Below are 56042 nucleotides of genomic sequence, written 5' to 3'. Positions count from 1 at the left end.
GTACAGCTTGCCATCGGGCGCGGTGGTGAACTTGGTGCCGATGAAATCCTTGATGTCCAGCTCGGGGTTGGTCCATTCCTTGCCCGCGCCCGCCATGTAGTCGGACAGCGGCAGGATGGCGCCGTAGCGGTAGTGCGTGCCGATCAGGTCCGAATCGGAAATCCAGCCGTCGTAGATCGACTTGCCCGACTGCATGGACGTCTGCAATTTTTCGACGACGTCGCCTTCCTGGATCAGGTCGTGATTGACCTTGATGCCGGTGATTTCACTGAAGGCCTTGGCCAGCGTCTTGGACTCGTACTCATGCGTGGTGATGGTTTCGGACACGACGCTGATTTCGTTGACGCCACGGGCCTTGAGCTTGGCCGCCGCGTCCATGAACCACTTCATCTCCGCCATCTGCTGGTCTTTGGACAGCGTGGAAGGCTGGAACTCGGAATCCACCCACTTCTTCGCTTCCGGCTCGCCGGCCCAAGCCCCTGACGTTCCGATCAGGGCGATAGCGGCCGCCATGGCGTGCATGCGCAATTTCATGACCTGTCTCCTCGAATACCCTTCCCCTTCTGTTCTGCTGCGGACCTCTGGCCGGGGAAGATGCGGGCCCGTAGTCCTTCAAAACCTTCCATCCCGAACCGCCTGGGGTCGATGCGCCCCTTCAGCCTTTTCTCATGATGAAGGCCAGCAACAGCATGGACGCCACAAAGCTGATCCACACCGATGGCGGCTCATCCAGCGAAAACCATTGCACTGCCTTCTGCCCCAGGCCCAGGAACGCCAGATTGAGCCAGGCTGCGGCCATCAGGCCGATGAACAGCCGGTCGCCGCGCGTCGTGCGCAGCGGCAGAAAGCCCTTGCGTTCGACAGTGGGCGACTTCAATTCCCAGATCGTCATGCCGATCAGCATCAGCACGATGCACGAAAAGAACACCGCGACGGGCGTGGTCCAAACCATCCAGCTGAACATGGCGCCCTCCCTTTACACGCGGCCCATCGCGAAGCCCTTCGCGATGTAATGGCGCACGAACCAGATGACGATGCCGCCCGGCACGATGGTCAACACGCCCGCCGCCGCCAGCACGCCCCAGTCCATGCCCGATGCCGACACGGTGCGCGTCATGGTGGCCACAATGGGCTTGGCGTTGACAGAGGTCAGCGTGCGCGCCAGCAGCAATTCCACCCAGCTGAACATGAAGCAGAAGAACGCGGCCACGCCCACGCCCGACTTGATCAGCGGCAGGAAGATCGTCAGGAAAAAGCGCGGGAAGGAATAGCCGTCCACATAGGCGGTCTCGTCTATTTCACGCGGCACGCCGGACATGAATCCTTCCAGGATCCACACGGCCAGCGGCACGTTGAACACCAGGTGCGCCAGCGCCACGGCCAGGTGCGTGTCCATCAGGCCGAACGAGCTGTACAGCTGGAAGAACGGCAGCAGGAACACGGCGGGCGGCGTCATGCGGTTGGTCAGCAGCCAGAAGAACACGTGCTTGTCGCCGATGAAGCGATAGCGCGAAAACGCATAGGCGGCCGGCAGCGCCACCGCCAACGAAATCACGGTGTTGATGACCACGTAGATCAACGAATTGATATAGCCGGAATACCAGGCCGGGTCGGTGAAGATGGTGCGGTAATGCTCGAAGGTGAAGTCGCGCGGCCACAGCGTCAGGGTGCTGACGATCTCGGTGTTCGTCTTGAACGACATGTTCAGCATCCAGTACAGCGGCAGGATGGCGAACACCAGGTAAAGGATCAGGAAGGCCGAACGCCACCAGGTCGATTGGTCACGCATGGGGATGCTCCTCGTCCAGGCCACCGGCCGTACCCGCGCGCTGCATCCAGTTGTAGAGGATGAAGCACAGCAGCAGGATGATCAGGAAATAGATGATCGAGAACGCGGCGGCGGGGCCCAGGTCGAACTGGCCCACGGCCTTTTGTGTCAGGTATTGCGACAGGAAGGTGGTGGCGTTGCCCGGTCCGCCGCCCGTCAGCACGAAGGGTTCGGTGTAGATCATGAAGCTGTCCATGAAGCGCAGAAGCACCGCAATCATCAGCACGCCGCGCATCTTGGGCAGCTGGATGTAGCGAAACACCGCCAGCCGCGACGCCCCATCGATGCGCGCGGCCTGGTAGTAGGCGTCAGGGATCGCGCGCAGACCCGCGTAGCACAGCAACGCCACCAGCGGCGTCCAGTGCCAGACGTCCATCACCAGTACCGTCACCCAGGCGTCCAGGTCGTTGCCGGTGTAGTTGTAGTCCACCCCCAACCAGGTCAGCGTCGCGCCCAGCAGCCCGATGTCGGTGCGGCCGAACACCTGCCAGATGGTGCCGACCACGTTCCACGGGATCAGCAACGACAGCGCGATGATGACCAGCACGGCCGACGCGCGCCAGCCGCTTGCCGGCATCGACAGCGCCAGCAGGATGCCCAGCGGAATTTCGATGGCCAGCACCGCCAGCGAAAAGCCGATCTGGCGGAACAAGGCCCCGTGCAGCTCTTCGTCCTGCAACACCGACGCGAACCACTCGGTGCCGACGAATACGCGGCGCTCGGGCGAAATGATGTCCTGCACCGAATAGTTGACGATGGTCATCAAGGGCAGGATGGCCGAGAACGCCACGCACAACACCACGGGCAAGACCAGGAACCACGCCCGGTGATCGATAGGCTTCATGGAATCAGCACCTCGTCGCGGTAAAAGCAGGTGTGCGGATTGAGCACCGACAGCCAGACCATGCCGCCCACCGCGGCCGGCACGACATCGCCACCCAGCCGGGCGCGCACCGGCGTGCCTTCGAAATCGGCGACCAGCAAGGTATAGGTGCCCACGTCCTGCACCCGATCCACGCGCATCGCCACGGCGCCCGGCGTGTCCGGGCTCACCACCCGCAGGTACTCGGGACGCACGCCCAGCTGAATGGCGCCCGCGCCGGCCAGCCTCGCGCCCAGCTCGGGCGGGGCGCCTTGCACGCGGGTATTGCCCACCCACAAGGCCTCGTCGCGCCAGTGCGCCGGCAGGAAGTTCATGCCGGGCGAGCCGATGAAATGGCCGACGAAGGTGTGCGCCGGACGCTGGAACAGATCGTCCGCGCTGCCCACCTGCACGGCACGCCCGCGCGCCATCACCATGACCTGATCAGCGAAAGTCAGCGCTTCGGTCTGGTCGTGCGTCACGTAGATCAGCGTCAGCTTGAATTCGTGATGGATTTCCTTGAGCTTGCGCCGCAGTTCCCACTTGAGCTGCGGGTCGATCACGGTCAGCGGCTCGTCGAACAGAATCGCCGACACGTCGCTGCGCACCAGGCCCCGGCCCAGCGATATCTTCTGCTTGGCGTCGGCGGTGAGCCCGCTGGCGCGGCGGTCCAGCACATGGGACATTTCCAGCATTTCGGCGATGCGGCCGACGCGCTCGCGGATGCGATCGGGCGGCACACCCCGGTTACGCAGCGGAAAGGCCAGGTTGTCGGCCACGGTCATCGTGTCGTAGACGACCGGAAACTGGAACACCTGCGCGATGTTGCGCGCCTGCGGCGTCTTGGCCGTGACGTCCTGGCCATCGAACAGAATGCGGCCATGCGACGGCCGCAGCAAGCCCGACACGCAATTGAGCAGCGTCGTCTTGCCGCAGCCGGACGGCCCCAGCATGGCATAGGCGCCGCCATCGCGGAACGTGAATTTCAGCGGCAGCAGCGCGTAGTCCTCGTCGACCTTGGGGTCGGCCACGTAGGAATGGGAAAGATCCAGCTCGATCTGCGCCATCAGGCCGCCTCCCCCACGCGCATAACTTGGCGCGGCGCGGCCAACAGTGCGCCGCTGGCGTCGAAGGCGTAGGTCTGGGCGGGGTCGAAATACAGCTGCACGCGTTCGTCCAGCGTGTAACGATGCACGCCCGGCAGTTGCGCCACCACGTCGCCCGCCGCCGTGCTGGCATGCACGAAGGTGTCGGAGCCGGAAATCTCGGCCAGCTTCACCACGCCGGGCATGGCGATATGCCCGGGGCGCGGTTCTACGTCCAGCGCGCCGGCGCGCAGACCCGCCGTGATATCGGCGCCCGCGTTGTCGGGCAGATCGCGGTCTACCACCAACTGGCCTTGCAACTCGAAGCCGGCGTCGGTGCGCCGGGCCGGGAACAGATTCATGGGCGGATCGCTGAACGCGCGCGCCACGCGGATCGAGTTGGGGCGGTGAAATACCTCGGCGGTGGGGCCGTATTGCAGCAGTTCGCCCGCATCCAGCACGGCGGTGTGGCCGCCCAGCAGCAGCGCTTCGCCCGGCTCGGTGGTGGCGTAGACAACCGTGGAACGCCCTTCGGCGAACAATTCCGAAAGCTCGTCGCGCAATTCTTCGCGCAGCTTGTAGTCCAGGTTGACCAGCGGTTCGTCCAGCAGAATCAACGGGGCGTCCTTGACCAGGGCCCGGGCCAGCGCCACGCGCTGCTGCTGCCCGCCCGACAGTTCCGACGGATACCGCGCCAGCAGATGGTCGATATGCAGCCGCGCGGCCATGGCGCGGACTTTTTCGCCGATGTCATTTTCGCCGCGCAGCTTGAGCGGCGAGGCGATGTTGTCGTAGACCGACATGGACGGGTAATTGATGAATTGCTGGTAGACCATGGCCACGTTGCGCTGTCGCACGGGCACGCCGGTCACATCGACGCCATCGACCAGCACCCGCCCTTCAGTGGGACGGTCGAGCCCGGCCATGATGCGCATCAACGAGGTTTTCCCTGCCAGGGTCACGCCCAGCAGCACGGTCATGGCGCCGGGCACGGGCGCCAGGCTCATGGGGCTCAGGTGCGTTTGCGAGCCGGCCCGCAAGGCAATCCTGTCCAAGGTCAGCTGCATGTAGTCTCCTCTACCTACTTATACGTCCCTGTTTTTTCCAACGGACTTCGGTATTCGGTACAGCGTCCCAGCCATTGCGCGTACCCGCGCAACAGAATGAGCATACTCTTTCAGACAGCTTTCGTTTTTTGTGCGTTTTACCCAAGAAGCGAACAAAAAACAATCTTGCAGTGCGGCATTATTTTTCGCTTTTGTTGTTTTATCATGCGAACATGACACTGAATCCACGACAGAGCGCGTTGGTCGAAATGGTGCGAGCCCAGGGCTCGGCCACGATCGAAGAGCTCGCCAAACGCTTTGACGTCACGCTGCAAACGGTGCGGCGCGACGTCAATATCCTTTCCGAAGCCGGCATGCTGTCGCGCTTTCATGGTGGCGTTCGCATCGAAGCGTCCACCATCGAGAACATTGCCTACCGCAAGCGCCAGGGGCTGCACGCCGCCGGCAAGCAGCGCATCGCCGAAGCCGTGGCGCGCGCCGTGCCGGACGGCTGTTCGCTGATCCTGAATATCGGCACCACCACCGAGGCCATCGCGCGCGCCCTGCTGCGCCATCGCGGCCTGCGCGTCATCACCAACAACCTGCACGTGGCGGACATTCTGTCCGACAACCCCGACTGCGAAGTCATCGTGGCGGGCGGCGTGGTGCGTTCGCGCGACCGCGGCATCGTGGGCGAAGCCACCATGGATTTCATCCGGCAGTTCAAGGTGGATATCGGCCTGATCGGCATTTCGGGCATCGAGGCCGACGGCACGCTGCGCGATTACGACTTCCGCGAAGTGCGCGTGGCCCGCACCATCATCGAGCAATCGCGCGAGGTCTGGCTGGCGGCCGACAGCAGCAAATTCAAGCGGCAGGCGATGGTCGAGCTGGCGCACATATCGCAGATCGACCGCTTCTTCACCGACGCCCATCCGCAGGAGCCGCTGGCCCAGGTGCTGCTGGACTCCGGCGTGCGCTGCGAAGTGGCGGCGGCCCCCAACGCAGTTTCCTTGCAAGCCTCCACGACCGGCTCGGAACCCAACCATTGAACGGGCGCGCCGGACGCGGGTTCGTCACCCGCCCCCGGCATTGCGCACGAAACCACCCTGCTTTTACCTGGCGGCCCCGCCGCAACAACTTATGAACCAACAGCTAGCCAACGTCACCCCGCCCGATCGCAACCGCCTGTTGTCCACGCTGGACAACACGCCGTCCTGGGACGTCATCGTCATCGGCGGTGGCGCGACGGGCCTGGGCACCGCCGTGGACGCCGCCTCGCGCGGCTATCGCACGTTGCTGATCGAAGGCGCCGACTTTGCCAAGGGCACGTCAAGCAAGGCGACCAAGCTGGTGCACGGCGGCGTGCGCTATCTGGCGCAAGGCAACGTCAGCCTGGTGCGCGAAGCGCTGCACGAACGCGGCCTCTTGAACCGCAACGCGCCGCACCTGGTGTGGCCGCTGGGCTTCGTGGTGCCCGCCTACAACCTGTTCGACCAGCCCTTCTACGGCATCGGCCTGAAGATGTACGACATGCTGGCCGGCAAGCTGAACCTGGCGCCCAGCCGCTGGCTGTCGCGCCGCGACACCCTGGCGAACGCGCCCACGCTGGCCGAGAAGGTCAACGGACGCGGCCTGAAAGGCGGCGTGCTGTATTACGACGGCCAGTTCGATGACGCGCGCCTGGCGATGAGCCTGATGCGCACGCTGTTCGACCTGGGCGGCACGGCGGTGAACTACGTGCGCGCCACCGGCCTGTCCACCACCAACGGCAAGGTCGACGGCGTGACCGCGCAGGACGTGATCGGCGGCGCCAGCTTCTCGTTGCGCGCGCGCTGCGTCATCAACGCCACCGGCGTATGGGTGGACGCCGTGCGCCGCATGGAAGACAAGAACGCGGCCACGATGGTCGCGCCCAGCCAGGGCGTGCACCTGACCCTGCCGCGCGAATTCCTGCCTGGCAACCGCGCCATCCTGATCCCAAAGACCGACGACGGCCGCGTGCTGTTCGTGGTGCCATGGAACGGCCATACCATCGTGGGCACGACCGACACGCCGCGCGGCGACCTGCCGCTGGACCCCGAGGCCGGCGCGCAGGACGTGGACTTCATCCTGAACACGGCTGCGCGCTATCTCAGCCGCAAGCCCACGCGCGATGACGTGACCAGCGTGTGGTCCGGCCTGCGTCCGCTGGTCAAGGCCACGGGCGAGGCCTCGACCAAGCAACTCTCGCGCGAGCACACCATCCTGGTGTCCAACGCCGGGCTGGTGACGGTGACGGGCGGCAAGTGGACCACCTACCGGCGCATGGCGCAGGACGTGGTCGACACCGCCATCCAGCACCAGTTGCTGACGCAGGCCTCGTGCCGCACGGAATCGCTGCCGCTGCACGGCGCATCGGGGCTGGCGCCGTCCCAGGAACACGCCGGCACGCCGGACAGCTATTACGGCAGCGACCTGGCCATCCTGAAAGCCCTGCCCGGCGCGGATCGCATGCTGGTCAAGGCCAGCGGGCTGTCCGAAGCGCACGTGCGTTTCGCGGCGCGTTATGAATTGGCGCGCAGCGCCGAAGACGTGCTGGCCCGCCGTAATCGCGCGCTGTTCCTGGATGCGGAAGCCGCCATGCTGGCCGCGCCCGAAGTGGCCCGCATCCTGGCCGAAGAACTGGGCCACGACGCGGCCTGGCAGCAACGCACGTTGCAGGAACTGGCGGTCGTCGCCGCCACCTACCGCTTGTAGGAAGGTTTGGGGCGCTGCGCCGGCAGCGCCCGCTTCAAGGCACCTATCAAGGCACCTTCAGCGGACTTTCCCGGATCATGGCTTCGAAGACGCGCAGCAGGTCCGGATCGCATTTCGATCCGGACTCGCGGTGCAGGATCGCCATGATGTCGGCATGCGAGCGGGCCGGATGGTATGGCCGCGCGTCGCCCAGCGCATCGTAGGAATCCGCCAGCGAAATGATGCGCGAGAGCATCGGGATGTCGTGCCTGGCCAGCCCGGCCGGATAACCTGAACCGTCGTAATGCTCGTGATGGTGGCGCACCGCCAGCGCGACCTGCTCGCGTTGCGGCATGTCGCTGTGCAGGATGATGTCGGCGCCGACCGTTGCGTGCGCCTTCATGATTTCCCAATCGTCTTTTTCCAGCCGGTGCGGCGCGTACAACACCCGATCCGGGGTGCCGATCTTGCCCACATCGTGCAGACGCGCAGCCACCGCAGCGGCCTGTTGCTCTTCTTCGCTCAACCCGCACGCCTGGGCCAACGCCACGCTAAGGGCAACCACGCGGTCGCAATGGCGGCCGGTGGCGGGGTCGCGCGCCTGCATGGCCGCGAACAGCGCGGCTTCGCAGGAACCTGGATTTTGGGGTACGTCTGGGGGCATCTGGAAGGCGCGGCGCCTGCTTCGGGCGGCGCGCTTGTATCGGAAAGTCGCAATTCTGACACAATGTGGCGCCCTCCAGACTGAACAGTCGGTAGACGCGCAAGCGGCGCAGATTCAGGCTGTGCGACGCACGCGGCCCAGGCCGCGCCGCTTGCAAGGCGATTTCAGCGCTTGAGCCGCGCCAGCAATGCCTCGGCCACGCCCACGGACGAAGCCGGATTCTGCCCGGTCACGAGCAAGCCGTCGCAAATCACATAAGGCTGCCAGTCGGGGCCGCGGCTGTACAAACCGCCCAGCCGCGTCAGTTCGTCTTCCACCAGGAACGGCACCACGTCGGTCAGTTGCACCGCCGCCTCTTCGCTGTTGGTAAAGCCCGTGACCTGGCGGCCCTGCACCAGCGGCTTGCCGTCGGCCGTCTTGGCATGGCGCAGCACGCCGGGCGCGTGGCACACCGCCGACACCGGCTTGCCCGCCGCCAGCATGGTCTCGATCAGGGCGACGGACTTGGCGTCTTCGGCCAGGTCCCATAGCGGGCCATGGCCACCGGGATAGAACACCGCGTCGTAATCGGCGGCCTGCACGTCGGCCAGCCGCTGCGTGTTGGCCAGCACGCGCTGGGCCTCGGCGTCCTGGCGGAATCGGCGCGTGGCGTCGGTCTGGGCGTCGGGGTCGTCGCTCTTGGGGTCCAGGGGCGGCTGGCCGCCCTTGGGCGAGGCCAGCGTGACGGCCACGCCCGCGTCCACGAACGCGTAATAAGGCGCCGCGAACTCTTCCAGCCAGAAGCCGGTCTTGCGGCCGGTGTCGCCCAGCGTGTCGTGGGATGTCAGCACGATCAGAATTTTCATGTTGCGCTCCTTGGGTTGCGCGCTTACTGGTCCGGGCCGACGCGCACGATGCGCTTGCCCGCGTTCTCGCCCTTGAGCAGGCCGATCAGGCCGCGCGGCGCGTTCTCCAGCCCGTCGACCACGTCTTCCCGGTACTTGATGCGGCCCTGCGCGATCAGGCCTTCCATGGCTTCGCGGAATTCGCCGTAGCGATGCGCGTATTCGTTGAAGATGATGAAGCCCTGCACCTTGAGCCGCTTGGTGAGGATGGTGCGCATCAGCAGCGCCAGGCGATCCGGGCCGTCGGGCAGGCTGGTGGCGTTGTAGGCCGATATCAGGCCGCAGACGGGCACGCGCGCCCGCGGGTTCAGCAAGGGCAGCACGGCGTCGAAGACCGCGCCGCCCACGTTTTCAAAGTAGACGTCGATGCCCTGCGGCACCGCGCGCGACAGGCGGCCGGCCAGGTCGGGGGCCTTGTGGTCCAGGCAGTCGTCAAAGCCGAGCTCGTCGACCACGTAGCGGCATTTGTCCGCGCCGCCCGCAATGCCAACGACCTTGCAGCCGTGGATCTTGGCGATCTGCCCCACCACCGCGCCCACCGCGCCGCTGGCGGCGGCCACCACCACGGTTTCGCCCGCCTTGGGCTGGCCGATGTCCAGCAGGCCCATGTAGCCCGTGAAACCGGGCATGCCCAGCACGCCCAGCGAATAGGACGGATGCTGCGGGTTGGCGCCCAGGCGCAACAGGCCCGCGCCGTCCGACACGGCGTAGTCCTGCCAGCCGGATTGGGCCAGCACCCAGTCGCCGGGCTTGAATTCGGGATGGTTGGACGCCTGCACTCGCGAGACCGTGCCCCCCACCATGGGCTGGCCGATCTGCACCGGTTCGGCGTAGGAAGGCGCGTCGCTCATGCGGCCGCGCATATAGGGGTCGAGCGACAGGTACACCGTGCGCAGCAATACCTGGCCGGGGCCGGGCTGCGGCACCTCGCCTGTTTCCAGGCGGAAATCGTTGTCGGTGGGTTCGCCGTGCGGACGTGCGGCCAGCACGATACGGCGATTGATGGACGAGGATTGCGTCATTGAAGTCCAGCCTCCAGGGGAAGCTGCCCAAGGTCTTGCAGGCAATGCCCGGGCAGCAAGATGGGGAACCGGGCCATTACACCATCGAAGTCTGCCGACCGGTTTTGTAACCCTGCCGCTCACCCCCCTTTTAATTAATTAAATACTTAATTAAACTGCGCTCCATGTCCAAACCGCTGCCCAAATCGACCCTCGCGTCGACCTCCGCTTCGACCCCCGCGCGCCGTCCTGGCCGCCCGGCGCGCCCCGACGCCGCCGCCATGCGCGCCCAATTGCTGGACATCGCCACGGGCATGTTCGCGGCGCAGGGCGTCGCCGCCACGACCATCGCGCACATCGCCCGCCGCGCGGCCGTCACGCCGGCGATGGTGCATTACTACTTCAAGAGCCGTGACCAACTGATCGACGCCGTCGTGCTGGAACGCGTGGTGCCCGTCATCGGTTATGTCTGGTCGCCCGTGCCGCTGGCCCGCGACGCCGCGCACTCCACGGAAGCGGACGCGCCGCTGGACCCAGCGACCGCCGTGCGCGGCTATCTGGCCGCCATCGTGCAGCGCATCGTGCAAAGCGCGACCGACCGGCCCTGGCTGCCCGCCTTGTGGCTGCATGAAGTGGTCAACGAAGGCGGTCAGTTGCGCGAACGCGTGCTGCCGCACGTACCCACCGAGCGCCTGGCCGCATTGGCCAGCATGATCGGCCAGGCCCGCCAGCGCGGGGCGATCACGGCGGGCGTCGAGCCGCGCCTGGTGTTCGTTTCTGTCCTGGGCCTGACGCTGCTGCCGCTGGCCACCTCGAACCTGTGGCGCCGCGTCTGGGAAGGCGATGCCCCCACGCAAGCCATCGATACCGACGCGATCGCGGCCCACGCCATCGCCGTCCTGACCGGCGGGTTGTTCTCGCCGTCCGACCATCCTGCCGCCGCGATATGACCATGCCCACCCTGCGCCCCGCCCTACTTCGCTACGCGTCCGCGCTGCCCGCGCTGGTGCTGCTCCTGGCCGGCTGCGGCCAGGACGCCACGCCGTTCTATCAAGGCTATGTGGAAGGCGACTACGTCTACGTGGCATCGTCCGAAGCCGGCCGGCTGGACACGCTGAACGTCACGCGCGGGCAGCAGGTGGACGCGGACGCGCCGCTGTTCGCGCTTGAGGCCACGCGGGAACGCGCCGCCCGCGACCAGGCCAGCGCGCAACTGGCCGCCGCCATCGCACAACTGGAAGACATCGGCACCGGCAAACGACCGCCGGAAATCGACGTCACCCGCGCCCAGCTGGCGCAGGCCGAAGCCGCAAGCCGCCGCTCGGCCACGCAGTTGCAACGCGACACCGTGCAGTTCCGCGTGGGCGGCATTGCCCGGGCGCAGCTGGACGACAGCCGCGAACAGGCGCAGTCGGACGCCGCACGCGTGCGCGAACTGCGCGCGCAACTGGAAGTGGCCAACCTGCCCGGGCGCCAGGATCAGCGCCTGGCGCAAGCCGCCCAGGTCGAGGCGGCGCGCGCCACGCTGGCCCAGGCCGAATGGACGCTCGCGCAAAAACGCCTGGGCGCGCCAGCGGCGGGCCGGGTCTTTGACACGATGTACCGCGTGGGCGAATGGGTGCCGGCCGGCAGCCCCATCGTCAGCCTGCTGCCGCCCGGCAACATCAAGGTGCGCTTCTTCGTGCCCGAAACCGTGGTCGGCGCATTGAAAGCCGGGCAGCAGGCCAGCCTGCGCTGCGACGGTTGCGGCGATCCGATACCCGTGCACATCGACTACGTGTCGGATCAGGCCGAATACACGCCGCCCGTCATCTACAGCCGTGAGAACCGCAGCAAGCTCGTGTACATGGTCGAAGCGCGCCCCGCGCCCGAGGCCGCCGCGCGTTTGCATCCCGGCCAACCCGTCGAGGCCACGCTGCAATGACCACGCCTGACAGCAGCGCCCAGACTGCCAGCAACGCCCCGAACGCCGGCAAGGCCGTGATCGACGTGCGCGGCCTGAACAAGCGTTTTGGTGACAAGCACGTCGTCAACGACGTGTCGCTGCGCGTGCAGGAAGGCGAGATCTTCGGCTTCCTGGGGCCGAACGGCAGCGGCAAGACCACCTGCATCCGGCTGATGTGCGGCCTGTTGACGCCGGATTCGGGCAGCGGCACGTGCCTGGGTTACGACATCGTGAAGGAGAGCGCAGAGATCAAGCGTCACGTCGGCTACATGACGCAGAAGTTCTCGTACTGGGACGACCTGACGATCCGCGAAAACCTGGACTTCGTTGCGCGCATGTACGACATGCCGCAACGCAAGCAGACCGTGGACCGCGCGCTGGAGGACCTGGGCCTGCACACCCGCGCCAATCAGTTGACCGGCTCGTTGTCGGGCGGCTGGAAGCAGCGCATGGCGCTGGCCGCCTGCCTGCTGCACGAACCGCGCCTGTTGCTGCTGGACGAGCCCACGGCTGGCGTGGATCCGACCGCGCGGCGCGACTTCTGGGAACAACTGCATGAGTTGGCGGCGCGCGGCATCTCGGTGCTGGTCAGCACGCATTACATGGACGAAGCCGAACGCTGCCACAAGCTGGCCTACATCTCTTACGGCAAGCTGCTGACGCAAGGCACCGCCGACCAGGTGATCGCCGAACAGCGCCTGTCGACCTGGGCCATCCACGGCCACAACCTGGTGCCGCTGGGCCAGCGCCTGCGCAGCGCGCCAGGCGTGGACCAGACGGTGGCGTTCGGCTCGGCGCTGCACGTCAGCGGTCAGGACGCCGAGCTGCTGGAACGCACTCTGCGCGAGGCCATACGCGGCCAGGACCTGCGCCTGGAACCCATACCCACCAGCCTGGAAGACGTCTTCATCTTCCTGATGAACCGATCCACCGACAACTTCAAGAGCCCCGCATGATGCGCCATCTGCAAGGCTTTTCGTGGGCGCGGTGGTGGAGCATGGTGCTCAAGGAATTCCTGCAACTGCGCCGCGACCGCATCACCTTCGGCATGATCGTGGGCCTGCCCATCATGCAGTTGGCGCTGTTTGGCTACGCCATCAACACCGATCCCAAGCAGATGCCCACGGCCATCATCACGGCCGATCACAGCCCGTTCACGCGCAGCTTCATCGCGGCGATGAGGTCTTCCGACTACTTCCACATCACCGAAGAACTGGACAACGAAGAGGCCGGCCGCGCCGCGCTGGCGCAGGGCCGCGTGCTGTTCGTGGTGACCATCCCGCCGGACTTTTCGCGGCGGCTGCTGCGCGGCGAACGTCCGGCGCTCTTGATCGAGGCGGACGCCACCGACCCCATGGCCACCGGCATGGCGATTGGCGCGGCCACGCAACTGACGCAGGCGGTCGCGCAAAAGGACCTGACCGGCCCCCTGGCGCGGCTGGCGGGCGGGCAGCCGCCCTTCGACGTGCTCGTGCACCGTCTCTACAACGAAGAGCAGATCTCGCAATACAACACGGTGCCCGGGCTGATGGGTGTGATCCTGACGATGACCTTGGTGATGATGACGGGCCTGGCGATGACGCGCGAACGCGAGCGCGGCACCATGGAAAACCTGCTGTCGATGCCGGTGCGGCCGATCGAGGTGATGACGGGCAAGATCGTGCCCTACATCGCCATTGGGCTGATCCAGGCCACCATCATCCTGCTGGCCGCGCATTACGTGTTTCACGTGCCGATCCTGGGCGGCCTGCTGTCCGTGTACCTGGCGGCGCTGTTGTTCGTGGCGGCCAACCTGACCGTGGGCATCACGCTGTCCTCGCTGGCGCAGAACCAGTTGCAGGCCATGCAGCTGACCATGTTCTATTTCCTGCCCAACATGCTGCTGTCCGGATTCATGTTTCCGTTCCAGGGCATGCCGATGTGGGCGCAATACCTGGGCAACCTGCTGCCGCTGACGCACTTCAACCGGCTGATCCGCGGCATCCTGCTCAAAGGCAATGGCTGGTGGGACCTGTGGCCCAGCGTCTGGCCGTTGATGTTGTTCACCGCCGTCGTCATGACCGCCGCCGTGAAGTTCTACCGCCGAACCCTGGACTGACGCGCTATGCCACGTTTCGCCCCTTCCTTCTCACCACGCCGCCTCACGCGTCGTCAGTCCCGTGCCCCGCGCCGCGCCGGTTACGCATTGGCGGCCATCGGACTCTTGGCGTTCACCGCCGGCTGCACCGTCGGACCCGATTTCGCCGCCCCCGCCGCGCCCGAGGTCGCTTCCTACACAGCAAATGGCGACGGCCTGCCCGCCAACGCCGCGCAACGCGTGCAAAGCGGCGCTGACATCCCCGCGCAGTGGTGGCGGCTGTTTCACTCCGACGCGCTGGACCAGTTGGTGCGGCAGGCGCTGCAAGCCAGCCCGACGCTGGCCCAGGCGCGCGCCACGCTGCGCCAGGCCAGCGAGAACCTGGACGCCGAAACGGGTGGCCGCCTGTTGCCCTCGGCCGACGCCAACGTGTCGGCCGCGCGCCAGAAGGTCGACCCGTCGGCGTTCGGCGTGCCGGTCGCCCAGCCGCCCCCGCCCTTCACGCTCTACAACGCGTCGATCGACGTGTCCTACACGCTGGACGTCTTCGGCGGCAATCGGCGCGTGCTGGAGGGCATGGCGGCGCAGGTCGATTACCAGGCCCACGAACTGCAAGCGGCGCGCATGTCCCTGGCGGCCAACGTGGTCACGGCCGCCATCCGCCAGGCGGATCTGTCCGAACGCATCGCCGCCACGCGCGACCTGCTGGCCGCGCAAGAGCGCCAAGAGGACATCATGCGGCAGCGTGTGGCGGCGGGCGGCATCGCCCAGGCCGACCTGAGCAACCAGGAGCTGCTGGTGGCGCAGACCCGCGCCCTGCTTCCGCCCCTGGACAAGCAGCTGTCGCAAACCACGCATCAGTTGGCGGTGTACCTGGGCGTGCCACCCGCCGCCCTGCGCGCGCCGCCCCTTCGGTTGGCCGACCTGACGCTGCCGCCCGACATTCCCACCGGTGTGCCTTCGGCCCTGACGCGCCAACGGCCCGACATTCTTGCGGCCGAGGCGCTGTGGCACAAGGCGTCGGCGGATGTGGGCGTGGCCACGGCAAACCAGTATCCGCAATTCACGCTGACAGCCAGTTTCGGATCGCAGCGCACCAGCCTGGGGGATCTGTCCAACGGCGTGAACGTGTGGAACCTGGGCCTGGGCCTGACGCAACCGCTGTTTCGCGGCGGCGAACTGCGCGCGCGCAAGCGCTCGGCCGAAGCCGGCTATGAAGCGGCGGCCGCCGCCTACCGGCAGACGGTGCTGGAAGGGCTGCAACAGGTAGCCGACGCGCTGCGCGCCGTGCAGACCGATGCCGACGCCTTCAACGCCTATGACGACGCCTGGCGCCGCGCCGCCGACGCCGAGCGCATTGCGCAGGGCCGCTACCAGGCGGGCGGCATCAGCCACCAAAGCCTGTTGGACAGCCAGCGCCAACTGCTGCAAACGCGCATCGCCCGCACCGAGGCCGACGCCGCGCGTTACGCCGATACGGCGGCGCTGCTGCACGCCTTGGGCGGAGGCTGGTGGAACGAGCCGGCCAGCCCTTGAAGCAGGCATTCCCCGCGTTTGTGACGTGTATCCGTTCAACCCGGTGTCAGCCCCGCCCTCGCGGGGTCGCGCCGGAGCATAGATTCAAACATTGTTCGGTTCGCCGCGCGCCGCAAGCATTCGCGCCGGCACCCGATCATGTCTGAGAATTCGGGTACGAAAGTAGCCTTGTGCGGGGTTAGGGAACCGGGGTTTTCGTAGCATCATGCATGCGCTCAAGCTGCAAAGATCACTACGATTCATGAACGACCTACTAGACCTGATCGTCTTCTCACCCGATCCCGACCAACGCGCGCGCCGCAGCGACGCCCTGGCCGACATGGGTTTCTCGCCGCGTCGCTGCGAAGACTCCAACGGCCTGTTCCGTCTGTTTCAGGCGCGCCGCACGCCGCTACTGGTGATGGAAGCCGAACTTTCCGATCTTTGCATGGCCGTCGCAGGTCTGCGCGCCATGGACACCACCGCCGGCATCATCGCGGTGTCTACCTTCGATTCCCCGGAAAATCGCATCCTGGGCCTGCACTGCGGCGCCGACGCCTGCTTTCAGCATGACGTGGCCACCGCTGAAATCGCCGCCGCGCTGCAAGCGCTGGTGCGGCGCGTGCCGGCCACGGGCCGCCGCCCGCTGCCGCTGGAGGCCGAACCGCGTCCCGCCGTTGCGCCACCGGCAGCCGATGCGCACGGCAAGTGGCAGTTTCTTGATGCCGCCTGGACGCTCGTCAGCCCGCAGGGAACGCGCCTGGCCCTGACCTTGGCGGAACGCGAATTCCTGCTCAAGTTGACGACCTCGGCCGACAAGCGGCTGCCGCGCGGCGACGCCTCGGGTGGCGACGCGCAGGCAGGCCGGGAATCCGTGCGCCGCACCGATGTGGTGGTCAGCCGCCTGCGGCGCAAGGCGCAGGACATGAATGTCGAGCTGCCGATCCGCACCGTCTGGGGCTGGGGCTACGCTTTCACCGGCGAAATCTGAGGGACGGCACGGGCGTATCATGCGACTGCGGGGCCGGATTGCGGCGCCCGCGTCCCATTCCACTACCCGTTACGCCCTGGATATGGAAGTCTTTGAACGCCTGACGGCCCTGCTTGCCCAGCATCAGGCCCGCCATCGCCTGATCCACCACCCCGCCGCCGGCCGCTCGGTCGAAGTGGCCGCCATTCGTGGCACCGAAGTCAGCCAGGGCGCCAAGGCCCTGGTGTGCCGCGTCAAGATTTCGTCCAACGTGCGCAAGAATGTCCTGGCCGTGTTTCCGGCCGACAAGCAGGCCGATCTGGACGCCATCGCGCGCGCGGCGGGCGGCAAGAAGGCCTCGCTGGCCTCGCAGGACCTGGCGCGCGAGCTGACCGGCTGCGAAATCGGCGCAATCCCGCCGTTCTCGTTCAATCCCGACCTGCACCTGCTGGTCGATCCCAGCCTGCGCAGCCGCCACGATGAAATCGTATTCAACGCGGGGCGGCTGGACGCTTCCATTCTGCTGAACACCGAAGATTATTTCCGGCTGGCGGCGCCCGAAGAAGCGCCGCTGATCAAGGCCTGAAGCGCCCATCCCCATGAGGCCGCCATGTCCCGCCCCCTGAACCGCCACGGCGCGCGCGGCTCCAATATGCGCTGGTTGATGAGCCTGGCGCATATGACGCCGTCGCCGGTCAGCGGTTGGGTGGCGCTGCGCGCCGCGCTGGCCATCGGCCTGCCGTGCGCCGTGGGCCTGGCGCTGAACCAGAGCGGCGCGGCGGCGCTGGTGGCGCTGGGCGCGCTGCCCGCCATCACTGGCGACAACGGCGGCCCCTATCGCAACCGCGCCCTGTCCATCGGTTGCACGGTGTTCGGCGGCGCGCTCGGTTACCTGCTGGGCTACCTGGTGGCCGGACACGGGCTGGGCACGTCCGCCGCCATGACCGTGCTGGTGCTGATCGCCAGCCTGGTAGGCACGTTCAACAACATCGCGGCGGTGGCCACGCTGCAATTCGCGGTGTATGTCATCGTCGGATCTAGCCTGACGTCCAGCCTGCCGCCGTGGATGCCGTCGGTGCTGGTGGGCGCGGGCGGGCTGTTCGGCCTGGCGCTGACGCTCGCGGGCTGGGTGGTGAACCCGATCGCGCCGGAACGCGCCGCCGTCGCGCAGGCGTACCGCAAGCTGGCGGCCTTGTTCGCCGCCATCGGCACCTCGCGCACCATGGTCGCCCGGCGCGACATGGAAGCGGCCATGACCACCGCCTACGACACCCTGCTGGCCGCGCGCGGTCGCGCCGCCGGGCCGTCGCCGCGCCTGGCCCGGCTGGCCGCGCAGCTACAGGCCTGCACGCCGCTGACCAATGCCGCGCTGTCGCTGGCGCGCGCCGGACGCGCCTTGCCGCCCGTCTGCGCGCGCGTCATGAACCATCTGGCCGACCGCGTCGAGAACGACCGCGAGCCCGCCCCGGACGACGATATCGCCGCCTTGCGCCAGGCCGGCATGCCGCAGTTGGCGGATGCGCTGGCCCAGGCGCTGCCGCTGATGCAGGGCGTCAAGGCGGCCGACGCCGACCCGCTGGCGGGCCTGGCGCCGGTGCGTCCACGCACGCCCTGGCGCGTGCTGGTGCGCACCTACCGCCCCGGCCCCACCACGATGCGCTATCTGATCCGGCTGGGTTTGTGCCTGATCGCGGCCGAAGTCGTGGCGCACGCCGCGTCGCTGCCGCGTTCGTATTGGGTGCCGCTGATCGTCGTGGTGATCTTCAAGCCCAACTTCGGCTCGGTGTTTGCGCGCGCGCTGCAAAGCTGCGGCGGCAGCGCGGTGGGCGTGGCCATCAGCGCGACCGTGCTGGCGGTGGACCACAACGGCATCGCCAGCCTGTTCACGGTGGCGCTGCTGGCCGCCTTGCTGCCCTGGTCCATCCGCCGCAACTATGGCCTGTTCTCCGCGATACTCGTGCCCATCCTGGTGCTGTTGATCGGCGCGCTGCAACCGGGAAGCTGGACCATCGCGCTGGCGCGGCTGATCGACGTCGGCGTAGCGGCAGGCATCGTGCTGCTGGTGGGCTATCTGCCTTGGATACGGATTGAGCGCAACAACCTGGACCACGCGGTGTCGTCGGCGATGGCCACGCTGGCCGCCTACTTGAACACGGTGTTCCAAGCCGACGCCGCCAACCGCCACGCGCTGCGCGCCCGCGCCTACGCCAGCCTGTCGGACCTGCGCATCGCACTGCAACGCGGCCTGTCGGAACCGCGCCTGGTCAGCCGGCGCGCGCTGGCCTGGTGGCCGGTCGAGGTCGCCTTGGAGCGTGTGGCCAACGCGGTGTCCGATACCGCCTGGTCGCTGCCCGCCGACCAGCCGCCACCCAGCCCCGCCGAGGTCGGCCGGCTAGCCCATGCCCTGAACGCCTTGAGCGAGGCCGTCGCCAACGGAGCCGCCCCACCCGCGGATCCCATCACGGCCCCCACGCCTGCGCTGGCCGACGTGTCCGCCGAAATCGAGAACCTGCGCGCGGCGCTGACCGGCCCGGATTTCGCGGCCGCCGCGCCCGGTGCGCGCCCTCCCCAACCGTCTCATCTCCAGGTCTGAACCATGTGTCTTGCCGTACTGGCCCTGCACGCCTTGCCGGGCATTCCCATCCTGATCGCCGCCAATCGCGACGAATTCCATGCCCGGCCCACGCTGGCGGCCGCGCAATGGGCCGACGCGCCATCCATCTCCGCGGGCCGCGACGGCCTGGCGGGCGGCACGTGGATGGGGGTGACGACGCGGGGCCGCTTTGCGCTGGTGACCAATTTCCGGGAACCCGGCAAACACCGGGACCCCGCCCCCTCGCGCGGCGCGCTGGTCGAAGACTACCTGCGCGGCGACGACGCGCCCGCCGACTATCTGGCGCGCACCCATGAATCGGATCAGGCGTACAACGGCTTCAACCTGATCGTGGGCGACACGCGCGGGGCCTGGTACCTGAGCAACCGCGACGGCGCCCCGCGCCAGCTCGCCCCCGGCATCTACGCCCTGTCGAATCACTTGCTGGATACGCCGTGGCCCAAGCTGGCCCGCACCAAGACGGCCTTCACCGAGGTGCTGGGCCGCTCGCCGCAACCCGACCTGCCCGCCTTGTTCGAGGCGCTGGCCGACCGCCAGACCGCCACCGATGACGACATGCCCGCGACCGGCCTGCCGCTAGACCGAGAAAAGCTGTTGAGCAGCCCGTTCATCGTCAGCCGCGACTACGGCACCCGCAGCTCCAGCGTGCTGGTGCTGCGCGAGGGTGGCGCGGGGCTGTTGGAGGAAAGGCGCTTTCTGCCGGACGGCACGGTGGGCGGCGAAAGCCGGCTTGCCTTTGACTGGCAAGCCTGAGCGCGCGGGGATATGCTGGCCGGGCCGGCGTTTCGGAAATGGCCCGCGCAGAAACAATCGGTTGATCTTGCGAACGCGCCGCAGCGAACTCCGCTCTGGCGTCCCAGTCGAACTTACTCGTCCACTCCAGGAGAACCTGATGAACACACGTATTGAACGCTGCAAGATATCCGCCATGATGGCGCTGGGCGGCATCGCGCTGGCCGGTGTGCTGTCCACCGCGCAGGCCGCGCTGCCCCCGGTCCAGCATCAAGGCGCCGTGCAATACATGAGCGGCGGCATCGGCATCGACGAATCGGAGGCCATGAAGGCCGCAGCCAAAGACTATCCGCTGTCGCTGACCTTCGCCGCGCAACGTGACGGCAAAGCGGACTACGTCGCCAGCGTCGGCGTCGTCATCCGCGACGCGCAAGGCAAGGAAGTGCTGAAGGCCACGGCCGAAGGCCCGTACATGCTGGTCAAGCTGCCAGCCGGAAACTACAAGGTGTCGGCCACCTATGAAGGCCGCGCGCAAGAGCGCGAAGTCAACGTGCAGGGCCCGGGCACCGGGCGCGCCGTCTTCGAATGGAAGTGACAACAGAACCGTGAAGGCCCGGCCTTTGTATGACGGCCGGCCTTCTTCGGCAATGACCCGCGCGGCTCAGACGCCCGAAAACAGGATGGCGATCACGAAGCCCACGCCGATCGCCCACACCAGGGAACGCAACGCGCCCCAACCCGCCAGATACATCGCCAGATAACCCAATCGCACGCCCAGCCAGCACGCCATCAGCGTGGCGACGTGGGCGGGCGATGCCTGCGTGTACAGCGCGAACAACACGGCGGCGTAGAAGAACGGCAGCGCTTCGAACGTATTGATCTGGGCGGCATTGGCGCGCGCGCGCCATCCATCCTGGCGCGCCAGCCACGCCCGCGGATCGTTGTTATCGAACTTCTGGCCGCCCGCCTTCGCCACGATCGTTGAGACGAACGGCAAAATGGCCGCCGCCAACATCAACCACGCAATCATCTTCATATCGACTCCTGTTGCGGCCACGTTTCCGTGGGCCGGATAAGGGCGGGCACGAGGCCGCCGCTGCGGCATGGTCGCCTGAATGCGCCGAAATGAAAAGACCGGCGCTCGGCCTCTTTGCAGGCAGCACCCCGCCGGATCGAGCAGCGCGCGCTTAAACTCTGCGCCTCGCTTGCCGATCCCGATTGCCGTCATGTCCTTGTTCAGCCCGTGGTCCGCCCTGTTTGTCGCCGCTGCTTTGCTTTGGCCGCCCGCCACCCGGCGCTGGGCGCTGGCGCCGCTGGCCGTGGCGTGGGCATGGGCCTGGGCGGACGGGGTGATCGACCCGATAGCGTTCGCCGCGCCGGCGCTGCTGGGGCTGGCGGCGATGTGCGTGCGGTCTGGTTCCGGCAAGGCGGTCCGCGTGGTGGGGCATGTGCTGTTCGTGCTGCTGGCCGCCGCGCTGTTCCTGCATTGGCTGCCGGGCTTTCACAACCCGCAAGTGATCCCGCCCGCGCCCCTGAGCGCGGACGCGGTGGCCTTCGGCATGTACCTGAACCTGGACAAGCCGCTGGTCGCGTTCTGGGTGATCTGGGTACTTGCGCCGCCCATGATGGGCGAGAACGCGCGCCGCACCGTGGCGGCGGCATTGCTGGCGTGCGCGGCGGCCGTGCTGATATGCATGGGCGTGGCGCTGGCGCTGCGGGTGGTGGGCTGGGCGCCCAAATGGCCAGACACGGGGTGGCTCTGGCTGATCAACAACGCGCTGCTGGTGTGCCTGGCCGAAGAGGCGCTGTTTCGCGGCTATGTGCAACAGCAGCTTGCGAACCTTTGGCGGCATCGGCGCTGGGGAAGCGCTGCGGCGTCAGGCGTGGCCGCCGTGCTGTTCGGCCTGGCGCATTTTGCAGGCGGCTGGCAATGGATGCTGCTGGCCACGCTGGCGGGCGCGGCCTATGGGGTGGCCTATCGCTACGGCGGTCTGGCGGCAGCGGTGCTGGCCCACCTGGGGTTGAACGCCGCGCACTTCGGCTTGTTTACCTATCCGATGCGCGCGGTGTTCTAGCGGGCCCGCAGGCTCAGGGCAGCGCCGGGTAGTCGGTGTAGCCGGTCGCGCCCTGGGCGTAGAACGTGGACGGCTCCGGCGTGTTCAGCGGTGCGTTCAATTCAAAGCGACGCGCCAGGTCAGGGTTGGCGATGTACGGCACGCCAAACGCCACCGCGTCGGCGCGGCCTTGCTCGATGGCGGCTTCGGCCGATTCGCGGGTGTAACCCTCGTTGGCGATATAGACGCCGCCGAACGCCGCCTTCATGCGCGGGCCCAGGCTGTCTTCGCCTTCGTGTTCGCGCACGCACAGGAAGGCGATGCCGCGCTTGCCCAGTTCGGTCGCCACATACAGGAACGTCGTGGCCGGGTCGGAATCGCCCATGGTGTGGGCATCGCCGCGCGGCGACAAGTGCACGCCCACGCGGTCCGCGCCCCACACCGCCACGCAGGCGTCCACCACTTCCAGCAGCAGGCGCGCGCGGTTTTCCAGCGAACCGCCGTACTGGTCGGTGCGATGGTTGGTGCTGTCTTGCAGGAACTGATCCAGCAGGTAACCGTTGGCGGCATGCACTTCAACGCCGTCGAAGCCGGCTTCCATGGCCATCTGCGCGCCGTGGCGGTAAGCCTCGACCACGCCCGGCAGCTCGGCCGTTTCCAGCGCGCGCGGGGTGACGTAGGCGCGCTTGGGGCGCACATGGCTGACGTGGCCGCCGGCGGCGATGGCGCTGGGGGCAACGGGCAATTCGCCGTTCAGGAAGATCGGGTCGGAAATACGGCCCACGTGCCACAGCTGGGCCGCGATCAGGCTGCCCTGCTCGTGCACGGCGGCGGTCACCTTGCGCCAGCCCTTCACTTGTTCCGTCGACCACAGGCCCGGCGTGTCGGCGTATCCCACGCCTTGCGGGGTGACGGCGGTGGCTTCGGACAGGATCAGGCCGGCGCCCGCGCGCTGGGTGTAGTACTCGACCATCAATTCGTTGGGCACGCGGCCCTCGCTGGCGCGCTGGCGCGTCAACGGCGCCATGACGATACGGTTGCGCAGGGTCAGCGCGCCTACGCGCAGCGGTTCAAACAATTTGCTCATGCAAAATCCTTCCGCCCCGGGGCAATGGGGCAATGAATGCAGTGGCACGCCGCGGCGGACGCAGGGAATGCGCCGCGCGGCTGCCGGCCGACTACATGTCTTGGTTCAACTGCCGCAGGAACGCGGCAATCGCGACTTCATTGCGACGGAAAAAGACCCACTGCCCCACCTTGGTCGACGTAATCAGGCCCGCGCGTTGCAGCACGGCCAGATGCGAGGACACTGTCGACTGCGACAGGCCGCAGCGGTCGTCGATGTGGCCCGCGCACACCCCGTGATCGAAGGTGTGGCCCGGGCGTTCCTCGAAATACGCATGCGGCGTCTTCAGCCACGTGAGGATGTCGCGCCGCACCGGATTGGCCAGCGCCTTGATGATGGCGTCGGTATCGACGCCAGTTTCGGCTTGCGGCTGATCGGCGGAGGCGGCGGGAGCGGATGGGTTCATATCGGTATATCGCAATGCATCGAATCTTAAATCGAATAAGTTCGATATATAGTCAAGCCCCTGCGGGCGTTAGGGTTTTGCTCAATCGCCCTGGACCCTTCCGCGCAGCCGCTTGACCTCGCCGTGCTGCACCTTGCGCTGCACGCGGCGGCGCTGCGATGAGCGGGTGGGCTTGGTGGCGCGGCGCGGCTTGTCCACCTGGATCGCCGCGCGCACCATGGCTACCAGACGTTCGATGGCTTCGGCCCGATTTTTTTCCTGGCTGCGAAACGACTGCGACTTGATGACAATCACGCCCTCTTTCGAGATGCGGTGATCGCTGACGGCGCACAGGGCGTCTTGCACCTCGAGCGGCAGATGCGAGGCCCGCACGTCAAAGCGCAGGTGGACGGCGCTGGACACCTTATTGACGTTCTGGCCGCCCGCGCCCTGGGCGCGGATCATGCTGAACGTCAGGTCGCGTTCGTCGATGTACAGGGAATCTTGGACATGAAACATAGGGCGGGAGTCTATACCAAGTAAAATATTCCGCTTTTGCCCGATTTTCACGCTGCCCCTGGCAGCCAGCAACCTTATGACCTACACCGCCAAAGAAATCTTCAAGACCCTGCAAGGCGAAGGCGCCCATGCAGGCCGCGCGGCGGTATTTTGCCGGTTTGCGGGTTGCAACCTCTGGACCGGCCGCGAAAGCGACCGCGCCAGCGCCGCCTGCACGTTCTGCGACACCGACTTCATCGGCACCGATGGCGAAGGCGGCGGCAAGTTCGCCACGCCTGACCTGCTGGCCGACACCATCGCCGCAACCTGGGGCCCCGGCACGCAGGACCGCTACGTGGTCTTCACCGGCGGCGAACCCCTGCTGCAACTGGACGCCCCGCTGCTCACGGCGATCCACGCGCGCGGCTTTACCGTGGCCATCGAAACCAACGGCACCGTGAAGGCGCCGGCAGGCATCGACTGGATCTGCGTCAGCCCCAAGGGCACCGCGCCGATCGTCATCGACCGTGGCGACGAACTGAAGCTGGTCTACCCGCAGCACAACGCCCTGCCCGAGACCTTCGCGCACCTGGATTTCGAACACTTTTTCCTGCAACCCATGGACGGCCCGGCACGTGTGGCCAATACCGAGCAGGCCGTTCAGTACTGTATGCAACATCCGCAATGGCGGCTGAGTTTGCAGACGCACAAATACATAGGCATTCCATGATTCACCCCCACGCGCGGCGGACCGCGCGATGATCTCCGTCACCCGCAGGCTGGAATTCGACGCCGGCCATCGCATTCCCGATCACCGCAGCCAATGCCGCAATCTGCACGGCCACCGCTATGTGCTTGAAATCACCCTGACGGGCGATGTGGTGCAGGCGCCGGGCGAATCCGACAACGGCATGTTGATGGATTTTTCCGAGATCAAGCACATCGCCAAGACCCACATCGTGGACGTCTGGGACCACGCGTTCCTGGTCTTCGAAGGCGATGCTGCCGTGCGCGATTTCCTTGCCACGCTGCCCGATCACAAAACCGTGGTGCTGGACCGCATTCCCACGGCCGAGAACCTGGCCAAGATCGTGTTCGACACGCTGGCCCCGCATTATCACGGCCACTACGGCGCAGACCTGCGCCTGACGCGCGTGCGCCTGTACGAGACGCCCAACTGCTGGGCCGACTGCGCAGCGTGAACGGCTTGGGGCCGGCCGCAACGGCCTCATTACCCGTTCATGGGAAAACCGACGCTGATCTGACCAATTGAAAAAATCAATGGGGATATTCGCCATTTTCAATTATTAGTAAGCTAATAGATAGGATACAATCTATTCCATGAACACTCCCTCGGACTCCCAACTCATGGCCACCACCGCCAATTTGATGGTGCTGTCGCGCGCCTATCGCGGCGCTGCCGACAAGGCGCTGGCTGATTACGGTTTGTCGCAGGCCACCGCCTGGCCCGTCATCCTGGCCGGCCGGTTGGGCGACGGCGTGCGCCAGGGCGCGCTGGCCGAGGCGCTGGGCGTCGAAGGCCCGTCGCTGGTGCGCGTGCTGGATCAACTGGTGGCCGCCGGCCTGATGGAGCGCCGTGAAGACACCCACGACCGCCGCGCCAAGACCCTGCATCTGACCGACGCCGGCCACGCCCTGCGTGCGCAGGTTGAAGACGTGCTGGTGGAACTGCGCCGTCGCCTCTTCAGCGGCGTCAGCGAAACGGATCTGCAAGCCTGCCTGCGCGTTTTCGATGCCTTGAGCGTGTCGCTGGGTCGCGGCGCGACCGCGACGCAACAACAGGACCGCGCATCGTGAAATTGCCGAACGTCCGCGAGACCATCTTTTCGCTCAAGAGCTACCTCAGCGCCATCATGGCGCTTTATCTGGCCTACAGCATTGGTTTGCCGCGTCCGTTCTGGGCGATGACCACCGCCTATGTCGTAGCGCAGCCCTGGTCGGGCGCGGTGCGTTCCAAGGCTTTGTACCGGCTGGTGGGCACCTTCGTGGGCTCGGCCGCCACTGTCTACATGGTGCCGCGCCTGTCCAATTCTCCCGTGGTGATGACCGCCGCGATGGTCATGTGGGTGGGCGCGTGCCTGTACATGTCGGTGCTGGACCGCACGCCGCGTTCGTACCTGTTCATGCTGGCCGGCTACACCGCCGCCATGATCGGCTTTCCCAGCGTCAGCGACCCGTCGCTGGTGTTCGACACGGCGCTAGCCCGCGTCGAAGAGATCAGCCTGGGCATCGTGTGCGCCACGCTGGTTCACAGCATCGTGCTGCCGCGCGGCCTGGCGCCCGCCTTGACGCTGCAATTGGACAAGGCCGTGCGCGACGCGCGCAACTGGATGCACGACACCCTCAGCGGCAAGGCCGCCGAACAGCGCGACCGCGATCGCCGCGTGCTGGCCAACGACATCACCCAGTTGCGCCTGCTGTCCACCCATGTGCCCTTTGACACCAGCAACCTGCGCTGGACCTCGGGCGCGGTGCGCGCCATGCAGGACCAGATTTCGGCATTGACGCCGGCCGTGTCGGCCGTGGAAGACCGGCTGCGCGCCTTGCAGGCCAATGACCAACCGCTGCCCGACACGGTGTCCGCGCTGCTGCACGACATTTCGGAATGGATCAATGCCGGCGCACAGGCTTCGCACGACACCGCCGTGCAGTTGCGCGCGGCCGTCGCCCATGCCACGCCCGCCATCGATAGCCATTCGACATGGCGCGACGCCCTGCTGGCCAGCCTGATGACGCGGCTGCGCGAACTGATCGACACCTATGACGAATGCCTGGCCCTGCGCCGCGAGATCCACGCCGGCCTGAAAGGCGCGCCCCGGCGCGGCGCGGTGCATCACGCCCGCCCTTCCCGCGACCCGAACGCGGCGCTGCACCGCGACCACGGCATGGCGCTGCTGTCGGCGCTGGCGGCTGGTGTAGCCATTTCGGTGTGCTGCGCCTTCTGGATCGGCACCGCCTGGAGCAACGGCGCGACCGCCGCGCTGATGGCCGCCATCTTCAGCTGCTTTTTCGCATCGCAGGACAACCCGGTGCCCGGCATCATGCAGTTCCTGACCTACACGGTCTATTCGATTCCGCTGTCGGCGTTGTACCTGCTGGGCATCATGCCCGCCATCCATTCGTTCGAAATGCTGGCGCTGGCGATGCTGCCCACCGCCTTCGTGCTGGGCATCTTCATCGCGCGGCCCGCCAGCGCGGGCAAGGCGATGGCGATGCTGTTCGGCTTCCTGGGCACCATGGCGCTGCAAGACACCAACACCGCCGACATCGTTTCGTTCATCGACACGCAGGTCGCGCAGTGCATGGGTGTCGCCACGGCAGCCATCATCGCCGCCATCTTCCGCACGGTCAGCGCCGACTGGAGCGCCCGCCGCATCCAGGCCGCCAACTGGAAGGAACTGGCGACGCTGGCCAGCTCGCCGCGCGCGCCGTCGCGCCACACGTACACCGCGCGCATGCTGGATCGCATCGGCCTGTTGCAGCCGCGCCTGGCGCTGGCCCAACGGCCTGACGACCTGGTCGCCGCCGACGCGCTGAAAGACCTGCGCGTGGGCCGCGACATCACGGAATTGCAGCGCGCTCGCCGCCATCTGCCGATGGCCGAGCCCACGATCCAGCGGGTGCTCGACAGCCTGGCTCAGTTTTTCCGTGCGCGTTCCGCCTGGCGCGTGGGCGACAAGACGCCCGAGTTCCTGGCGCAGATCGACCGCGCGCTGTCCAGCGTGGCGGCCACGCCTGCCGGGGCGGCCGCGCGCGACCGCGCGGTGGTGGCGCTGGTGGGTATCCGCCGCGCCTTCTTCCCCGACGCCCCCGACTATCAACCCGCCCATCCCGCCATGGAGGGCCACGCATCATGATCGGTGAATTCAATCTGTACGGCATTTACTTCCCCTGGCTGCTGGTGCTGGGCGTGGTCACGCTGGGCGTGGCCTGGGCATTGCGCCGCGTGCTGGCCCGCGTGGGCCTGTATCGCCTGGTGTGGCACCCCGCGCTGTTCGACCTGGCGCTGTTCGTGGTGCTGCTGTATGGCGTGTCTCTCATTTCCCCTTACTTTCTTCAGAGATAGGTATGAAACTTCCCAACGCCCTTCGCCCTGCTGCCATCGGCAAGTTCGCGGTGACGGCCTTCGTCGTTGCCGCCGCCGCTTATGCCGGCTGGCAGTTGTGGGTGCACTACGAAGTCGAACCCTGGACGCGCGACGGCCGGGTCAAGGCTTACGTGGTGCAGGTGGCGCCCGACGTTTCCGGCCTGGTCACCAGCGTGCCCGTGCACGACAACCAGGACGTGAAGGCGGGCGACCTGCTGTTTGAAATCGACCGCGCCCGCTTCCAGTTGGCGTACGACCAGGCCCAGGCTTCGGTGCGATCGCAACAGGTGGCGCACGATCAGGCGCTGCGCGACGCCAAGCGCAACCGCTCGCTGGGCCAGTTGGTGGCCGCCGAAGCCGTCGAGCAAAGCCAGATGAAGGTGCAGCAGACCGAAGCCGCGCTGGCGCAGGCCCAGGTGCAGCTGAACACCGCGCGCCTGAACCTGGAACGCAGCCGCGTGGTGGCCGCCAGCGATGGCCGCATCACCAACCTGGACCTGCGCGCAGGGTCCTACGCCACCGCCGGTCGCGGCGTGATGGCGCTGGTGGATGCCGGCTCGTTCTACGTGGAAGGCTATTTCGAAGAAACCAAGCTGCCCGGCATCCACGAAGGCGCGCCCGTCACCGTGACCTTGATGGGCGATTCGCGCCGCATCCAGGGCCACGTGGAAAGCATCGCCATGGGCATTGCCGACCGCGACCGCAGCACGGGCGCCAACCTGCTGCCGAACGTGAATCCCACGTTCAACTGGGTCCGCCTGGCGCAGCGCATCCCCGTGCGCGTGAAGATCGACGAGGTGCCCGACGGCGTGCGCCTGGTTGCGGGCCAGACCGCCACCGTGTCGGTCGATCCCGCGCCCGCACAAGCGTCTTCGGACGCGCCGCGCCAACCGACCTGACGTTCCTGCCGCGCTCCTCGTGCAACGAGGGGCGCCCCGCCAACCCCGTCATTTCTTCCATTTATCGACACCAAGCCGAAGCTGCCATGAACACCAAATTTTTTCCGCTAAAGACGCTGGCTGTTGCGCTGATCATTGCGCTGGCCGGATGCACCACCGTGGGCCCTGACTATCAGGTGCCCGACGCGGCGGTCGCGCAGCGTCAGAGCGCCGGCGCGTCTTTCATCGAGGCGCGCGAGGGGGTGTATCAACAGGAAGCGGTGTCGGGCCACTGGTGGCGCCTGTACAACGACCCGGTGCTGGACGGGCTGGTCGACAAGGCCCTGTCCGCCAACACCGACCTGCGCGTGGCCAGCGCCAACCTGGAACGCGCGCAGGCCGCCGTGCAAGAATCGCAGGCGCAGCGGCAACCGACCATCGGCGTGAACGCCTCGCCCACCTTCGGCCATGTGTCCGGCCTGCAAGAACTGCAACCGGGCATCGACCCGCCCAACCGCTGGTCGTACTCCACCGGCGCCAGCGTGTCGTATCAGCTGGACCTGTTCGGCCAGATCCGTCGCGCCATCGAAGCGGCCAACAGCGACGCCCAGGCCGCGCAGGCCGCCTATGACGCCACCCGCGTAACCGTCGCCGCCGAAACCGCGCGCGCTTACGCCAACATGTGCGCGGCGGGCATGCAGCTGGCCTCGGCCCAGCATTCGGTGCAGGTGCAGAAGGAATCGGTGGACGCCGTCAGCCGCTTGCAGCGCGCCGGCCGGGGCACCACGCTGGACGTCACGCGCGCCCGCAGCCAGCTTGAACAGTTGCAGGCCAACCTGCCGCCCTTCCAGGCGCAGCAGCGCACCGCGCTGTATCGGCTGGCCGCGCTGACGGGCCAGACCCCGAACGACGTGCCCGCCTCGCTGCTGCAATGCGCGGCCGCGCCCCGCCTGACCAGCACCATCCCCGTGGGCGATGGCGCCGCGCTGCTGCGCCGCCGCCCCGACATCCGCCAGGCCGAGCGCACGCTGGCGGCGTCCACCGCGCGCATCGGCGTGGCCACCGCCGACCTCTATCCGAAGGTCACGCTGGGCCTGTCCACCGCGTCGGGCGGCCCCGCCGCCATGTTCGGCGACCGTGGCACGTTCAGCTGGAGCGTCGGCCCGCTGATCTCGTGGACCTTGCCCAACACGGGCGCGGTGCAGGCCCGCATCGCCGAAGCCGAGGCCAGCACCAAGGCGGCGCTGGCGCGCTTTGACGCCACGGTGCTGAATGCGCTGCGCGAAACGGAAAGCGCGCTGGTGGTCTACGCGCGGCAACTGGACCGCGACGCCGCCCTGCGCGCCGCGCGCGACCAAAGCGCCGAAGCCGCGACACAAGCGCGCCGCCTGTTCCAGTACGGCAAGACGGACTACCTGACCGTGCTGGACGCCGAACGCACGCTGGCCAGCAACGAAAGCGCGCTGGCCGCCTCGCAAGCCGAACTGAGCAGCGACCAGATCGCGGTATTCCTGGCGCTGGGCGGTGGATGGGAAAAATAGCCGACCCGGTTCGTCAGGTTTGACGCCACGGTTCTCCCGGCCGCATTGGCGGTCGGAAATATTGAAAGCGCCCACCATGGGCGCTTTTTTTGCGCGATCGCGGGATAGGCGTACACAAAAACCGGCCCCGTTGCGGCACGCCGCCGTCTTCACCCGCCCTACCGGCGCAATCCGCGACGCTGAATCGGTTTCCACATTATGGATATGCCATTGCCGCGCGGCTTTTCACGCTCTTAGAATCAGTCGCACGTCAGCACAGCGGTGAGCCACGCGATTCAATTGCAGCGCACCACTCGGCCTGAGCAATCTCATCACAACAAAAATCCATAATATGGAATCAAGAGACAACCCCATTGATGCCAGCGTGCTGGACAGCATCACCAAGCTGGGCAGCGCCGACGCCGGCCGCGTGGTGATCGCCGGGTCCCATGGCGGACGCTACGCCGCCTACTGCGCCGCGCGTGGGCGGGTCCGGGCGGTCATCCTGAACGACGCGGGCGTGGGCTGGCGGCAGGCTGGCATTGCCGGCCTCTCCGACCTGCAACGCTGGGGCGTGCCCGCCGCCACCGCCGATTACCAGAGCTGCCGCATCGGCGACGGCGCGGACATGTTGCGCCAGGGCGTCATCAGCCATGCCAATGCGTTGGCTCGCGCGCTGGGTTGCCGGCCCGGCATGCGCGTGGCCGACGCCGCCGCGCGCCTGGCGCTGTCATCGGCAAGCTTTGAACCGCCCGCCCCGCTGGACGAGTCGCGCAAGGTGTTGCGTGTCGCCGCCGACGGCGCGCCCAGCGTGATCGGGGCCGACTCGGTATCGCTGGTGGATGCGCGCGACGACGGCCTCATCGCCGTCACGGCCTCGCATGGCGAGTGCCTGGCCGGCCTGCGCACCGACGGCGTGAACGCCACGCCCCGGCTGGTCACCTTCAACGACGCCGGCATGGGCCGCGACAACGCGGGCATCGGCCGCCTGCCGCTCTTGCAACGACGCGGTATTGCCGCGTTGACCGTGTCGGCCCATAGCGCGTGCATCGGCGACGCCCGGTCCTGCTACGAGGAAGGCGTGATTTCGTCCGCCAACGCCCGGGCCCGCGACCTGGGCGGCCGCGTCGGCATTCCCTTAAGAACTTTTATCGACGCCCTGTTGAACGGGCGCGCCATCCTTTAGGAGCATTCCCGCATGTCGGAAAAATTGGAAATCACGGGCGGCGAAGCCATCGCACGCATGTTCGCCGCGCATGACGTCGGCTTGATGTTCGGCATGGGCGGCTTTCAGCTGCTGCCCTTCTACGACGCCGTGCGTCGCTTGAACCTGAACCATCACCTGATCAACGACGAACGCTGCGCCGTGTTCGCCGCCGACGCCTACACCAAGGTCAGCGGCCGGCCCGGCGTGTGCGACGCCACCCTGGGGCCGGGCGCCACCAACCTGGTCACCGGGCTGGCCGAAGCCTTCAACGCCGGCACACCGCTGGTGGCCCTGGTGGGCGATTCGCATCGCCTGCATTCGTGGAAGAACATGACGCAGGAGGCGCGCCAGCTGGAGGTGCTGCGGCCGGTGGTCAAGGATGTGTTGCGTGTCGAGATGATCGAGCGCATTCCCGAACTGGTGCGGCGCGCGTTCGCGGTGGCCACCAGCGGCCGCCCCGGCCCCGTGGTGCTGGACGTGCCCGAAGACATCGCGCACGCGGTCCATGCCTTCGATGCCGACGCTTTCTACGCCAGCGCCAACGCCCGCCGCGCGCCCGCGCTGCGCTGCCGCCCCGACGCGGACGATCTGGCCCAGGCGGCCAGCATGCTGGCCGGCGCAGCGCGGCCCCTGATGCTGTGCGGCGGTGGCGTGCACATCAGCGAGGCGGCGCAAGCCGTGCAAACCTTTGCGCGCCGCTTCAACATTCCTGTCGCGCACACGATGAGCGGCAAAGGCGCCATCGCTTGCAGCGACCCGCTGAACGCGGGCCTGTTTGGCCGCTACAGCCGCATCGCCAACGACTTCATCGCCAAGGCCGATTGCCTCTTCGTCGTGGGCTGCAAGCTGGGCGAAGTAGCCACGCGGCGCTACGAACTGTTGAGCGCGGGCGCGCCGATCATCCATCTGGACATCGTGGCCGAAGAGTTCGACCGCACCACCACGCCGGCCCTGCGCCTGTGGGGCGACGCGCGCGCCACGCTGGAAGAATTGACCGAACGCATGGCGGACCAGGCGCTTCAAATCGATCGCCAGGCCTATGCGGACGAAGTCGGGCAAGCCATGCACGCGTGGCGCGAATCGGTGCGCGGCAAGCTGACCTCGACAGACAGCCCGATCGGCATGGCGCGGCTGATGAATGAAATCAACGCGACCTTGCCGGAAGACGGCATCCTGGTCGCGGACGGCGGCTTTGCCGCGCACTGGGGCGGCCTGCTGTTCGACACCAAGCGCGCCGGACGCGGCTTTGTGCCCGATCGTGGCTTTGCCTCCATCGGCTATGGCATCCCGGGCGCCATCGGCGCGGCCGCCGCCGCCCCCGGACGGCAAGTGGTCAGCCTGACAGGCGATGGCGGCTGCAACATGTCGCTGGGCGAACTGGAAACGGCGGTGCGCATGGGCCTGGCGTTCACGCTGGTGGTGGTGAACAACGCGGCCTCGGGGTATATCAAGGCGCTTCAGCACCTGATGTACGGCAGCGGCAGCTATCAGTCGTCGGATCTCGTGGAAACCAACTACGCCAACGTGGCCCGCGCGCTGGGCTGCAATGGCATCCGCGTGGAAGACCCCGCCGACATCCAGGCGGCGCTGGCCAATGCGTATGCCTGCAAGGACCGCCCCACCATCCTGGACGTCGTCGTGACGCGCGACCCCGCGCACATGTTGCCGGGTGTGGACAGCCGGGCGGCCAAGATCAAGCCCGGCGACCGCATCGCCTGATTTCCCCATAACAAGAACGGCAAGACGCACAACAATACGAAGCGAGGAGACAACATCATGAAGAGAAGAACCTGGATCACCCTGGCGGCCGCGACGCTGGCCGTGTCCTTCACGGGCGCCGCCATCGCGCAAGCCAACTACCCCGACCGCCCGGTGCGCCTGATCGTGCCGTTTCCGCCGGGCGGCACCTCGGACGTGGTGGGCCGCATCTTCGCCGAGGCGCTGGGCAAGCAGCTGGGCCAGCCTGTCGTGGTGGAAAACCGGGGCGGCGCGGGCGGCACGGTGGGCACGCGCGCGGTGGCTTCCGCCGCGCCCGACGGCTACACGCTGCTGCTGGGCACGTCCAGCACCAACGGCACCAATTCCGCCGTGTACCAGAACCTGCCCTACGACGCGGTCAAAGACTTCACGCCGGTCACGCAGATCATCCGCGTGCCGGGCGTGATCGTCGTCAACAAGGACTTCCCGGCCAAGGACTACAAGCAGTTCTACGCGCTGGTCAAGGCGGCCCCGGGCAAGTATTCGTATGCCTCGTCCGGCAACGGCGGGGCCACGCACATGGCCATGGAGTACTACAAGTCGCTGTCGGGCCTGGACATGATGCACGTGCCGTATCGCGGCACGGGGCCCGCGCTGAACGATGTGATCGCCGGTCAGGTGCCCATCTTGTGGGACACCGCCGCCTCGTCCATGGCGCACATCCAGTCGGGCAACCTGCGCGCCATCGTGGTGGCGGCCAAGGCCCGCTTGCCGCAGTTGCCCGACGTGCCCACCTTCGCCGAAGTCGGCCTGCCGGACTACGACGCCGAAATGTGGAACGGCCTGCTGGCGCCCGCCGGCTTGCCCAAGGACGTGCTGGCCAAGCTGAATGACGCCTCGCGCAAGGCCTTGGCCGACCCCGACGTGCAGGCCAAGTACGCGGGCGTGGGCGCGTATGTGGTGGCGGACAAGCCCGACGCCTTCCGCGCGATGATCCAGGCGGACGTGGCCAAGTGGAAGAAGGTGGCCGACTTCGCCCATATCTCGGTGCAATGACATGGGCCAGCGCGTAAAGGACAAGGTGGCGCTGGTGTTTGGCGCGGGTTCGTCGGGGCCGGGCTGGGGTAATGGCAAGGCCGCCGCCGCGCTGTATGCGCGGGAAGGCGCGCGCGTCTATGCGGTGGACGTGCGCGCCGAAGCAGCCGACGAAACCCGGCGCGTCATCCAGGCTGAGGGCGGACATTGCCACGCGCTGGTGGCCGACGTGACACAGTCGGCGCAGATCCAGGCGGTGGTGGCGCGGGTGCTGGACGAGGCCGGCCGCATCGACATCCTGCACAACAATGTGGGCATCACCGAGATGGGCGACCCCATCGAGGCCAGCGAGGAAAGCTGGCACCGCGTGCTGGACACCAACCTGACCGGCGTGTTCCTGACCTGCAAGCATGTCTTGCCGGCCATGCTGGCGCAAGGCGGGGGCAGCATCATCAACATCTCGTCGCTGGCCTCGATCCAGGTCAACACCTATCCGTACACGTCCTACTACGCGGCCAAGGCGGGCTTGAATCATCTGACGCGCTCATTGGCGGTGCGCTACGCGCCGGAAGGCATTCGTGTGAATGCGGTGTTGCCGGGCGTGATCGACACGCCGCTGATCTACCAGCAGATCGCGGGCCAGTTCCAGGACGTCGAGGAAATGCGCCGCCGCCGCAACGCCGCCAGCCCGATGGGCCGCATGGGCGACGCCTGGGATGTGGCGCACGCCGCGCTGTTCCTGGCCAGCGACGAGGCCAAGTACATCACCGGCGTCTGCCTGCCGGTCGATGGCGGCAAGGCCTGCGCGGGGCGCTAGCGTCGATTCGCGGGGAGATGGTGCTGCGGACTTCCGGCCGTTGCGCTCCCGGATTGCGGTCCCCAGTTGCGCTCCCCGGTCGCGCTCCCGCGCGTCATCCGGACTGCGCTGCCCCCGCCATCACGCGCGCGGCAACAGATCCGCCGACAGTTCCGCCGCCGCGCGTTGCAGCGCGGCCACCACGTCATGCAGGCGCGCGCCGGACAGGCGCGAGCGGATTGCCGCCACGCTCAAGGCCGCCACCACGTGCTGTTCGCGGTCGAACACCGGCACGCCCACGCCCAGCATGTCCGGGATGATGCGTCCGGGGTTCAGCGCATAGCCTTGCTTGCGCGCGGCGGCGATGTCCTCGCGCAGCATGTCGGTCGAAGGCAGGTCGGGCGCGGTGGTGGCGTCATAGCGGGCCAGCACGCGGTCGATGTCCTCGTTGGGCAGGAACGCCAGCAGCGCAAGGCTGCCCGCGCCCACGCCCAGCGGCCGCCGGTGGCCCACTTCCAGGGTCAGGATCTTGATGGGAAAGTCGCCGGTTTTGCGGTCCACGCACACGGCTTCATGGCCGGAACGCACCGATAGAAAACTGGTGTCGCCCGTGGACTGCGCCAGGCGTAGCACCGCCGATTCCGCGATGGCCTTGATGCCATGCCGGCTTTCCGCCGCCAGGCCAAGAATGTAGGATTCGCGCCCCAGGCTGTAGGTCTTGAGCTTGGGGTTGAGCGTCAGGAAGCCCTCTTGCAGCAACGCCGATAGCATGCGGTGCGCGGTAGGCGGGGTCAGGCCGATGTCGCGCACGACATCGCTCAGGCCGACGCCGCGCGCGGGCGCGGCGCCGACGTATTTCAACAGGCGCAGCACGCGGAAGATGCTTTGCGCGCCCCCCACGGAGTCGGCGGCGCGCGGCGGGGCGGGCACGGAAGAACGCGCGGTGCTCATCGCGCGTTCAGTGCACCGTGGTGCCGTCGGGCGGTGTCTGGTTCAGCCCCAAGGCTGCTTCCCAACTGCGCAGCGGCACGCAGGTTTGCAGGCGGACGATAGCGCGCTCGATCAGGGCGGGGTGCAGTTCATGGCCGACGTGGCTGGCGATGTCGATGGTGGAATCGCCATGCAGGGTCTCAAGCCGCGCCTGGGCTGCCTGGATGTGGGACACGTTCATGACGGGGTCGTCGGCCCCGTGCAGCAGATGCAAGGTGGTGAATTGCGGCGCGGTCTTGGGCAATTGGGCATAGCGGCCAGAGAACGCGATGATGCGCCCGGCCATGCCGTCGTGCGCCTGCACCAATTCCAGCGCCATGATGGCGCCCTGCGAAAACCCGGCGATCGCCGTGTCCGATTGCAGCAGATTGAAGCGGGCCTGCGCCTGGCGCACATAGGCTTCCAGGGGCGGCATGGCCGCCGCCACGCGTTCGGGCCGATCTTCTTCCGTCACGCCGCGCACTGAAAACCATTGCCGCCCCGAGCCGCCGCCGTCAAAGGGCTCGAAGCCTTCGGGCACCAGCACCGCCGCCGCCGGAAACGCCGCGCGTACGGCCTGGGCCAATGGCCGCAGGTTATCGGGCGAGCCGCCCACGCCATGCAGCAGGATGAACAACTGGCGCACGTCGACGCCCGGTTCGGGAAGAAATTCAAGAGTATGGGTAGATGCCATGAAACTGCTCCGTGCTGGCCCGGGCCGCTGGACTGCGCCGCGAAGACCGCATTGTAAAATGCGCGGCTTTACCGTTGGCGGCTCCGGCGTTGACCGAACCTTGCCCACGCCTTGCCTGAATGCCGCCTTGGCGGCCACCTGACCCCCTGCAATGCAAATACAGAACACCGATTCCGGCGCCAAGCCTGCCAGCCGGAATCAGCTTCACCGCGTGCTCAAGGCGCGCCACCTGACGATGATAGCGCTGGGCGGAGCCATCGGCACCGGCCTGTTCGTGGCCTCGGGCGCGGCCATCGCGCAAGCCGGCCCGGGCGGCGCGCTGCTCGTCTACCTGGTGATCGGCCTGATGGTCTATTTCATCATGACCAGCCTGGGCGAACTGGCCACCTTCATGCCCGTGTCGGGCTCGTTCTGCACCTATGCGTCGCGCTATGTGGACCCGGGGTTCGGCTTTGCGCTGGGGTGGAATTTCTGGGTCAGCTGGGCCACGGTGGTCGCCGTGGACGTGGTGGCCGCCCAATTGGTCATGGCGTATTGGCTGCCGGACACGCCGGGCTGGATATGGAGCGTGGCCTTTTTGGCACTGACCTTCGGGCTGAACGCCTTTTCGGCGCGCAGCTTCGGCGAGGCCGAATACTGGTTCGCCATCATCAAGGTGGTGGCGGTGCTGTGCTTCATCGCCGTCGGGCTGGGCATGCTGGTGGGCATCATCCATGGCGGCGACCAGGTCGGGCTGGTGAACTGGACCATCGGCGAGGCGCCCTTCGTGGGCAACGCGGCCACCTGGGTGGGCGTGGCGATGGTGGTGGCCTATTCGTTCCAGGGCACCGAGCTGGTCGGCGTGGCCGCCGGCGAATCCGAAAACCCGCGCCGCAACGTGCCGCGCGCCATCAACAACGTGTTCTGGCGCATCCTGCTGTTCTACGTGCTGGCGATTCTGATCATCGGCCTGCTGCTGCCCTATACCGATCCGCAGTTGCTGCGCAACGAAGTCGAAGACATCGCGGTCAGCCCCTTCACGCTGGTGTTCGAGCATGCGGGGCTGCTGTCGGCCGCCACCGTGATGAACGCGGTGATCCTGACCTCGGTGCTGTCTGCCGGCAATTCGGGCATGTACGCGGCGACCCGCATGCTGTTCAACATGGCGGCCGAAGGCCAGGCCCCGGCGCTGTTCAAGCGGCTGACCGCCAACGGCGTGCCGCTGTATGCGCTGCTGGCCACCACGGCGCTGGCCTGCCTGTGCCTGTTCAGCGTGGTCTACAGCCCGAAGGCGGTCTATATCTGGCTGCTGAATTTTGCCGGCATGACGGAATTCATCGTCTGGTTGAGCATCGCGATCAGCCATTACCGGTTCCGCCAGGGTTACGTGCGGCACGGTTACGACACGGCCGACCTGCCCTACAAGGCCGGCCTGTTCCCGTTTGGGCCGCTGCTGGCCTTCGTGCTGTGCCTGGTGGTGACGTTGGGCCAGAACTACCAGGCCTTCTTGCAGGATCGCATCGACTGGATCGGGGTGATCTCCACCTATCTGGCCATTCCGCTCTTCCTGGCCTTGTGGATCGGGCATCGGGTGATGAAAAAGTCGCGCTGGGTGCGCTACGGCGACATGCGCTTCTACGGGCCGGACCTGGACCGGGGCTGACGCCGGCCGGGCTGACCGGCCGCGCCTCGCCGGCCGCGCCTAGCCGGCCGCGCCTGACCTGCCCGCCAAAGGGGGCTACAATACTGTATATTCATACAGTAATGATGACCCCTGAACGCATCCATCCCGCGTTGTGGCGCGCCACCCAGTTGGCCAAAGGCGCCGCGCGCAACCTGCCCACCGGGCACGCTTCGCTTTCCGCCGAGCTGCCGGACGGCGGCTGGCCGCTGGGATCCCTGATCGAACTGCTGACCCCGCATCCGGGCGTGGGCGAAATCCGCCTGCTGCGCCCGGCTCTAGCCCAGCTGGAAACGCGCCGCCCCATCGCGCTGGTCCAGCCCCCGCACGAACCCCACATCGCCAGCTGGATGAGCTGGCGGCTCGATCCCCGGCAATTGCTGTGGGTCGCGCCGCAAAAACCCGTCGACACCCTCTGGGCAACGGAACAGATCCTGAAAAACGGCAGTTGTGGCGCGCTGATCTGCTGGCTGCCGCACGTGCGTCCCGAATCGTTGCGCCGCCTGCATCTGGCGGCCCAGGCCAGCGACCTGCTGTTCATTGCCATCCGCCCGGCCAACGCCGCGCAGAACGCCACCCCTGCCCCCTTGCGGCTGGCGCTTGCGCCCGCGCCGGGCGGCTTGTCCGTCCATATTCTGAAGCGCCGGGGGCCTGTCTGCGACACCCCGCTGTACGTGGGCCTGGAGCCCGGCGCGCTTACCCCGTCTTCTCCCCGCCATGCGCCTCTGGATCGCCGCCTTCCTGCGCTGCCTGCCGCTGGACGTACTACGCCCGCACTGGCCGCATGAGGGGCACGCGTTCGCCGTCCTGGACCAGGAACGCGTTGCCGCCCTCACCCCCGCCGCCCGCCATGCCGGCGTCAAGCCGGGCATGCGCCGCGCCGGCGCGGCGGCCATCGCCCCGCAGGTCGAACTGCTGCCGCGCCAGCCGCAGGCCGAAACGGACGTCCTGCACGGCGCGGCGCTGGCGCTGCTGCAATACACCCCCGAAATCGCGTTGGGCGATGCCGATACCGTGCTCTTGAACGTCGGCGCCAGCCTGATGTTCTTCGGCGGCCCGCGCGCCCTCAGCCAGCGCATACGGGCCACGTTAAGGGCGCTGGATCTGCGCGTGTCGCTGGGCATGGCGCCCACCGCCCGGGGCGCGTGGCTGCTGGCGCATCGGGCCGGCCGCCGCATGCCCCGGCGCACCGTCACCCTGCCCACCCTCGCCCGCCGGCTGGACGCCCTGCCGCTGGCGCTGCTGCCGCAGGCCCAGGCCCGCCTGGACTGGCTGGGCGATATCGGCTGCCACACCCTGGCCGACCTGCGCGCCCTGCCGCGCGCCGGCCTGCAACGGCGCAGCACGCCCGATCTTCTGCAAGCGATGGACGCCGCCTATGGCCAGGCGCCCGAGCTCTATCGCTGGATCGAACCGCCCAACCAGTTTTCCCGACGCATCGAACTCATGGACTACGTCGAGCACACCGACGCCGTGCTGGCAGTGGCGCGCCGCCTGGCCGAACAGTTGGGCGGATGGCTCACCGCGCGGCAACTGGCGGTCCGGCGCGTGGTGCTCAGCCTCGAACACGAGCGCGGCCGCCATGCCCGCCCACCCACCGAACTGGAACTGGCGCTGGCGCAACCGGTCTGGCAGGCGCCGCAAATCCTGCACCTGCTGCGCGAAAAGCTGAACCACGTCACGCTCGAGGCCCCCGTCATCGCCGTATCGCTGCTGGCGCCCGACACCGTGGAACAACCCGCCGTCAGCACCACCTTGTTTCCCGAACCCGGGGGTACGGCGGCCGACCACGCCCGGCTGCTGGATCTGCTGGTGGCCCGGCTGGGCCGCGATCAGGTGCGCCACGCCCAGCCCACCCCCGACCACCGCCCCGAAGCCGCCAATTCCTGGGGCGATGCGCTGGCCGCGCCGCGCCCGCCCGCGCCTCTGCCGCCCTTGCTGGACCGCCCCTTCTGGCTGTTGAAAACGCCCCTGGCCTTGAAGCTGTCGGGCCACCGCCCCCAATACGGCGGCCAGCCGCTGCGGCTGGTGCGCGGGCCGGAACGCATCGAAAGCGGCTGGTGGGACCCGGCCCTGACCGTGCGCGATTACTTTGTCGCCGAAGACGCGGCGTCGGCGCGCTACTGGATCTACCGCGAGCGCGACGCGGAGCACGCGCGCTGGTTCCTGCACGGCCTGTACGCCTGAAGGCTGCGCCATGGACGAGGATCCCTACGACGCGACTGACCCGTCCGACCCGCCGGCGACGCTGCCCGGCTATGCCGAGCTGCAATGCCAGTCGAACTTTTCATTCCTGCAAGGCGCCTCGCATCCCGAAGAGCTGGTCGCGCGCGCGGCGGAGCTGGGCTACGCCGCGCTGGCGCTGACCGACGAATGCTCGCTGGCCGGCGTGGTGCGCGCCCACACTGAGGCCAAGACCCAGAAGCTGCCGCTCCTCATCGGCGCGACGTTCCAGCTGCGGGCCGCGCCCGACGCCGCCCCGCTGGGCCTGACCCTGCTGGCGCAAACCCGCGAAGGCTACGGCAATCTGTCCGAACTCATCACGCTGGCCCGCACCCGCGCGCCCAAGGGCGAATACCGTCTGGCCCCCGACGACCTGACGCATCCGCCCAAGGGCTATGCGCACCTGGCCCAGGTGCCGGAATGCCTGGCCATCCTGACGCCCGCCTACGGCACCGACGCCGACCGGCTGGCCGAGCAGGCGCGCTGGCTGGCGCGCGTGTTTCCCAACCGGGCCTGGGTCGGACTGAACCTGCTGTACCGCTCGCGCGATGACCAGCATCGCGCCGCCGTCGAACACGCCGCGCGCCAGGCCCAGTTGCCCATCGTGGCGGTGGGCCAGGTGCAGATGCACGTGCGGTCGCGCAAGCCTTTGCACGACACGCTGACCGGCATCCGCACGCGCCAGCCCGTGGCCCGGTGCGGCTATGAACTCTCTGAAAACGCCGAGCAGCATCTGCGCACCCGCATGCGCCTGGCCAATCTCTACCCGCCCGAAGCGCTGGCCCAGACCCTGGTGGTGGCGCGCCGCTGCGCGTTTTCGCTGGACGAGCTGCACTATGAATATCCCGACGAAATCGTGCCCGCCGGCCATACGCCCGCCACCTATCTGCGCCAGGAAACGCTGGCCGGCGCCGCCCGCCGCTTTCCCGCCGGCGTCCCGGAAAATGTGGCCGGGCAGATCGAAAAGGAACTCGACCTGATCGGCGAGCTGCGCTACGAAGCCTATTTCCTGACCGTCTACGACATCGTGCAGTACGCGCGCAGCCAGGGCATTCTGTGCCAGGGCCGGGGGTCCGCCGCCAACTCCGCCGTCTGCTATTGCCTGGGCATCACGGCGGTCGATCCCGCCCGGGGCAACAACCTGTTTGAACGTTTCATCAGCAAGGAGCGCAACGAACCACCCGACATAGACGTGGATTTCGAACATCAGCGCCGCGAAGAAGTCATCCAATACATCTACGACAAATACGGACGCGACCGCGCCGCGCTCACCGCCGTGGTCATTTCGTACCGGCCGCGCAGCGTGCTGCGAGACACCGGCAGCGCGCTGGGCGTGGACCTGGGCGTCATCGACGCGGTGGCGCGCGCGCATCAGTGGTGGGACGGCAAAAAAGAGATGCTGCGCACCTTGGGCGCATGCGGGCTGGACCCAGAATCGCGCGTGGCGCGGCAATGGGCGTCGCTGGCGCAAACCATGATGGGGTTCCCGCGCCACCTGTCCCAACATCCGGGCGGCTTCGTGATTTCACGCGGCAAGCTGTCGCGGCTGGTGCCCATCGAGAACGCCGCCATGCAGGACCGCAGCGTCGTGCAATGGGACAAGGACGACCTGGACGCGCTGAAACTGCTGAAAGTGGACGTGCTGGCGCTGGGCATGCTGTCGGCGCTGCGCCGCACCCTGGAGCTGGCCGGAGAGCGCCGTGGCCAGCCGCTGGCCTTGCAGGACATCCCCGAAGGCGACACCGCCACCTACGACATGATCTGCGATGCCGACACGGTCGGCGTGTTCCAGATCGAATCGCGCGCGCAGATGACAATGCTGCCCCGGCTGCGCCCGCGCAAATACTACGACCTGGTGGTGCAGGTGGCCATCGTGCGCCCCGGCCCGATCCAGGGCGGCATGGTCCACCCCTACCTGCGCCGGCGCCAGGGCAAGGAAGACGAAACCTATCCCAGCGAAAAGGTGCGCGGCGTACTCAGCCGCACCATGGGTGTGCCCATCTTCCAAGAGCAGGTGATGCAGATCGCCGTGGTGGCCGCCGGCTTCACCCCTGGCGAGGCCGACCAGTTGCGCCGATCCATGGCCGCCTGGAAGCGCAAGGGCGGCGTGGACAAATTCCGCATCAAGCTGGTGGGCGGCCTGCTTGCCCACGGCTACAAGCTGGAATTTGCCGAAGCGCTGTTCCGGCAGGTAGAGGGCTTTGGCGAATACGGCTTTCCCGAAAGCCACGCCGCCAGCTTCGCCCTGCTGGCGTACTTCAGTTCCTGGCTCAAGCGGCACGAGCCCGAAGCCTTTCTGGCCGCCCTGCTCAATTCCCAGCCCATGGGTTTCTACGCCCCCGCGCAACTGGTGCAGGACGCCCGCCGCCACGGCGTCTGCGTGCTGCCCGCCGACGTCACCGTCAGCGGCTGGGAATCCGCGCTGGAAAACCTGCCCGCCGATCATCCCGGCGCCCAGCGCCGCGCCCGCCCCCATTCGCCGCCCGCCGATACGCCGCGCCCGGCCGTGCGGCTGGGCCTGGGCCTGCTGCAAGGCATGCGTGAGGACGCCGCCCGGCGTATCGAAGCGGCCCGCGCGCAGGCCCCCTTCACCGACACCGGCGACCTGGCCCGGCGCGCCGCGCTGAACCGCCACGACCTGAACGCGCTGGCCGCCGGCGATGCGTTGCGCACGCTGGCCGGCCACCGCCGCCAGGCCAGTTGGGAAGCGGCCGCCAGCGTGCACAGCCGCGACCTGCTGCGCGACGCCGCCATCGTCGACACGCAGGCCCCCCGCTTGTCGGCCCCTTCCGAGAGCCAGACCGTGGCTGCCGACTACCGCAGCCTGGGGCTGACGCTGCACAGCCACCCGGTCGCATTGCTGCGCCCGCAACTGGCCGCGCGCAACTTCCAGCCGGCCGAAGTTCTCAACACCTACCCCGACAAGCGCGTGGCGCGCGCTTGCGGCATCGTCACCGTGCGCCAACGGCCGCAAACCTCCAAGGGCGTGATCTTCGTGACGCTGGAAGACGAAACCGGCCCCGTCAACGTGGTCGTGCGCCCGGAACTGATCGAGCGCCAACGCCGCGAACTGCTGGGCGCCTCGCTGCTGGGGGTCTACGGCGCCTGGCAGAGCGTGGACGGCATCCGCCACCTGATCGCGCAGCGCCTGGTCGACCTGTCCGAGCTGCTGGGCGGGCTGGCGGCGCACAGCCGAAATTTCCATTGATAACAGTTACTTGCTACCGCGCCAGGCAGGCTCGTCTACCCCGCATCGCCCCCCGGCCAAGCCGGAATCCCGGCGCCCGCCGATCCCTGATTACAGCGCGCCACGGCTGGTCTATCATGGCTTTTTCGTCGAGTAGTTGTAAGGAGCTTTACATGATCCGCAAGCTGATCCCTTTCCTCCTGATTGCCAGTTTGACCGCATGCGCCAACACCGGAACGTCATCGTCCGGCGCGTCGGCGGCGTCCAGCTCCTCCAGCGCTTCTTCCTCGTCGGGCGCCACCAGCACGTCAGGCGGTTCCTCCGTCGGCGGATCATCCTACGGCGGCTCGACTTCCGGCTCGGCCATGCCGGGCTACGGCAGCAAGACCTGCGATGCGGCGGCGCTGCAATCGCAGATCGGCCAGAAAGCCACCACCTCCACCGTCGAAGAGCTGCGCACCCGCAGCGGCAGCACCACCGCCCGCGTGCTGCGCCCCGGCCAACTCGTCACCATGGAATACAACGCCACCCGCCTGAACCTGATCGTCGATGACAAAGATGTCATGACCGCGATCCGCTGCGGCTGATCCTGCCCTGCACCCGCCGCCGGACGCGCTAGGCGCCGTCCGGCAAGGCGGCAGGCGGAACATGGGGCAGGAACGCCCCCGCCACCTCGAACGCGCATTCTTCGCGCGCAATATCGATCACTCGCGACACGATCGGGTTGACGATATTTTTCTTGTGCACCGCGTAGTAATTGATCGTAGGCAGATCCGGCTGCACGTTCAGCCGACACAGCGCGCCGCGCTCGACCAGCGGCGCGAAGTACGCGCCCGGCAGATAGCTGATGCCCAGCCCCAGCATCGTCAGCTGCGCCATCATCCCCAGGCTGTTGCAGGTCAGCACCCGCTTGACGGGCAGGCCCTGTTCGGCGAACCAGGCGTCGTACAGGTGCGACAGCGCGGAATTGGTCGGCTGCGAAATCACCGGATACGGCGCCAGGTCCTGCGGCGTCAGGCGCGCCTGCAAATCGATGTCCAGCGCCGGGCTCGCCATCCAGACGTTGGTGACCGCGCCCAGATGCACGCAATCGTATTGATAGCTCCAGAACGGTCCCGGCATGATGGCCAGATCCAGCTGGTCCTGTTCCAGCCGTTCATACAGCGTGATGCCGCCGTCGATCTCGGGCATCAGTTGCACGCGCGGATAACGCAGGCTGATCTGATTGATCAGCCGCGCCAACCAGGTCATGCCGACCAGTTCCGTCACCCCCAGCCGCAGCACGCCTTCGAAGCTGGCCGGATCGGCCATGTTCTGCACGATGCGGCTGTTCAGGTCCAGCATTTCGCGCGCCAGTTCGAACAGCTTGCGGCCTTGCGGCGTCATCAGCAGTTTCTTGGCGCGGCGCTCGAACAGGGGCGAGCCCGCGAAGGCTTCCAGTTCGGCCACCCGCTTGGCCACCGCCGATTGGGTGGTATGCAGTTTGCGGGACGATGCGCTGAAGCTGCCGAGTTCGGAGCTCCAGTAAAAAGCCTCTAGCTGTTTAAGGGTGTACATCGCGGCGGTCGATGCGAAACGCATGGGAAACCCTCACATTACCATCGCCGCCACGGCCCTAGCCGCGCGGATGCAGGATGTCGGCCAGGAAGCGCTGCGCGCGCGGATGCGAGGGCGCGCTGAAGAAGCGCTCTGGCGTATCCACTTCAAGGATCTCGCCGCCATCCATGAAGACGACCCGGTCGCAGACGTCGCGCGCAAACCCCATTTCGTGGGTCACGCACACCATCGTCATGCCGTCCTTAGCCAGGCCCTTCATCACCTGCAACACCTCGCCGACCATTTCCGGGTCCAGCGCGCTGGTCGGCTCGTCGAACAGCATCACGGGCGGCTGCAAGGCCAGCGCGCGTGCAATCGCCACGCGCTGCTGCTGCCCGCCCGAGAGCGAGCCGGGATAGGCGTCGATCTTGTTCAGCAGGCCGACCCGCTCAAGCAAAGCCTGCGCCATTTCCACCGCCTGCTTGCGCGGCTGCTTGCGGATGTTGACGGGCGCGAAGATCACGTTTTCCAGCACGCTCATGTGCGGAAACAGATTGAACTGCTGGAACACGAAACCGATCTTCTGACGCAACACGTTCAGGTTGGCGCCCTTTTGGTAGATATCGTCCCCATCGATCAGGATGCGGCCTTTTTCGATGGGCTCCAGCCGGTTCACCGTGCGGATCATCGTGGACTTTCCCGACCCCGACGGCCCGCACACCACCAGCACTTCGCCGCGCGCCACCGACAGGTCCACGTCCCGCAGCACATGGTGCGCGCCGTACCACTTGTTCACTTTTTCAAGCTTGATCATGATTCTTTCCGTTAAGCCATGGCGCGCGAGCGGCGGATACGCAGGTCCAGCCAGCTCAAGCCGCGGCTCAGGCTGAAGCACACCAGGAAATAGATGATGGCCAGGATGCCGAACACTTGCAGCGGCTGGGTCAGCACCAGGTTGTTGATCTGATTGGCGGCAAACGTCAGCTCGTTGACGCTGATGACATAGCCCAGCGACGTTTCCTTGATCGTGGACACGAACTGGCTGGTCATGCTGGGCAGCACGTTGAACAGCGCCTGCGGCAGCACCACCTTGCGCATCGTCGTCCAATAGCCCACGCCCAATGAGCGCGACGCTTCGATCTGGCCTCGCGGCACCGCTTCGATGCCCGAACGGATCACTTCCGACAGGTAGGCGCTTTCATAGACCACCAGCGCGAAGATCAGGGTCCAGAAACCGCTGATCACCTGGCCCGTCAGCTTGGGCACGACGAAGTACGCCCAGAAGATCAGCATCAGCAGCGGCATGCCGCGCACGACGTTGACCAGCGCCTTGCTGGCCACGCGCAGCCAGCCGAACGGACTGACGCGCGCCAAGGCGATCAGCAGGGCCAGCGGCATCGACATCAACAGGCCCAGCGCCGCCAGGATCAGCGTCAGCGCCAGCCCGCCCAAAGGCCCGTTGGGGTATTGGCCGACCAGCAGCGTCGGCCAGTATTGCATCAGCAGGTCAAGCACCGTGGCCTCCGCGATTCAGACGATAATGGGCGTAGATGCGCGATCCCACCGCCATGATCAGGAACGATCCCAGCAGGTACATGATCGTCGCCGCGCCGAAGGTGGCGAAGGTGCGATAGGTTTCGTTCTCGATTTCGCGGGCCTGGTAGGTCAGCTCCATCACGCCGATGGCCATCGCCACGCTGGTGTTCTTGAACAGCAGCAAGGCGCGGCCCACCAGCGGCGGAATGGAAATGCGCAGCGCCTGCGGCACGATCACGTAGCGCATGCATTGCAGGTAGCTGGCGCCCAGCGCTCGCGCCGCCTCGAACTGCGTCCACGGAATGGCGCGCAGCCCGCTGCGGATGTCTTCGGCGATGTACGCGGCCGACCCCAGCGCCAGCGCAATCGCCGCCAGCGACATTTCGGCGTTGTGATCGTAGAGCCAAAGGCGCAGCCCTTCGGGCAGCAGCTCGGGCATGCCGAAATACCAGAACAGCACCTGTACCAGAAGCGGCACGTTGCGGTGGTATTCGACATACGCGTCCACCACCCAGCGGCATGGCGCCAGGTTGGTGGCGCGCACCACCACCAGCGTCACCGCGATGGCGAAGGCCATGACCCATGCAACCAGGAACAGTTGCACGGTGACCACCATGCCGCTGAACAGCAGCTGGTATTGGGAAGCGTCTAACAGACTCATAAAGCGTCGGCCCTGGGCGTTAGCGCGGCCATCAGCCGGCGATGGGGCCGATCTTGAAACCGCGCTCCAGCTTGTAAGGCGTGGTGGGGCCGAACCATTTGTCGAACAGCTTGGCGGCCGCGCCCGAGCTTTCGGCCTCGTCCAGCGCCTGGTTCACGGTTTGCAGCATGCGCGGTTCGGACTTGCGCACGCCCAGGCCCCAGGGTTCGTCGAACACCGATTTGGCGATCACGCTGACCGGCGCGGTGGGCGGGCTTTGCAACACCAGGCGCACCAGCACCAGCTCGGAGGCAAACTGCGCGTCCACCTTCTTCTGCTGCAAGGCCAGATACGTGGCCGAGCTGTCGCCATAGCCAATCACCTGCGACTTGTTCAGGATGCGCTTGATCTCGCGTTCCGAGCTGGAACCCTTGGTGGCGCCGATGCGGCGGCCGTTCAGCGCTTCAATGGTGTCCAGGCCCGAGTCCTTGCGCACCAGCAGCTTTTGCGGGCTGACGTAATACGCATGGCTGAACGCGATCTGCTCGGCGCGATCCGGCGAATAGCCCAGGTTGGCGGCCAGGATGTCCACGCGCCCTTCGTTCAACTCCGGAACGCGCGCGGCCACCGACAGCAGCTTGTAGTTGATCTTCACGCCCAGCTTGTCGGCGACGAGCTTGCACACATCCACGTCATAACCCACCAGCTGGCGCGTCGCGCCGTCCTGGAAGCTGAACGGCTGCGAGGTGCCCAGCGTGCCGCAGATGAGTTCGCCGCGCGCCTTGATGTCATCGACTTGATCCGCTTGCGCGGCGGCGCCCAGCGCCAGCGTGGCCAGGCCCAGGCAGGCCGCGAAGTAAGTGTGGCGTTTCATGGTTGATTCCCCTTGTGTGTTGTGTGGTGGTCTGACGGTCTTGCAGCGTGGCCGTGGCTCAAGCGAGCTTGGCGCAGGCCTCGCGGATAGCGGAACATCCTTGCCGGATATCGTCCAGCGACGCGGCGAACGATAGGCGGAACGTGCCCGGCGCGCCATAGGCGTGGCCATCGATCACGGCCACGCCGGCCTCGCGCAGCAAATAATGCGTAAGGTCAGTGTCGGTGGCGATCAGCTCGCCCGCTGGCGTCTTCTTGCCCAGCAGGCCGGAACAGTCCGGAAACACGTAGAACGCGCCTTGCGGCACGACGATGGTCAGCCCCGGCGTGCCCGACAACTCGGCCACGGCCAGGTCGCGGCGCGCCTTGAACACCTGCGCGAATTCGGCCACGCAATCCTGCGGGCCGGACAGCGCCTCCAGCGCCGCTGCCTGGCTGACCGACGAGGCGCCCGACGTGCTTTGCGATTGCAGGATGGCCATCGCCTTGATCAGTTCGTCGGGGCCGGCCCCGTAGCCGATGCGCCAGCCCGTCATGGCATACGCCTTGGACACGCCATTGACGACCAGCGTGCGTTCGGCCAGCGCCGGCGCCACCTGCAACGGATGCACCGTCGGCTCGCCCGTGAAGTTCAGGCGCGCGTAGATGTCGTCCGTCATCAGCCAGACGTGCGGATGGCGCAGCAGCACATCGGTCAAGCCGCGCAATTCCTCGGCGCTATAGACCGAGCCCGTGGGATTGCTGGGCGCGTTCATCATCAGCCACTTGGTGCGCGGCGTGATGGCGGCTTCCAGCGCTTCGGGCGTGACCTTGTAGTCGGTGTCGGGCGAAGTCTTTACCGCGACAGGCGTCCCGCCGTTGACCAGCACCATGTCCGGGTACGACACCCAGAACGGCGCGGGGATCAACACTTCGTCGCCCTCGTTGAGCGTGGCGGCCAGGCCATTGAAGATCACCTGCTTGGCGCCCGTGCTGACGATGATTTGCGCCACGGGATAGTCCACCCCCGTCGCCTCTTGCAGCTGGGCGCGGGCGGCGCGGCGCAGGGCCACGGTGCCTTGCGCGGGCGGGTACTTGGTTTCGCCGCGGTTCATCGCGGCGGTGGCTGCCTGGCGGATATGTTCGGGCGTGGAAAAATCCGGCTCGCCGATCGTCAGGTCGATGATGCGGCGGCCTTGTTCGCGCAGTTCGGCGATGATGGCGCGCGCGGCGACGCTGGGCGACAGCTTGATGCGCTTGATGCGCTCGGCAATGATGCTCATTTGGCGCCCCCGGTCTTCTCGGCGATGGCCTTTTCCAGCCAGGGCTTCGTGTAGGTGCCGGCGCGCAGCTTCTGCTTGGCCACGGCTTCGTCGGCTTCCTTCTTTTGCGCCAGCGCCAGCACGGCGGCGGCATGCTCGGCGGGTATCACCACCACGCCATCGGCATCGCCCACGACCACGTCGCCCGGCTGTACGACCTGCCCGCCGACGGAGACCGCCACATTGATTTCGCCGGGGCCATCCTTGTAAGGCCCCTTGTGCGACACGGCGCGCGCGAAGCAGCCGAATTCGCCTTGCGCGAACACGTCCACATCGCGCACCGCGCCGTCGATCACGAAGCCCGCGATGCCGCGCGCCTGCGCGTCCATCATCATCAGTTCGCCCACCAGCGCATTGCTGGCATCGCCGGCGCCATCGACCACGATGACGTCGCCCGCCGCGCCCATCGAAATTGCCTGATGGATCAACAGGTTGTCGCCCGGGCGGGTCTTGACGGTAAGCGCCAGGCCGACCATGCGGCGGGTGCCGCCGTGCATGGGGCGCAGGCCCACCACGCCGTACAGGCGGTTCATGCAGTCGCTGATCTGGGCCGAGCCCAGTTCGGCAAAGCCAGCCAGCACGTCGGCGGCCACAGCCGATGCCGGCCGGGGAAGAATGCGAAATCCGATGGGAGTCATAAGAAAGTCGAGGGGGGTGGATGCGTCGAGCGATTAAGCGAATACGCATTACAAGGCCCCGCCGGCCTTTCCTCAAAACGATATAAATTCCCGCCGAATCAGGAATTTTTTTCCTACATCTTCCCGTTCAGGGTTATCCCTTATTCGTGATCGACCCGTTTCAATCGTCGCCGCCGCTCTGGCCGCTGCGGGCTTCCGACAGCGCGATGGTCAGGTTCACGACCTTTTTCTTGAGCTGGTCGCGCTCTTCGGTCACCCGCGCCAGCACGCCGCGCAGGCGCGCGACTTCGGCCGGCAGGTCGGCGATGTGTTCGATGGGCACCTCGGGCGGTGCTTCGCGCGGCGGCGGCGCTTTGGCCAGACGCACTTCGCGCGCGGCCTGTTGCAGTTCCTTCTTGCCACCGGCCACGGCGGCTGCCTGCCGCTCGGGCGGCAACGAAGCCACCGCCGCCGCTGCGTTGATCGAAATTGCGCCCTCTTTCACCGCGCGCACCAGTTCCGGGGCGGCGGCCTTCTGGATCTTTTCGATCTGGCCCAGCGTATTGCTGCTGATGCGGGCGGCGCGCGCCAGCGCCTGACGGCTGGGCACGGGCGGCGTCCATGACATGTTGGGGGGCAGGCGCGGCGCGCCATCTTCGGCGGGCGCGTCTTCGTCCCAGGGCGGCGAACCATCGGCCGGCTCGGCTTGCGGCGGCGCGGCGGCCTCGGGCGGCGTGCGCGCCAGCAGGATTTCCTTTTTGCGCAGCGCCAGCACGCCGCGCTGGAAGTCCGACACGCTGCGCCGGCCCAGGTGGTTTTCGATCATCCACAGATGCACGTCTTCCATCGACTTGAACGTGGTGTTCTGGCGCGTCTGGAATTCGATGCCGTGCTTCTTGCACAGGGCGTAGCGGTTGTGGCCGTCCACCAGCAGGTCGCCCCACAGCACCAGCGCGTCGCGGCAGCCTTCGGCCAGCAGGCTGCGTTCCAGCGCCTCGTGCTCGTCTTCGGTCAAAGGGTCTATATAGGCGCGCAGGCCCTCGTCTATCCTGATTTCCATGGTGTCCAATTCGTTAATCTTGCAGGCCAGGCGCTAGGTCAGCCCCTGGCCGCGCAGCAGATCCTGGATGGCCGCCAGCCGCGCCACGGGGTCCGTCAGACCCAGCAGCCTGGCCTTGTCGTCGGGCGGCAGCGGCAGCAGCTCGCACCAGCGGTCAGCCACCCAGCCGCTGTCGTCCAGCCGGAAAGGCGGCGCCAGCGGCATGCGTTCCGACGGCACGCCCTCTTGCTGCCACTGCGCCACCAGCCGGCCCAACGCATCGGCGCTGGGCTGCATGGATGCCGGCACGGGCGTGGGCGGGTCGTCGGCGATGGGCTCGGTCTGGCCCATCCAAAGGCCGTATTTTGCCACCTCGCTGGACAGCAGCCGGAACCGGCTGCCGCCGATACAGCGCACTTGCAGCAAGGCGGGCATCGGCGCTTCCCATGAGACGACGCGCGCCAGCGTGCCCACGGGCGCCAGCGTCTCGACGCCTTCGGGCGTGCGCACTTCGCTGCCCGCCAGCAATCCCACCACGCCGAACTCGCTGCCGTCCGCGATGCAGCGGCGGATCATATCCAGATAACGCACCTCGAAGATGCGCAGGTGCAGCACGCCGGCGGGAAACAGCGCGTTGGACAGGGGGAACAGCGGAATCAGCGCCATGGCCGGCTCCTATGTGATGTCGAAGGCGGCGTCCACCGGCACCTGCATGGCCGTCACCAGCGCGTTGGTCTGCACCGCCATGCCGATGACCGACAGCAGTTCGGCATGCTGGCCGTCCGTCATGCCTTTGGCGCGGGCAGCCGCCGTATGGGAATGCACGCAGTACGAGCAGCCATTGGCGGTGGACACGGCAATGTAGATCATCTCGCGCACCAGCGGGGGCAACTCGCCTTCAGCCATCATGACCTGCTTGAGCTGCGTCCACACGCGTTGCAGCTGGGGCGGATCATTGGCCAGGGCGCGCCAGAAATTGTTCACGAAATCCGACTTGCGCGTGGCGCGGATATCCTCGAACACCGCCCAGGCGTCGGGGCGTGCGCGGACCTCGTCGTCAGTCAGCAGTTTGACCGTGCTCATGTCGCTATTCCTCTGTATCGCGTCGTATCGACCCGGCATCGTCCTCGAACGGCTACAGTGCGTAAGTCGCCGGGCCGTTGGGTTTTCGCGGGTCGGGCCTTCCATCATAGTGCGACGGCGTCATGCAGAGCCGTCCGCCTTCGACCACGGAACCATCATGCCCCAGCTATCCGCCTATCTCAGCTTTGACGGCAATTGCGCCGACGCCATGCATTTTTACGAACGCGTGCTGGGGGGCCGCATCGAAGCGCTGATCCTCTATGCCGACGCGCCGCCAGACGCCGGCATGCCCGCCCTGTCCCCCGAAGACATGCAGCGCGTCATGTATGCCCGCCTGGCATTGGACGAACAGACGTTGCTGGGCAGCGATGCCACCTCGGGCCACCCCTATCCCGGCAAGAACGGCATGGCGCTGGCGCTGGTCTACCCCACGGTGTCCGACGCCCAACGCGTATTCGACCAACTGACCGAGGGCGGCAGCATCACGATGCCGCTGCAAAAGACATTCTGGGCCGAAGCATACGGCGCGCTGCTGGACCGCTTCGGCACCCGCTGGATGGTCAGCGGCGGCAGGATGACCCACTAAGCCCCCGGCCCGTCTTTATTAAGCAGCCGGCCCGTCTTTAACAAGATTTGCAATCGGGCGGCGGCCCTTGCGGTACGCTGGCAACGCGCCTTTACACAGGAAGCGTCCGCCATGACTTTTCTCGCCAGCGCCACGCTGCTTCGCCGCCGGGACGGCCACGAAGCCCGCGTCACCTACGTCGAACTGTTCTTCGATCTGGTCTACGTCTTCGCCGTCACCCAACTCTCGCACAGCCTTCTGCATGACCTGACCCTGATGGGCGCGGTGCATGCGCTGGTGCTGTGGTTCGCCGTCTGGCTCGGCTGGCAGTACACCTGTTGGGTCACCAATTGGTTCGACCCCGACGCGCTGGCGATGCGGATCATGCTGTTCGCGGTAATGCTGGTAGGCCTTGTCGCCGCCGCCGTGCTGCCCGATGCCTTCGGCGCGAACGGCCTGATCTTCGCCATCTGCTATGCGCTGATCCAGGTCGGGCGCACCGTGTTCATCGTGCTGCACCTGGGGCCGCACCACGCGCTGTCGGCCAACTTTCGCCGCATGCTGGGATGGCTTTGCGTGTCGGCCGTGTTGTGGATAGCGGGCGGGCTCGCTTCGGGCGATGCGCGGCTGGCGCTGTGGATCGCCGCCGTGGCCTGCGAATACGTCTCGCCGATGATCGGCTTTCGTCTGCCGGGCATGGGCCGTTCATACACCACCGACTGGACCATCGAAGGCGGTCACATCGCCGAACGCTGCCAGCTGTTCGTCATCGTCGCGCTGGGCGAAACGCTGCTGATCACGGGCGCGACCCTGGGCGATCGCGGCCAGTGGGACACGCCCACCCTGATCGCGCTGCTGGCCGCGTTCCTGGGCACGGCGGCGATGTGGTGGGTGTACTTCGACACCAGCAGCAAGGACGGCAGCCACGCCATCGAGCACGCGTCCGACCCCGGCCGCATGGGCGCGCGCTTTCACTACGTGCATGTGATCCTGATCGCGGGCGTCATCGTGTCGGCGGTGGCCAATGAGCTGGTCATCCAGCACCCTGATGGCCGCATCGCCACGCCCGCGCTGGCCGCGCTGTTGTGCGGGCCGGCCCTGTACCTGCTGGGCAATGGCATCTACAAGAGCGTCGTGTACCTGCGCTTTCCGCTGTCGCACGTGGCGGGTCTGATCCTGCTGGCGGCGCTGGCGCCCGTGGCTTACGTCACCGACAACCTGATGGTGGGCGGCCTGACCACGATAGTGATGATCGTCGTGGCCGTCTGGGAAAGCGTGTCACGGCGCGGCGCGGCCCGCGCGGCCGCCACGCTGTAGGCCTGCATCCCTTTGCCGTGCAGCCGGCGCGGCATGGATCGCGCCTACTGTCGCCGCAAGGCGCCGATCACGCGCCCGGCCGATGCAGCGCCAGCACGTCGTGCAGCGACTGCGCCGCCCGTTGCAGCACCGGCACGGCGCGTATCAGATCATCCAGCATGACGCGGGCCGTCGGCGCGTGGCAGGCCACGGCCGCCACCACGCGGTCCTCCGCGTCTTTCACCGGCACCGCCACCGCGCTCATGCCGCGCACGAATTCTTCGTTGTCGATGCCGATGCCGCGCGCGGCCAGCCGTTCCAGTTCTTCTTCCAGTTGCGCCGGGTCGGTCAAAGTGCGCGGCGTGTTGCGCGTCAACGGCAAGCGCGCCAGCACGCGGCCGCGTTCCAGCCGGTTCATCGACGCCAGGAACAGCTTGCCGCTGGCGGTGCAATGCATCGGCACATGGCTGCCCACCGCGAAGAACAGGCGCAAGGGCTCCGACGTTTCCACACGCTCCATATAGACGACGCGGTCACCGTCGGGCGCGGTCAGGTTGCAGGTTTCGCCCAGCGTACCCACCAGTTGCGCCAGCACCGCGCGGCAGGCGCGCGTGAATGCGGACGCGCGCAATGTCGCCAGCGCCAGCGACGTGGCCTGCGGTCCCGGCACGTAGCCTTGTTCAGTCGGCGTGGCGGCGACGAAGCCGGCGCGCTGCATGGCGGCCAGCAAACGCATCAAGGTGGTCTTGGGCATGTCCAGCCGCTGCGCCAGTTGCGCCAGCGTGGGCGGATGCTGGGCGCGCGCCAGGTGATCCAGCACGATCAGCGCGCGTAGCGAACGCGCGGCCTCTTGCTGTTGCGCGGCCGCTGGCGGCTCGGGCACCGATGCTGCACTGCGATTTTGAAACCGAAGTTGCATGTTCCGTTCCGTTTGTCCGCCCCCACGCGTGTTGTGCTTTGTTCTGCGCGCCTGCTTCCTAGAATCGCCTCAGATGCCAACCGGTCGCGCAACGGCAGCCGGACGGGATCCGAACCAGTATATAAGTGCGCCCCGCTGCGACAAGCAGGGAAAACACGCCGTCACGCCCGCATGAAACCCGGGCGTATGGCGACGTGGCGGCGGCAGCGCGACAACAGGGAGACAAGGCGATATGTCCGATACCGTGGATGTCATCGTGGTGGGCGCCGGCTCGGCCGGATGCGTGATGGCCAATCGGCTAAGCGCCGATGGCTCGCACGCCGTCTGCCTGCTGGAAGCCGGCCCCCGGGATACCTATCCCTGGATCCATATCCCGATTGGCTACGGCAAGACCATGTTCCACAAAGTGGTGAACTGGGGCTACTACACCGACCCCGACCCCAACATGTTGGGCCGCCGCATCTACTGGCCGCGCGGGCGCACGCTGGGCGGCTCCAGCGCCATCAACGGCCTGATCTACATACGCGGCCAGCGCGCCGACTACGACGCCTGGGAGCGCGCGGGCAACCCCGGCTGGGGCTGGGACGACTGCCTGCCCTACTTTCGCAAGCTGGAAAACAACGACCTGGGCGCCGGTCCCACGCGGGGCGTGGACGGC

Annotated in this window: 58 protein-coding genes (2 of these 58 only partly in view); 32 read left to right on the top strand and 26 right to left on the bottom strand. The window is 67.1% G+C overall.

The window, feature by feature from the left end:
- The 6 genes from API01S_RS04340 to API01S_RS04315 all read right to left on the bottom strand — a co-directional run.
- A protein-coding gene (locus API01S_RS04340; protein ID WP_006219771.1) for an ABC transporter substrate-binding protein crosses the window boundary here: on the bottom strand, positions 1 to 534 show its 5' end (the start). 1197 nt of this gene lie to the left of the window's left edge; only the first 534 of its 1731 coding nucleotides appear in the window; the start codon lies at positions 532 to 534; its stop codon lies off the left edge, out of view.
- A gap of 121 nt (positions 535 to 655) precedes the next feature.
- On the bottom strand, positions 656 to 964 hold the full coding sequence (locus API01S_RS04335) for a DUF2160 domain-containing protein (protein ID WP_006219772.1): 309 nt from the start codon (positions 962 to 964) through the stop codon (positions 656 to 658).
- A 12-nt stretch (positions 965 to 976) separates the two neighbouring features.
- Positions 977 to 1789 (bottom strand): carbohydrate ABC transporter permease, encoded by an 813-nt coding sequence (locus tag API01S_RS04330; RefSeq protein ID WP_006219773.1) that lies wholly within the window; start codon positions 1787 to 1789, stop codon positions 977 to 979.
- A complete protein-coding gene (locus API01S_RS04325; protein WP_006219774.1) occupies positions 1782 to 2672 on the bottom strand; it encodes a carbohydrate ABC transporter permease in 891 nt (296 codons plus the stop codon). Before API01S_RS04325 ends, API01S_RS04330 begins: the two co-directional genes overlap by 8 nt.
- Entirely contained in the window at positions 2669 to 3757 is a 1089-nt protein-coding gene (locus tag API01S_RS04320) for an ABC transporter ATP-binding protein (RefSeq protein WP_061303324.1), read from the bottom strand. The genes API01S_RS04325 and API01S_RS04320 overlap by 4 nt, the downstream gene beginning before the upstream one ends.
- Positions 3757 to 4842: an ABC transporter ATP-binding protein gene (locus tag API01S_RS04315; RefSeq protein ID WP_061303323.1), complete on the bottom strand. Its 1086-nt coding sequence runs from the start codon at positions 4840 to 4842 to the stop codon at positions 3757 to 3759. The genes API01S_RS04320 and API01S_RS04315 overlap by 1 nt, the downstream gene beginning before the upstream one ends.
- 212 nt (positions 4843 to 5054) lie before the next feature.
- Between API01S_RS04315 and API01S_RS04310 the strand changes: the two genes are divergently transcribed.
- Positions 5055 to 5873, top strand: coding sequence for a DeoR/GlpR family DNA-binding transcription regulator (locus API01S_RS04310; protein ID WP_039884213.1), 819 nt, complete (start codon positions 5055 to 5057; stop codon positions 5871 to 5873).
- A gap of 91 nt (positions 5874 to 5964) precedes the next feature.
- Complete coding sequence (locus API01S_RS04305) at positions 5965 to 7560, top strand: glycerol-3-phosphate dehydrogenase/oxidase (protein ID WP_006219779.1); 1596 nt, start codon at positions 5965 to 5967, stop codon at positions 7558 to 7560.
- 46 nt (positions 7561 to 7606) lie between these two features.
- Here API01S_RS04305 and API01S_RS04300 read toward each other — a convergent pair whose 3' ends face one another.
- From API01S_RS04300 to API01S_RS04290, 3 genes are all read right to left on the bottom strand, one after another.
- A complete protein-coding gene (locus tag API01S_RS04300) occupies positions 7607 to 8203 on the bottom strand; it encodes an HD-GYP domain-containing protein (protein ID WP_006219780.1) in 597 nt (198 codons plus the stop codon).
- 164 nt (positions 8204 to 8367) lie between these two features.
- Positions 8368 to 9048 (bottom strand): type 1 glutamine amidotransferase domain-containing protein, encoded by a 681-nt coding sequence (locus API01S_RS04295; RefSeq protein WP_006219781.1) that lies wholly within the window; start codon positions 9046 to 9048, stop codon positions 8368 to 8370.
- A gap of 23 nt (positions 9049 to 9071) precedes the next feature.
- The gene (locus API01S_RS04290; protein WP_006219782.1) at positions 9072 to 10109 is read right to left on the bottom strand and encodes an NADP-dependent oxidoreductase; all 1038 of its coding nucleotides are present in this window, start codon (positions 10107 to 10109) and stop codon (positions 9072 to 9074) included.
- Between the two features lie 164 nt (positions 10110 to 10273).
- Between API01S_RS04290 and API01S_RS04285 the strand changes: the two genes are divergently transcribed.
- The 10 genes from API01S_RS04285 (at position 10274) to API01S_RS04240 (ending at position 20536) form a co-directional block, all read left to right on the top strand.
- Positions 10274 to 11038 (top strand): TetR/AcrR family transcriptional regulator, encoded by a 765-nt coding sequence (locus tag API01S_RS04285; RefSeq protein WP_061303321.1) that lies wholly within the window; start codon positions 10274 to 10276, stop codon positions 11036 to 11038.
- A gap of 2 nt (positions 11039 to 11040) precedes the next feature.
- Positions 11041 to 12012 carry an HlyD family secretion protein gene (locus tag API01S_RS04280; protein ID WP_061303870.1) on the top strand — a complete coding sequence of 324 codons (972 nt, stop codon included), beginning with the start codon at positions 11041 to 11043 and terminating at the stop codon, positions 12010 to 12012.
- Positions 12009 to 12989, top strand: a complete 981-nt coding sequence (locus tag API01S_RS04275) for an ABC transporter ATP-binding protein (RefSeq protein WP_050730320.1) — start codon at positions 12009 to 12011, stop codon at positions 12987 to 12989. The genes API01S_RS04280 and API01S_RS04275 overlap by 4 nt, the downstream gene beginning before the upstream one ends.
- Positions 12986 to 14131 carry an ABC transporter permease gene (locus API01S_RS04270; protein ID WP_006219786.1) on the top strand — a complete coding sequence of 382 codons (1146 nt, stop codon included), beginning with the start codon at positions 12986 to 12988 and terminating at the stop codon, positions 14129 to 14131. Before API01S_RS04275 ends, API01S_RS04270 begins: the two co-directional genes overlap by 4 nt.
- A 6-nt stretch (positions 14132 to 14137) precedes the next feature.
- Positions 14138 to 15646, top strand: a complete 1509-nt coding sequence (locus API01S_RS04265) for an efflux transporter outer membrane subunit (RefSeq protein ID WP_254598497.1) — start codon at positions 14138 to 14140, stop codon at positions 15644 to 15646.
- Between the two features lie 241 nt (positions 15647 to 15887).
- Positions 15888 to 16616, top strand: a complete 729-nt coding sequence (locus API01S_RS04260) for a response regulator transcription factor (protein WP_061303316.1) — start codon at positions 15888 to 15890, stop codon at positions 16614 to 16616.
- An 82-nt stretch (positions 16617 to 16698) separates the two neighbouring features.
- Complete coding sequence (locus tag API01S_RS04255) at positions 16699 to 17181, top strand: YbaK/prolyl-tRNA synthetase associated domain-containing protein (RefSeq protein WP_006219789.1); 483 nt, start codon at positions 16699 to 16701, stop codon at positions 17179 to 17181.
- 24 nt (positions 17182 to 17205) lie between these two features.
- A complete protein-coding gene (locus tag API01S_RS04250) occupies positions 17206 to 19188 on the top strand; it encodes an FUSC family protein (protein ID WP_061303314.1) in 1983 nt (660 codons plus the stop codon).
- Between the two features lie 3 nt (positions 19189 to 19191).
- On the top strand, positions 19192 to 19962 hold the full coding sequence (locus API01S_RS04245) for an NRDE family protein (RefSeq protein WP_061303312.1): 771 nt from the start codon (positions 19192 to 19194) through the stop codon (positions 19960 to 19962).
- A 139-nt stretch (positions 19963 to 20101) separates the two neighbouring features.
- Entirely contained in the window at positions 20102 to 20536 is a 435-nt protein-coding gene (locus tag API01S_RS04240) for a flagellar hook assembly protein FlgD (RefSeq protein ID WP_006219793.1), read from the top strand.
- Between the two features lie 66 nt (positions 20537 to 20602).
- On the opposite strand, the gene API01S_RS04235 is transcribed toward API01S_RS04240, so the two are convergent.
- Complete coding sequence (locus API01S_RS04235) at positions 20603 to 20977, bottom strand: MAPEG family protein (RefSeq protein ID WP_061303310.1); 375 nt, start codon at positions 20975 to 20977, stop codon at positions 20603 to 20605.
- A 190-nt stretch (positions 20978 to 21167) separates the two neighbouring features.
- Here API01S_RS04235 and API01S_RS04230 point away from each other — a divergent pair, with 190 nt between their 5' ends.
- Positions 21168 to 22016 carry a CPBP family intramembrane glutamic endopeptidase gene (locus API01S_RS04230; RefSeq protein ID WP_061303868.1) on the top strand — a complete coding sequence of 283 codons (849 nt, stop codon included), beginning with the start codon at positions 21168 to 21170 and terminating at the stop codon, positions 22014 to 22016.
- Between the two features lie 13 nt (positions 22017 to 22029).
- Here the strand turns inward: API01S_RS04230 and API01S_RS04225 are convergent, their stop codons facing one another.
- The 3 genes from API01S_RS04225 to arfB form a co-directional block, all read right to left on the bottom strand.
- Positions 22030 to 23082 (bottom strand): alkene reductase, encoded by a 1053-nt coding sequence (locus tag API01S_RS04225; protein ID WP_006219796.1) that lies wholly within the window; start codon positions 23080 to 23082, stop codon positions 22030 to 22032.
- A gap of 91 nt (positions 23083 to 23173) precedes the next feature.
- The gene (locus API01S_RS04220) at positions 23174 to 23527 is read right to left on the bottom strand and encodes an ArsR/SmtB family transcription factor (RefSeq protein ID WP_006219797.1); all 354 of its coding nucleotides are present in this window, start codon (positions 23525 to 23527) and stop codon (positions 23174 to 23176) included.
- Positions 23528 to 23608: 81 nt separating this feature from the next.
- On the bottom strand, positions 23609 to 24025 hold the full coding sequence (gene arfB, locus API01S_RS04215; RefSeq protein ID WP_006219798.1) for an alternative ribosome rescue aminoacyl-tRNA hydrolase ArfB: 417 nt from the start codon (positions 24023 to 24025) through the stop codon (positions 23609 to 23611).
- 76 nt (positions 24026 to 24101) lie between these two features.
- Here arfB and queE point away from each other — a divergent pair, with 76 nt between their 5' ends.
- The 11 genes from queE (at position 24102) to API01S_RS04160 (ending at position 35267) form a co-directional block, all read left to right on the top strand.
- Complete coding sequence (queE, locus tag API01S_RS04210) at positions 24102 to 24734, top strand: 7-carboxy-7-deazaguanine synthase (protein ID WP_050730326.1); 633 nt, start codon at positions 24102 to 24104, stop codon at positions 24732 to 24734.
- Between the two features lie 28 nt (positions 24735 to 24762).
- On the top strand, positions 24763 to 25206 hold the full coding sequence (gene queD, locus API01S_RS04205; RefSeq protein WP_050730327.1) for a 6-carboxytetrahydropterin synthase QueD: 444 nt from the start codon (positions 24763 to 24765) through the stop codon (positions 25204 to 25206).
- Positions 25207 to 25345: 139 nt separating this feature from the next.
- Entirely contained in the window at positions 25346 to 25822 is a 477-nt protein-coding gene (locus API01S_RS04200; protein WP_039883264.1) for a MarR family winged helix-turn-helix transcriptional regulator, read from the top strand.
- Positions 25819 to 27882 carry an FUSC family protein gene (locus API01S_RS04195; RefSeq protein ID WP_050730328.1) on the top strand — a complete coding sequence of 688 codons (2064 nt, stop codon included), beginning with the start codon at positions 25819 to 25821 and terminating at the stop codon, positions 27880 to 27882. Before API01S_RS04200 ends, API01S_RS04195 begins: the two co-directional genes overlap by 4 nt.
- Positions 27879 to 28091, top strand: a complete 213-nt coding sequence (locus API01S_RS04190; protein ID WP_006219803.1) for a DUF1656 domain-containing protein — start codon at positions 27879 to 27881, stop codon at positions 28089 to 28091. The genes API01S_RS04195 and API01S_RS04190 overlap by 4 nt, the downstream gene beginning before the upstream one ends.
- 2 nt (positions 28092 to 28093) lie before the next feature.
- Positions 28094 to 29011, top strand: coding sequence for an efflux RND transporter periplasmic adaptor subunit (locus tag API01S_RS04185; RefSeq protein WP_061303308.1), 918 nt, complete (start codon positions 28094 to 28096; stop codon positions 29009 to 29011).
- An 86-nt stretch (positions 29012 to 29097) separates the two neighbouring features.
- A complete protein-coding gene (locus API01S_RS04180; protein ID WP_061303307.1) occupies positions 29098 to 30531 on the top strand; it encodes an efflux transporter outer membrane subunit in 1434 nt (477 codons plus the stop codon).
- Between the two features lie 331 nt (positions 30532 to 30862).
- Positions 30863 to 31696: a hypothetical protein gene (locus API01S_RS04175; RefSeq protein WP_061303305.1), complete on the top strand. Its 834-nt coding sequence runs from the start codon at positions 30863 to 30865 to the stop codon at positions 31694 to 31696.
- 12 nt (positions 31697 to 31708) lie between these two features.
- Positions 31709 to 33436: a thiamine pyrophosphate-binding protein gene (locus tag API01S_RS04170; RefSeq protein ID WP_061303303.1), complete on the top strand. Its 1728-nt coding sequence runs from the start codon at positions 31709 to 31711 to the stop codon at positions 33434 to 33436.
- 57 nt (positions 33437 to 33493) lie between these two features.
- A complete protein-coding gene (locus API01S_RS04165) occupies positions 33494 to 34471 on the top strand; it encodes a Bug family tripartite tricarboxylate transporter substrate binding protein (RefSeq protein WP_061303300.1) in 978 nt (325 codons plus the stop codon).
- 1 nt (position 34472) lies between these two features.
- Positions 34473 to 35267, top strand: a complete 795-nt coding sequence (locus API01S_RS04160) for an SDR family NAD(P)-dependent oxidoreductase (RefSeq protein WP_061303298.1) — start codon at positions 34473 to 34475, stop codon at positions 35265 to 35267.
- Positions 35268 to 35387: 120 nt separating this feature from the next.
- Here the strand turns inward: API01S_RS04160 and API01S_RS04155 are convergent, their stop codons facing one another.
- Both API01S_RS04155 and ypfH read right to left on the bottom strand, forming a co-directional pair.
- The gene (locus tag API01S_RS04155; protein ID WP_006219810.1) at positions 35388 to 36197 is read right to left on the bottom strand and encodes an IclR family transcriptional regulator; all 810 of its coding nucleotides are present in this window, start codon (positions 36195 to 36197) and stop codon (positions 35388 to 35390) included.
- Positions 36198 to 36204: 7 nt separating this feature from the next.
- On the bottom strand, positions 36205 to 36909 hold the full coding sequence (ypfH, locus tag API01S_RS04150; RefSeq protein WP_006219811.1) for an esterase: 705 nt from the start codon (positions 36907 to 36909) through the stop codon (positions 36205 to 36207).
- A 151-nt stretch (positions 36910 to 37060) separates the two neighbouring features.
- Between ypfH and API01S_RS04145 the strand changes: the two genes are divergently transcribed.
- From API01S_RS04145 to API01S_RS04125, 5 genes are all read left to right on the top strand, one after another.
- A complete protein-coding gene (locus API01S_RS04145; protein WP_061303296.1) occupies positions 37061 to 38551 on the top strand; it encodes an amino acid permease in 1491 nt (496 codons plus the stop codon).
- Positions 38552 to 38652: 101 nt separating this feature from the next.
- Positions 38653 to 39357, top strand: coding sequence for a translesion DNA synthesis-associated protein ImuA (imuA, locus tag API01S_RS04140; protein WP_050730337.1), 705 nt, complete (start codon positions 38653 to 38655; stop codon positions 39355 to 39357).
- Entirely contained in the window at positions 39287 to 40756 is a 1470-nt protein-coding gene (locus API01S_RS04135; protein ID WP_061303294.1) for a Y-family DNA polymerase, read from the top strand. The genes imuA and API01S_RS04135 overlap by 71 nt, the downstream gene beginning before the upstream one ends.
- Before the next feature lie 10 nt (positions 40757 to 40766).
- On the top strand, positions 40767 to 44000 hold the full coding sequence (locus API01S_RS04130; protein WP_061303293.1) for an error-prone DNA polymerase: 3234 nt from the start codon (positions 40767 to 40769) through the stop codon (positions 43998 to 44000).
- A 152-nt stretch (positions 44001 to 44152) separates the two neighbouring features.
- Positions 44153 to 44566, top strand: coding sequence for an I78 family peptidase inhibitor (locus API01S_RS04125; RefSeq protein ID WP_061303290.1), 414 nt, complete (start codon positions 44153 to 44155; stop codon positions 44564 to 44566).
- A 28-nt stretch (positions 44567 to 44594) separates the two neighbouring features.
- Here API01S_RS04125 and API01S_RS04120 read toward each other — a convergent pair whose 3' ends face one another.
- From API01S_RS04120 to API01S_RS04075, 10 genes are all read right to left on the bottom strand, one after another.
- Positions 44595 to 45560: a LysR family transcriptional regulator gene (locus API01S_RS04120; RefSeq protein ID WP_006219820.1), complete on the bottom strand. Its 966-nt coding sequence runs from the start codon at positions 45558 to 45560 to the stop codon at positions 44595 to 44597.
- Between the two features lie 34 nt (positions 45561 to 45594).
- Positions 45595 to 46329, bottom strand: coding sequence for an amino acid ABC transporter ATP-binding protein (locus API01S_RS04115; RefSeq protein ID WP_006219821.1), 735 nt, complete (start codon positions 46327 to 46329; stop codon positions 45595 to 45597).
- A gap of 11 nt (positions 46330 to 46340) precedes the next feature.
- Complete coding sequence (locus API01S_RS04110; RefSeq protein WP_006219822.1) at positions 46341 to 47030, bottom strand: amino acid ABC transporter permease; 690 nt, start codon at positions 47028 to 47030, stop codon at positions 46341 to 46343.
- The gene (locus API01S_RS04105) at positions 47023 to 47712 is read right to left on the bottom strand and encodes an amino acid ABC transporter permease (RefSeq protein ID WP_061303288.1); all 690 of its coding nucleotides are present in this window, start codon (positions 47710 to 47712) and stop codon (positions 47023 to 47025) included. The genes API01S_RS04110 and API01S_RS04105 overlap by 8 nt, the downstream gene beginning before the upstream one ends.
- Positions 47713 to 47743: 31 nt before the next feature.
- Complete coding sequence (locus API01S_RS04100; protein ID WP_050730342.1) at positions 47744 to 48565, bottom strand: ABC transporter substrate-binding protein; 822 nt, start codon at positions 48563 to 48565, stop codon at positions 47744 to 47746.
- A gap of 58 nt (positions 48566 to 48623) precedes the next feature.
- A complete protein-coding gene (locus API01S_RS04095) occupies positions 48624 to 49826 on the bottom strand; it encodes an aminotransferase class I/II-fold pyridoxal phosphate-dependent enzyme (protein WP_061303286.1) in 1203 nt (400 codons plus the stop codon).
- The gene (locus tag API01S_RS04090; protein ID WP_061303284.1) at positions 49823 to 50503 is read right to left on the bottom strand and encodes an RraA family protein; all 681 of its coding nucleotides are present in this window, start codon (positions 50501 to 50503) and stop codon (positions 49823 to 49825) included. The genes API01S_RS04095 and API01S_RS04090 overlap by 4 nt, the downstream gene beginning before the upstream one ends.
- A gap of 160 nt (positions 50504 to 50663) precedes the next feature.
- Positions 50664 to 51542, bottom strand: coding sequence for a ParB N-terminal domain-containing protein (locus tag API01S_RS04085; protein ID WP_006219827.1), 879 nt, complete (start codon positions 51540 to 51542; stop codon positions 50664 to 50666).
- A gap of 33 nt (positions 51543 to 51575) precedes the next feature.
- A complete protein-coding gene (locus API01S_RS04080) occupies positions 51576 to 52187 on the bottom strand; it encodes an LON peptidase substrate-binding domain-containing protein (RefSeq protein ID WP_061303283.1) in 612 nt (203 codons plus the stop codon).
- A gap of 9 nt (positions 52188 to 52196) precedes the next feature.
- Positions 52197 to 52604, bottom strand: a complete 408-nt coding sequence (locus API01S_RS04075) for a carboxymuconolactone decarboxylase family protein (protein WP_061303281.1) — start codon at positions 52602 to 52604, stop codon at positions 52197 to 52199.
- A gap of 157 nt (positions 52605 to 52761) precedes the next feature.
- On the opposite strand from API01S_RS04075, the gene API01S_RS04070 reads away from it, so the two are divergent.
- Positions 52762 to 53190, top strand: coding sequence for a VOC family protein (locus tag API01S_RS04070; protein WP_061303279.1), 429 nt, complete (start codon positions 52762 to 52764; stop codon positions 53188 to 53190).
- A 111-nt stretch (positions 53191 to 53301) separates the two neighbouring features.
- Positions 53302 to 54486 carry a low temperature requirement protein A gene (locus API01S_RS04065; protein WP_061303277.1) on the top strand — a complete coding sequence of 395 codons (1185 nt, stop codon included), beginning with the start codon at positions 53302 to 53304 and terminating at the stop codon, positions 54484 to 54486.
- A gap of 67 nt (positions 54487 to 54553) precedes the next feature.
- Here API01S_RS04065 and API01S_RS04060 read toward each other — a convergent pair whose 3' ends face one another.
- Positions 54554 to 55384, bottom strand: a complete 831-nt coding sequence (locus tag API01S_RS04060) for an IclR family transcriptional regulator (protein ID WP_061303274.1) — start codon at positions 55382 to 55384, stop codon at positions 54554 to 54556.
- 232 nt (positions 55385 to 55616) lie between these two features.
- On the opposite strand from API01S_RS04060, the gene API01S_RS04055 reads away from it, so the two are divergent.
- Positions 55617 to 56042 carry the beginning of a GMC family oxidoreductase gene (locus API01S_RS04055; RefSeq protein WP_061303272.1) on the top strand. 1212 nt of this gene lie beyond the right edge of the window, so only the first 426 of its 1638 coding nucleotides appear in the window; its start codon is at positions 55617 to 55619; its stop codon lies beyond the right edge, outside the window.

It is taken from the genome of Achromobacter piechaudii NBRC 102461, from assembly GCF_001571245.1.
Taxonomy (GTDB): domain Bacteria; phylum Pseudomonadota; class Gammaproteobacteria; order Burkholderiales; family Burkholderiaceae_B; genus Achromobacter; species Achromobacter piechaudii.
This window is presented reverse-complemented; position numbering and strand designations above follow the sequence as displayed.

Coding starts and splice junctions, on each gene's coding strand:
- API01S_RS04335 (WP_006219772.1), bottom strand. CDS start 964: ATGTTCAGCTGGATGGTTTGGACCACGCCCGTCGCGGTGTTCTTTTCG.
- API01S_RS04330 (WP_006219773.1), bottom strand. CDS start 1,789: ATGCGTGACCAATCGACCTGGTGGCGTTCGGCCTTCCTGATCCTTTAC.
- API01S_RS04325 (WP_006219774.1), bottom strand. CDS start 2,672: ATGAAGCCTATCGATCACCGGGCGTGGTTCCTGGTCTTGCCCGTGGTG.
- API01S_RS04320 (WP_061303324.1), bottom strand. CDS start 3,757: ATGGCGCAGATCGAGCTGGATCTTTCCCATTCCTACGTGGCCGACCCC.
- API01S_RS04315 (WP_061303323.1), bottom strand. CDS start 4,842: ATGCAGCTGACCTTGGACAGGATTGCCTTGCGGGCCGGCTCGCAAACG.
- API01S_RS04310 (WP_039884213.1), top strand. CDS start 5,055: ATGACACTGAATCCACGACAGAGCGCGTTGGTCGAAATGGTGCGAGCC.
- API01S_RS04305 (WP_006219779.1), top strand. CDS start 5,965: ATGAACCAACAGCTAGCCAACGTCACCCCGCCCGATCGCAACCGCCTG.
- API01S_RS04300 (WP_006219780.1), bottom strand. CDS start 8,203: ATGCCCCCAGACGTACCCCAAAATCCAGGTTCCTGCGAAGCCGCGCTG.
- API01S_RS04295 (WP_006219781.1), bottom strand. CDS start 9,048: ATGAAAATTCTGATCGTGCTGACATCCCACGACACGCTGGGCGACACC.
- API01S_RS04290 (WP_006219782.1), bottom strand. CDS start 10,109: ATGACGCAATCCTCGTCCATCAATCGCCGTATCGTGCTGGCCGCACGT.
- API01S_RS04285 (WP_061303321.1), top strand. CDS start 10,274: ATGTCCAAACCGCTGCCCAAATCGACCCTCGCGTCGACCTCCGCTTCG.
- API01S_RS04280 (WP_061303870.1), top strand. CDS start 11,041: ATGCCCACCCTGCGCCCCGCCCTACTTCGCTACGCGTCCGCGCTGCCC.
- API01S_RS04275 (WP_050730320.1), top strand. CDS start 12,009: ATGACCACGCCTGACAGCAGCGCCCAGACTGCCAGCAACGCCCCGAAC.
- API01S_RS04270 (WP_006219786.1), top strand. CDS start 12,986: ATGATGCGCCATCTGCAAGGCTTTTCGTGGGCGCGGTGGTGGAGCATG.
- API01S_RS04265 (WP_254598497.1), top strand. CDS start 14,138: ATGCCACGTTTCGCCCCTTCCTTCTCACCACGCCGCCTCACGCGTCGT.
- API01S_RS04260 (WP_061303316.1), top strand. CDS start 15,888: ATGAACGACCTACTAGACCTGATCGTCTTCTCACCCGATCCCGACCAA.
- API01S_RS04255 (WP_006219789.1), top strand. CDS start 16,699: ATGGAAGTCTTTGAACGCCTGACGGCCCTGCTTGCCCAGCATCAGGCC.
- API01S_RS04250 (WP_061303314.1), top strand. CDS start 17,206: ATGTCCCGCCCCCTGAACCGCCACGGCGCGCGCGGCTCCAATATGCGC.
- API01S_RS04245 (WP_061303312.1), top strand. CDS start 19,192: ATGTGTCTTGCCGTACTGGCCCTGCACGCCTTGCCGGGCATTCCCATC.
- API01S_RS04240 (WP_006219793.1), top strand. CDS start 20,102: ATGAACACACGTATTGAACGCTGCAAGATATCCGCCATGATGGCGCTG.
- API01S_RS04235 (WP_061303310.1), bottom strand. CDS start 20,977: ATGAAGATGATTGCGTGGTTGATGTTGGCGGCGGCCATTTTGCCGTTC.
- API01S_RS04230 (WP_061303868.1), top strand. CDS start 21,168: ATGTCCTTGTTCAGCCCGTGGTCCGCCCTGTTTGTCGCCGCTGCTTTG.
- API01S_RS04225 (WP_006219796.1), bottom strand. CDS start 23,082: ATGAGCAAATTGTTTGAACCGCTGCGCGTAGGCGCGCTGACCCTGCGC.
- API01S_RS04220 (WP_006219797.1), bottom strand. CDS start 23,527: ATGAACCCATCCGCTCCCGCCGCCTCCGCCGATCAGCCGCAAGCCGAA.
- arfB (WP_006219798.1), bottom strand. CDS start 24,025: ATGTTTCATGTCCAAGATTCCCTGTACATCGACGAACGCGACCTGACG.
- queE (WP_050730326.1), top strand. CDS start 24,102: ATGACCTACACCGCCAAAGAAATCTTCAAGACCCTGCAAGGCGAAGGC.
- queD (WP_050730327.1), top strand. CDS start 24,763: ATGATCTCCGTCACCCGCAGGCTGGAATTCGACGCCGGCCATCGCATT.
- API01S_RS04200 (WP_039883264.1), top strand. CDS start 25,346: ATGAACACTCCCTCGGACTCCCAACTCATGGCCACCACCGCCAATTTG.
- API01S_RS04190 (WP_006219803.1), top strand. CDS start 27,879: ATGATCGGTGAATTCAATCTGTACGGCATTTACTTCCCCTGGCTGCTG.
- API01S_RS04185 (WP_061303308.1), top strand. CDS start 28,094: ATGAAACTTCCCAACGCCCTTCGCCCTGCTGCCATCGGCAAGTTCGCG.
- API01S_RS04180 (WP_061303307.1), top strand. CDS start 29,098: ATGAACACCAAATTTTTTCCGCTAAAGACGCTGGCTGTTGCGCTGATC.
- API01S_RS04175 (WP_061303305.1), top strand. CDS start 30,863: ATGGAATCAAGAGACAACCCCATTGATGCCAGCGTGCTGGACAGCATC.
- API01S_RS04170 (WP_061303303.1), top strand. CDS start 31,709: ATGTCGGAAAAATTGGAAATCACGGGCGGCGAAGCCATCGCACGCATG.
- API01S_RS04165 (WP_061303300.1), top strand. CDS start 33,494: ATGAAGAGAAGAACCTGGATCACCCTGGCGGCCGCGACGCTGGCCGTG.
- API01S_RS04160 (WP_061303298.1), top strand. CDS start 34,473: ATGGGCCAGCGCGTAAAGGACAAGGTGGCGCTGGTGTTTGGCGCGGGT.
- API01S_RS04155 (WP_006219810.1), bottom strand. CDS start 36,197: ATGAGCACCGCGCGTTCTTCCGTGCCCGCCCCGCCGCGCGCCGCCGAC.
- ypfH (WP_006219811.1), bottom strand. CDS start 36,909: ATGGCATCTACCCATACTCTTGAATTTCTTCCCGAACCGGGCGTCGAC.
- API01S_RS04145 (WP_061303296.1), top strand. CDS start 37,061: ATGCAAATACAGAACACCGATTCCGGCGCCAAGCCTGCCAGCCGGAAT.
- imuA (WP_050730337.1), top strand. CDS start 38,653: ATGATGACCCCTGAACGCATCCATCCCGCGTTGTGGCGCGCCACCCAG.
- API01S_RS04135 (WP_061303294.1), top strand. CDS start 39,287: ATGCGCCTCTGGATCGCCGCCTTCCTGCGCTGCCTGCCGCTGGACGTA.
- API01S_RS04130 (WP_061303293.1), top strand. CDS start 40,767: ATGGACGAGGATCCCTACGACGCGACTGACCCGTCCGACCCGCCGGCG.
- API01S_RS04125 (WP_061303290.1), top strand. CDS start 44,153: ATGATCCGCAAGCTGATCCCTTTCCTCCTGATTGCCAGTTTGACCGCA.
- API01S_RS04120 (WP_006219820.1), bottom strand. CDS start 45,560: ATGCGTTTCGCATCGACCGCCGCGATGTACACCCTTAAACAGCTAGAG.
- API01S_RS04115 (WP_006219821.1), bottom strand. CDS start 46,329: ATGATCAAGCTTGAAAAAGTGAACAAGTGGTACGGCGCGCACCATGTG.
- API01S_RS04105 (WP_061303288.1), bottom strand. CDS start 47,712: ATGAGTCTGTTAGACGCTTCCCAATACCAGCTGCTGTTCAGCGGCATG.
- API01S_RS04100 (WP_050730342.1), bottom strand. CDS start 48,565: ATGAAACGCCACACTTACTTCGCGGCCTGCCTGGGCCTGGCCACGCTG.
- API01S_RS04095 (WP_061303286.1), bottom strand. CDS start 49,826: ATGAGCATCATTGCCGAGCGCATCAAGCGCATCAAGCTGTCGCCCAGC.
- API01S_RS04090 (WP_061303284.1), bottom strand. CDS start 50,503: ATGACTCCCATCGGATTTCGCATTCTTCCCCGGCCGGCATCGGCTGTG.
- API01S_RS04085 (WP_006219827.1), bottom strand. CDS start 51,542: ATGGAAATCAGGATAGACGAGGGCCTGCGCGCCTATATAGACCCTTTG.
- API01S_RS04080 (WP_061303283.1), bottom strand. CDS start 52,187: ATGGCGCTGATTCCGCTGTTCCCCCTGTCCAACGCGCTGTTTCCCGCC.
- API01S_RS04075 (WP_061303281.1), bottom strand. CDS start 52,604: ATGAGCACGGTCAAACTGCTGACTGACGACGAGGTCCGCGCACGCCCC.
- API01S_RS04070 (WP_061303279.1), top strand. CDS start 52,762: ATGCCCCAGCTATCCGCCTATCTCAGCTTTGACGGCAATTGCGCCGAC.
- API01S_RS04065 (WP_061303277.1), top strand. CDS start 53,302: ATGACTTTTCTCGCCAGCGCCACGCTGCTTCGCCGCCGGGACGGCCAC.
- API01S_RS04060 (WP_061303274.1), bottom strand. CDS start 55,384: ATGCAACTTCGGTTTCAAAATCGCAGTGCAGCATCGGTGCCCGAGCCG.